At 59.1% G+C, this 40,995-nt stretch carries 28 protein-coding genes (1 of these 28 cut by a window edge); 15 read left to right on the top strand and 13 right to left on the bottom strand.

All coding sequences use genetic code 11. The annotated features are described in order from the left end of the window. Window positions 1-44 precede the first annotated feature (44 nt). A complete protein-coding gene (locus tag HMPREF9720_RS12065) occupies window positions 45-2,498 on the bottom strand; it encodes an ATP-dependent Clp protease ATP-binding subunit (RefSeq protein ID WP_009598585.1) in 2,454 nt (817 codons plus the stop codon). A gap of 185 nt (window positions 2,499-2,683) precedes the next feature. After that, entirely contained in the window at window positions 2,684-3,727 is a 1,044-nt protein-coding gene (locus HMPREF9720_RS12060) for a hypothetical protein (RefSeq protein ID WP_139022497.1), read from the bottom strand. Between the two features lie 506 nt (window positions 3,728-4,233). On the opposite strand from HMPREF9720_RS12060, the gene HMPREF9720_RS12055 reads away from it, so the two are divergent. Then, window positions 4,234-4,986, top strand: a complete 753-nt coding sequence (locus HMPREF9720_RS12055) for a hypothetical protein (protein ID WP_009598605.1) — start codon at window positions 4,234-4,236, stop codon at window positions 4,984-4,986. Between the two features lie 69 nt (window positions 4,987-5,055). On the opposite strand, the gene HMPREF9720_RS12050 is transcribed toward HMPREF9720_RS12055, so the two are convergent. The 3 genes from HMPREF9720_RS12050 to aspS form a co-directional block, all read right to left on the bottom strand. After that, complete coding sequence (locus tag HMPREF9720_RS12050) at window positions 5,056-5,550, bottom strand: metallophosphoesterase family protein (protein ID WP_009598657.1); 495 nt, start codon at window positions 5,548-5,550, stop codon at window positions 5,056-5,058. Next, complete coding sequence (locus HMPREF9720_RS12045; protein WP_009598594.1) at window positions 5,551-6,825, bottom strand: replication-associated recombination protein A; 1,275 nt, start codon at window positions 6,823-6,825, stop codon at window positions 5,551-5,553. A 139-nt stretch (window positions 6,826-6,964) separates the two neighbouring features. Continuing rightward, window positions 6,965-8,722 (bottom strand): aspartate--tRNA ligase, encoded by a 1,758-nt coding sequence (gene aspS, locus HMPREF9720_RS12040; protein WP_009598649.1) that lies wholly within the window; start codon window positions 8,720-8,722, stop codon window positions 6,965-6,967. A gap of 145 nt (window positions 8,723-8,867) precedes the next feature. Here aspS and HMPREF9720_RS12035 point away from each other — a divergent pair, with 145 nt between their 5' ends. Together HMPREF9720_RS12035 and HMPREF9720_RS12030 are read left to right on the top strand one after the other, a co-directional pair. Next, complete coding sequence (locus tag HMPREF9720_RS12035) at window positions 8,868-9,317, top strand: nucleoside deaminase (protein WP_009598608.1); 450 nt, start codon at window positions 8,868-8,870, stop codon at window positions 9,315-9,317. A 93-nt stretch (window positions 9,318-9,410) separates the two neighbouring features. Then, the gene (locus HMPREF9720_RS12030; RefSeq protein WP_009598590.1) at window positions 9,411-10,370 is read left to right on the top strand and encodes a tetratricopeptide repeat protein; all 960 of its coding nucleotides are present in this window, start codon (window positions 9,411-9,413) and stop codon (window positions 10,368-10,370) included. A 302-nt stretch (window positions 10,371-10,672) separates the two neighbouring features. Here HMPREF9720_RS12030 and queG read toward each other — a convergent pair whose 3' ends face one another. Then, window positions 10,673-11,581 carry a tRNA epoxyqueuosine(34) reductase QueG gene (queG, locus tag HMPREF9720_RS12025; RefSeq protein WP_009598623.1) on the bottom strand — a complete coding sequence of 303 codons (909 nt, stop codon included), beginning with the start codon at window positions 11,579-11,581 and terminating at the stop codon, window positions 10,673-10,675. 99 nt (window positions 11,582-11,680) lie between these two features. On the opposite strand from queG, the gene HMPREF9720_RS12020 reads away from it, so the two are divergent. Beyond that, a complete protein-coding gene (locus tag HMPREF9720_RS12020) occupies window positions 11,681-13,357 on the top strand; it encodes an AMP-binding protein (protein WP_009598635.1) in 1,677 nt (558 codons plus the stop codon). 366 nt (window positions 13,358-13,723) lie between these two features. Here HMPREF9720_RS12020 and HMPREF9720_RS12015 read toward each other — a convergent pair whose 3' ends face one another. The 3 genes from HMPREF9720_RS12015 to HMPREF9720_RS12005 all read right to left on the bottom strand — a co-directional run bounded on the left by HMPREF9720_RS12015 (window position 13,724) and on the right by HMPREF9720_RS12005 (window position 17,957). Then, window positions 13,724-15,511, bottom strand: a complete 1,788-nt coding sequence (locus HMPREF9720_RS12015) for a hypothetical protein (protein WP_009598646.1) — start codon at window positions 15,509-15,511, stop codon at window positions 13,724-13,726. A gap of 253 nt (window positions 15,512-15,764) precedes the next feature. Further along, on the bottom strand, window positions 15,765-17,543 hold the full coding sequence (locus HMPREF9720_RS12010; protein ID WP_009598596.1) for a hypothetical protein: 1,779 nt from the start codon (window positions 17,541-17,543) through the stop codon (window positions 15,765-15,767). Window positions 17,544-17,555: 12 nt separating this feature from the next. After that, complete coding sequence (locus HMPREF9720_RS12005; protein WP_039940610.1) at window positions 17,556-17,957, bottom strand: hypothetical protein; 402 nt, start codon at window positions 17,955-17,957, stop codon at window positions 17,556-17,558. Here HMPREF9720_RS12005 and HMPREF9720_RS12000 point away from each other — a divergent pair. After that, a complete protein-coding gene (locus HMPREF9720_RS12000) occupies window positions 17,956-18,567 on the top strand; it encodes a hypothetical protein (protein ID WP_009598655.1) in 612 nt (203 codons plus the stop codon). The genes HMPREF9720_RS12005 and HMPREF9720_RS12000 overlap by 2 nt on opposite strands. A 109-nt stretch (window positions 18,568-18,676) precedes the next feature. On the opposite strand, the gene HMPREF9720_RS11995 is transcribed toward HMPREF9720_RS12000, so the two are convergent. Then, a complete protein-coding gene (locus HMPREF9720_RS11995) occupies window positions 18,677-21,907 on the bottom strand; it encodes a glycosyltransferase family 117 protein (protein WP_009598648.1) in 3,231 nt (1,076 codons plus the stop codon). 300 nt (window positions 21,908-22,207) lie between these two features. On the opposite strand from HMPREF9720_RS11995, the gene HMPREF9720_RS11990 reads away from it, so the two are divergent. Both HMPREF9720_RS11990 and HMPREF9720_RS11985 read left to right on the top strand, forming a co-directional pair. Next, window positions 22,208-24,250 carry an alpha-L-fucosidase gene (locus HMPREF9720_RS11990; protein WP_009598658.1) on the top strand — a complete coding sequence of 681 codons (2,043 nt, stop codon included), beginning with the start codon at window positions 22,208-22,210 and terminating at the stop codon, window positions 24,248-24,250. 198 nt (window positions 24,251-24,448) lie between these two features. Next, the gene (locus HMPREF9720_RS11985; protein ID WP_022044497.1) at window positions 24,449-25,117 is read left to right on the top strand and encodes a M15 family metallopeptidase; all 669 of its coding nucleotides are present in this window, start codon (window positions 24,449-24,451) and stop codon (window positions 25,115-25,117) included. Between the two features lie 123 nt (window positions 25,118-25,240). Here HMPREF9720_RS11985 and HMPREF9720_RS11980 read toward each other — a convergent pair whose 3' ends face one another. Beyond that, window positions 25,241-26,662, bottom strand: a complete 1,422-nt coding sequence (locus tag HMPREF9720_RS11980) for a DEAD/DEAH box helicase (protein WP_009598643.1) — start codon at window positions 26,660-26,662, stop codon at window positions 25,241-25,243. Window positions 26,663-26,851: 189 nt separating this feature from the next. Here HMPREF9720_RS11980 and cysS point away from each other — a divergent pair, with 189 nt between their 5' ends. The 8 genes from cysS (at window position 26,852) to HMPREF9720_RS11940 (ending at window position 40,321) form a co-directional block, all read left to right on the top strand. Then, complete coding sequence (gene cysS / locus HMPREF9720_RS11975; RefSeq protein ID WP_009598654.1) at window positions 26,852-28,327, top strand: cysteine--tRNA ligase; 1,476 nt, start codon at window positions 26,852-26,854, stop codon at window positions 28,325-28,327. 219 nt (window positions 28,328-28,546) lie between these two features. Then, the gene (locus HMPREF9720_RS11970; protein ID WP_039940607.1) at window positions 28,547-29,953 is read left to right on the top strand and encodes an MATE family efflux transporter; all 1,407 of its coding nucleotides are present in this window, start codon (window positions 28,547-28,549) and stop codon (window positions 29,951-29,953) included. Between the two features lie 9 nt (window positions 29,954-29,962). Next, a complete protein-coding gene (locus HMPREF9720_RS11965; RefSeq protein WP_009598593.1) occupies window positions 29,963-30,598 on the top strand; it encodes an AAA family ATPase in 636 nt (211 codons plus the stop codon). Between the two features lie 31 nt (window positions 30,599-30,629). Further along, window positions 30,630-31,742: a peptide chain release factor 2 gene (gene prfB / locus HMPREF9720_RS11960; RefSeq protein WP_009598653.1), complete on the top strand. Its 1,113-nt coding sequence runs from the start codon at window positions 30,630-30,632 to the stop codon at window positions 31,740-31,742. Window positions 31,743-31,783: 41 nt separating this feature from the next. Beyond that, window positions 31,784-33,121, top strand: a complete 1,338-nt coding sequence (locus HMPREF9720_RS11955; RefSeq protein WP_009598615.1) for an exo-beta-N-acetylmuramidase NamZ family protein — start codon at window positions 31,784-31,786, stop codon at window positions 33,119-33,121. Between the two features lie 289 nt (window positions 33,122-33,410). Then, window positions 33,411-36,413: a hypothetical protein gene (locus HMPREF9720_RS11950; RefSeq protein ID WP_009598598.1), complete on the top strand. Its 3,003-nt coding sequence runs from the start codon at window positions 33,411-33,413 to the stop codon at window positions 36,411-36,413. Between the two features lie 697 nt (window positions 36,414-37,110). Beyond that, window positions 37,111-39,192, top strand: coding sequence for a hypothetical protein (locus HMPREF9720_RS11945; RefSeq protein ID WP_009598659.1), 2,082 nt, complete (start codon window positions 37,111-37,113; stop codon window positions 39,190-39,192). Between the two features lie 433 nt (window positions 39,193-39,625). Then, on the top strand, window positions 39,626-40,321 hold the full coding sequence (locus HMPREF9720_RS11940) for a hypothetical protein (protein ID WP_139022496.1): 696 nt from the start codon (window positions 39,626-39,628) through the stop codon (window positions 40,319-40,321). A gap of 77 nt (window positions 40,322-40,398) precedes the next feature. Here the strand turns inward: HMPREF9720_RS11940 and HMPREF9720_RS11935 are convergent, their stop codons facing one another. Both HMPREF9720_RS11935 and serS read right to left on the bottom strand, forming a co-directional pair. Beyond that, window positions 40,399-40,566: a DUF362 domain-containing protein gene (locus tag HMPREF9720_RS11935; protein ID WP_009598644.1), complete on the bottom strand. Its 168-nt coding sequence runs from the start codon at window positions 40,564-40,566 to the stop codon at window positions 40,399-40,401. A gap of 51 nt (window positions 40,567-40,617) precedes the next feature. Continuing rightward, window positions 40,618-40,995, bottom strand: partial view of a serine--tRNA ligase gene (serS, locus tag HMPREF9720_RS11930; protein ID WP_009598640.1) — the end only. 894 nt of this gene lie beyond the right edge of the window; only the last 378 of its 1,272 coding nucleotides appear in the window; its start codon lies off the right edge, out of view; it ends in the stop codon at window positions 40,618-40,620.

The following is a 40,995-nucleotide window of genomic DNA, read 5'->3' as shown; positions in this document are numbered from 1 at the left end:
GAAACCGGTCTCTTTCAACGGGAAGATGGGAAATCGACCGTCTGTCATGCCACGCGTATCCGGACGCCGTGCGGCTTGCCCGATTCGACGACGACCGTGTCGCCTTCGTGCAACTTGCCGTCGATAATCAGGGTCGAGAGCGGTTCCTCGACGTTGTCCATCAGTGTGCGCTTGAGCGAACGTACGCCATAGCGCGATTCGTAGCCCATGGCTGCCAGACGGCGTTTGGCTCCGTCGGTGATCTTCACCTTGTAGCCCAGCCGGCGCGTGTGCTCGAAGAGTCCCTGCAGCTCCAGCTCGATGATCCGCTCCACGTCGGAGAGCTCCAGCGTGCGGAACAGCACGATGTCGTCGATGCGGTTGAGGAACTCCGGCGCAAAGGTCTGTTCGAGGGCTTTGCGGTACTCGCACTGCGGGGCGGCGACCGCCGTGGCGCTCTTCGAGACGGTGCTGTAACCCACCTGCACCGATTTCTGGACCACGTTGCGCGACCCGACGTTCGAGGTCATGATGATGATCGTGTTGCGGAAGTCCACCCTGCGGCCCGAACCGTCGGTGAGGTGTCCCTCGTCGAAGATCTGCAGCATGGAGTTGAAGACTTCGGGGTGCGCCTTCTCGATCTCGTCGAACAGCACCACGGAGTAGGGCTGGCGGCGGACCGCTTCGGTGAGCTGGCCGCCCTCGCCGTAACCGACGTATCCCGGAGGGGAGCCGATCAGACGTGCGACGTTGTGCTTCTCGCCGTATTCGCTCATGTCGATGCGGATCAGCCCCCGGTGCTCGTCGAACAGCCACTTCGAGACCTCCTTGGCCAGCAGGGTCTTGCCCACGCCCGTGGGACCCACGAAGAGGAAGACGCCGATCGGACGGTTTTCGTCCTTGAGTCCGGCGCGCGAGCGGCGGATCGTGCGGGCGATCTTCTCCACGGCCTCCTGCTGTCCCACCACGCGGCGTGCGAGGTGGTCGTAGAGCATCTGCAGGCGCGTCATCTCGCCGCCCGATATCCGTTCGGCGGGAATACCCGTGATCGAGGTGATGACCTGCTGGATGTGTTCCGCAGTGACCTCTACGGGGTTGGTCTCCAGCGACCGCTGCCATTCGGCACGGGTTTCGCCCAGTTTGGAGCGGAGCGCGATTTCGCGCATCCGCGCCGAGGCGGCTTTTTCGTAGACCAGCGCTTCGACCGCTTCGCGGCGTTCGCGCTGCGCGTCGGTGAGCGCCGTCTCCATTTCGCGCAGCTCGGCCGGTTCGCGCGCCGACTGCAGGTGTATGCGCGAGCCAGCTTCGTCCATGACGTCGATGGCCTTGTCGGGGAAGAAGCGGTCGGTGATGTAGCGGCCCGTGAGGGTCACGCACGCCTGCAGGGCCTCCTCCGTATAGCGCACCTTGTGGTGGCGTTCGTAGTGGGGCGCGATGTTGCGCAGGATTTGGAGCGTCTGATCGGGCGTAGTAGGCTCCACTACGACCTTCTGGAAGCGGCGTTCGAGGGCCGAGTCGCTCTCGATGTTCTCGCGGTACTCGTCGAGCGTGGTGGCGCCGATGGTCTGCAGTTCGCCGCGCGCCAGCGCCGGTTTGAGGATGTTGGCCGTGTCGAGACTGCCCTGCGTCGAGCCTGCACCCACGATGGTGTGTATCTCGTCGATGAAGATGATCGTATCCTTGGCCTTGCGCAGTTCGTCGAGCAGCTGCTGCATGCGCTCTTCGAATTCGCCGCGGAATTTCGTGCCGGCCACCAGCGACGAGACGTCGAGCGAGAAGAGCGTCTTGTCGGCGATGGTGTAGGGCACTTCGCCGCGTGCGATGCGCAGGGCGAGTCCCTCGACGATGGCGCTCTTGCCCACGCCGGCTTCGCCGATCAGGATCGGATTGTTCTTCTTGCGGCGCGAAAGAATCTGGACTACGCGCTCGATCTCCTGCTCGCGCCCCACGACGGGGTCGATTTTGCCTTCGCGGGCCATGCGCGTGAGGTTCACGCCGAATTTGTCGAGCAGGTGCGACGAGGTTTTCTCTTCGGGTTTGTTCTCTTCGTTGAAGTCGAGCATGTGCACCTGAATTTCGGTGCGGAAGTCGTCGCCCACGGCGAACTTCTTGAGGTCTTCGTCCACTACCGTACCCGTTATGCCGTACATCTCCAGTACGCGCGAGGTAGCCGTCGTGCGGTCGCCGACGATGGCCCGCAGCGCGTGGGCCGTCGAAACGCTCCGTGCGGCGCCCGAACAGGCCCGCAGCTCTTCGGTGAAGGCGCGGTAGAACTCTTCTGGGGATTGGGTCGTGCTCTGCTGCCCGGCGAGCATTTCGCGTTCGATGCGCAGGCGTATCTGGTAGAGTTCCCAGTCCTTGAGACGGGAGGATAAAAGCTGGTAGGCGAGCGATCCCTCCTCGCGGAGCAGTTCCAGCGTGAGAAAGTCTTTGAGCGAGTGGTCGAGACCGGCCTTGGTCGTATTAAATGCCGCCCGGGCTATGATAGCCTCGAGCGTCTTCGAGATCTTGATTTGCATGTTGCGTCGTCATAAAATTAATAATTTCAACTTCTGATTCTTCGACTAACTAACGACGTACATGTGGTAAATATTATGTTAAGTTATTTGGCCTTCCATATTCGGCTGTCTCTGAACGTCTTGCCCCTGAAAAAACACGGACCGTTCCTGCCTGAAACGGTCCGTATCGTGTTCTGAAAGGGTTTTTACTCTTTTACGCAGCGCATCGACATGCCTTGCGAACGGGCGTCCTTGCTCACTTTAAAGGTCCGTTTGCCGTTGACGATGAACATGTACTGGCCGTAGAGTTCGGGGTATTCCTCGATGTTGGCGCTGGCTTTTCCCGCGGTGCCGATCCACATGCCGCCGTAGGGATTCAGCTCCTGATGGTCGAGTCCGCCCGATGCGTAGACGCGCGTGCCGGCGGCGGGGAACCACTGGCCGTTCTGCGTGGCGCCGTGGTTGGTGTCGTCCCACGTCATGTCGGCGTAAACCAGCCACGCATAGGGCGTATTTCCGTCCTTGTCGCAGGTCGGCACCTTGTAGCCGACGGGACAGGGGTCGTAGATGGTTTTCTTGCCCGATACGCCGCCCCAGTAATCGTCGTTCGAAACGTCGGTCCAGTCTTTGGTCCGGTAGTCGTTCAGCACGATTTCCTGTCCGTATTCATCCGTTTCTCCGGTGAAATTGTAAGTCATGGCATAGAATACCGCCGGATTGCGGAGCGACTTTGCGATCGTTCCGTGGTATTCGGCGCGGGTGCGCATTTTGGGAAGTTCTTCGTTGAGGATGTTGTAAATGGGGCGTTCGCCGTCCACCTGATAGCTGTAATCCTCGTTGATTATGGTGAACGTTCCGGCCGAGGTGAAGGGGTCTTTGCGTCCCCACTGGTAGATCATGCCGTGGCAGTCGAAGCTGTCGGGGGCGTTGGTCGTGGCGCCGACGTTGCGGTCCATGAAGGTCCATGTCGTGCCCGAAGCGTTGGCCGGGGTGGTGTAGAGCGATGCGGCGGGATCGTAGTCGGCGATCCACAGGTGCCAGCTCCAGAGTATCTCTCCGTCGGCGCCGCAGGCCGCGACGACGGCGTTGCCGCTTGTGCCCGGAGCGGTCACGGCGACGATTTTTTTCTCCTTGGAGACGTAATAGATGTCCTGAATCAGATTTTTGGCGTCTTGCCAGACGAGTTCGGCAGTGACGGGATTGCCGATGCTTTCGGTCGTGGAGTTGCCTTTGTACTGCGCGTCGAACACGACCGTGCCGCCCGGTTTTACGATGTAGCAGTTTGCGGTTCCGGCGGCGGAGAGATCGACCGCATTTTCGGGGACCTTTACCTCAGTTTCCCCCCCCCTCCTTTTCCGGGGTCGTCGTCGCTGCAGGCGGCAGCGATACACATGCTCAGGAGAGCTGCGAATTTGAAATAGGATTTTCTTATCATACCGATATTGGTTAAATAAATGATGATCCCCTACCCTTCGGGATCGAATCGGGTGTTCCGGGGACGCGGGTATGCCGGGCGACATCTGTAATTCCCCTGCGGTAGCGGGATAAATGCTACGGAATAACCCGGCCGTCCTCCATGCCTGTTTGCGCAGGATATGGTCCAAATATAATAAATTTTTGCCGGATTATGCTTTTCGGACGTTAAAAGCGGCAAAGTATCCGATAATTATAATATATTTGTATATCCCATCAATCCCTCTTGAAAATGATAAAGTTCTTTTTTGCGTTCTTGTTTTTGTCTGCGGGCTGTGCGTGTATGGCTCAGGACCGGATTCACACCAAAGACGGCCGTGTGATCGAATGTAAGGTTTCCGATTCGAGCAACCGGGCCGGCAACGTTTTCTTTTTTCCTGCGGACGACCCCGAAACGTCGCATTTTATTCCCGTGACCCAAGTCGATTATCTTGAAATCGGCGACGAGCGGGTGGTGCGTACGCCGAACGACAAACTGAAACCGGCCGAGACCCGTTTCGGACTGAAAGCGCCCGCCTTGCCGCACATGCTGGGTGCGACGTACGATTTCCTTTCGAATACATATGTGCATACGCACGGGGCGACGGTTTCGTATGCCTATTTTTTCGACGGCAGGAACGGCATTCATGCCGAGTTGGCCTATCGCAGTCTGGAGAGTGCTTCCGCTTCCGAAAGAAGAGCAGATCCGGGTACCTCAGTCGATATTTTCGCGGTGATTCCGCATTACGAGCGCCGTTTTTACATTCAGCGTATGGGATCGTTCTATTTCGTGCGCGGAGGTTTGGGCGTGAATGTCTATACGGCTTCGATTCTGACGGATGTCGGGAAGAGCCGCGAAGGCTTGGCGGCTCCGGTCGTCAGTCTCGCCTTGGGACTTGATTTCCGGGTATCCCGCAACCTTTATCTGGAGGTTGCTGCGCGGTATATCGGTGATTTCGCCTCTTGGAATTTCGGATATGATTCTGAACCCTTGCTCGCTAACGAGGGCTTTTTCGGCGGGTTCTCTGTCGGATTGCGTTTCGGATGGGGCCGTTAGGCGGCGGACTTGTCAAGTAGTAACAAAATATGCGGCGTCATCACGCCGCATATTTTGTTCCCGCTCCTGCTATCTCCGCGGCCATTCGCCGACCTCCATGTCGCGCATGTCGGCGCCGTCGATGACCAGTCGCACGGCGGTGCGGACTTTGTGGAACCCGTACTCTCCGGCGGCGCCGGGATTGACGTGCAGCAGGTCGTAAACCGGGTCGTAGGCGACTTTGAGGATGTGCGAGTGTCCGGCGATGAAGAGTTTCGGGCGCAGGGACTGGATCTTCGCCACGGCGCGCGGGTCGTAGCGGCGCGGGTAGCCGCCGATGTGGGTCATCAGGACCCGGACCCCTTCGCATTCGAACGAGAGGAAATCGGGGTATACGCGGCGCGTAAGGCCGCCGTCGATGTTGCCCGATACGGCCCGCAGGGGCTTGAACGCGGCGATGGCGTCGGCCAGTTCGAGCGACCCGATGTCGCCCGCGTGCCAGATTTCATCGACGTCCTTGAGGAATTCCCGCAGCGTGCCGTCGAAGGTGCCGTGCGTGTCGGATATGATGCCGATCTTTTTCATTTACTTGTATTTGTCGCGCCAGAGTTCGCGCATGCGTTCGGCGATTTTCGCTTCGGTCGCGTTGCCGGTGTTGGGTTCGTAGAATTTGGTGCCCGCCAGCGTGTCGGGCAGAAATTCCTGTTCGGCGAAGTTGCCTGCGAAATCGTGGGCGTATTTGTAGCCTTTGCCGTAGCCCGCCTTGTCCATTAGCTTGGTCGGGGCGTTGCGTAGGTGCAGCGGCACGGGGCGGTTGGTGGTGTCGTGTTCGACCAGCGACATCGCCTTGTTGATCGCCATGTAGGCCGAGTTGCTCTTGGGACTGGTGGCGAGGTAGATCGTCGTCTCGGCCAGCGTGATGCGCGCTTCGGGCATGCCGATCTTGTGCACCGTGTCGAAGCAGGCGTTGGCCAGCAGCAGGGCGTTGGGGTTCGCCAGTCCGATGTCTTCCGAAGCGAGGATCACCAGCCGCCGGGCCAGAAAGCGCGGCTCCTCGCCCCCGGCCAGCATGCGCGCGAGGTAGTAGATCGCGGCGTTGGGGTCGCTGCCCCGCACCGACTTGATGAAGGCCGAGATGACGTCGTAATGCTGTTCGCCGTTTTTGTCGTACAGTGCGATATTCTGCTGGAGACAGTCGGTGACGTATTGGTCGGTGATGGTCAGCTTGCCGTCGGTCGCCCCGGCGAGGATGTCGAGGATGTTGAGCAGTTTGCGGGCGTCGCCGCCTGAGAATTTGAAGAGCGCGCCGGTCTGCCGGACTTCGACTTCGCGGGCCTTGAGTTCCGCGTCGGTCGTGAGCGCACGGTCCAGCAGCGTCTGCAGGTCCTTGTCCTCCATCGGGCGGAGAATGTAGACCTGACAGCGGCTCAGCAGCGGCGAGATCACTTCGAACGAGGGGTTTTCGGTCGTGGCGCCGATCAGCGTCACGGTGCCCTGCTCGACGGCGCCCAGCAGCGAATCCTGCTGCGATTTGTTGAAGCGGTGGATTTCGTCGATGAACAGGAACGGCGGCTTGGCGTCGAAGAAACGCTGTTTCTTGGCCGACTCGATCACCTCGCGCACGTCCTTCACGCCCGATGTGACGGCCGAAAGGGTGAAGAAGGGGCGTTCGAGTTGCGTGGCGACGATCTTCGCCAGCGTGGTCTTGCCCACGCCCGGAGGTCCCCACAGGATGAACGACGGCACGTTGCCCGTCTCGAAGAATTTGCGGAACACCCCGTTTTTGCCCACGAGATGTTCCTGACCGATGTAATCGTCGATGGTCTTCGGGCGCAGGCGTTCGGCTAAGGGTGCTGACATGGTTCGAAATGTGTTTTGCGATTCAAAAATAGGTATTTTTCCCCGGATAGGCAAATGCGGTGCCGCGAAAAGCGGGGACGAAAAACGGAGCGCCGCGATCGAGCGGCGCCCCGTGGGTATCGTCTGTTCCGGATTCCGGTTATTTCTCGGCGGGTTTCACCAGCGAGAGGCACAATTCGTCCAGCTGGGCTTGGTCGATGCAGCCCGGTGCGTCGAGCATCACGTCGCGGCCGGCGTTGTTCTTCGGGAAGGCGATGTAGTCGCGGATCGAATCCGAGCCGCCGAACAGCGAACACAACCGGTCGAAGCCGAAGGCGAGACCGCCGTGAGGGGGCGCGCCGAACTTGAAGGCGTCCATCAGGAAGCCGAAGCGCACCTGAGCCTCTTCGGCCGTGAAGCCCAGCACCTCGAACATTTTGGCCTGCAGTTTCGAGTCGTGGATACGGATCGAACCGCCGCCGATCTCGGTGCCGTTGCAGACGAAGTCGTAGGCGTTGGCGCGTACGCGGCCGGGGTCGCTGTCTATATACTGTACGTCCTCCAGCTTGGGCGAGGTGAAGGGATGGTGCATGGCGTAATAGCGCTGCGTCTCGTCGTCCCACTCGAAGAGCGGGAAGTCCACGATCCAGAGCGGCGCGAACTTTTTCGGGTCGCGCAGTCCCAGCTGCTGGGCCACTTCCAGACGCAGGGCGCAGAGCTGCGTCAGCGTCTTGAACTTCTTGCCGCAGAGGATGAAGACCATGTCTCCGGCCTTGGCGCCGCAGCGGTCGGCCATCGCGCGGACCTCGTCGGGCGTGTAGAACTTGTCGATCGAAGATTTCACGCCGGACTCCTCGACGCGGATCCAGATCAGCCCCTTGGCGCCGATCTGCTGGCGCTTGACGAACTCCGTCAGGGCGTCGATCTGCTTGCGCGTGTAGACGGCGCAGCCCGTTGCGGCGAATCCGGTGACGTATTCTGCATCGTCGAAAACCGAAAAACCGTGGCCTTTCGCCAGATCGGTGATGTCGGCGAACTCCATGCCGAAGCGCAGGTCGGGTTTGTCCGAACCGTATTTCTCCATCGCCTCGATCCACGGCATGCGGCGCAGCGGTTCGGTCAGTTCGATGTCCATCACCTCCTTGAACATGTGCTTGGCCCAGCGTTCGAAGATCTCCAGCACGTCCTCCTGTTCGACGAACGACATTTCGCAGTCGATCTGTGTGAATTCGGGCTGACGGTCGGCGCGCAGGTCCTCGTCGCGGAAGCAGCGCACGATCTGGAAATATTTGTCGTATCCGGCCACCATGAGCAGCTGCTTGAGGGTCTGCGGCGACTGGGGCAGGGCATAGAACTGGTTGGGACTCATGCGGCTGGGAACCACGAAGTCGCGGGCGCCTTCGGGCGTCGAGTTGACCAGATAGGGGGTTTCGATTTCGAGGAAGCCCTCCGAGTCGAGGAAGCGGCGGATCTCCTGCGCCATCTTGTGCCGCAGGATCATGTTGCGCTGCAGGGGCGGACGCCGCAAGTCGAGATAGCGGTATTTCATGCGCAGGTCGTCGCCGCCGTCCGACGTCTCCTCGATGGTGAAGGGAGGAACTTCGGCCTCATGGAGCACGACGACCTTCTCGGCTGCCACCTCGATGTCGCCCGTGGCCATCTTGGGGTTCTTCGACGAACGTTCGACGACCTTGCCGGTCACCTGAACGACCCATTCGCGGCCCAGCTTGCAGGCCGTTTCGCGGGCTTCGGCGGGCGAGTGCTCCTCGACCACGATCTGCGTGATTCCGTAACGGTCCCTGAGGTCGATGAAGGTCATGGCGCCGAGGTTGCGGACTTTCTGCACCCACCCGGCTAAGGTGACGGTTCGGTTTACGTCGTCGGCTCTCAGACAGCCGCACGTATGGGTTCTGTACATAGGAAATATGGTTTTTTGTTCAATTTGTCCTTGCAACCCGCAAAGTTAAACAAAAGATGCGAAATAAGGAATCCCGGAAGATATTATTTGTGCTGCGGAGCAGTCGCAAAGAGTTTTTTGCTTACTTTTGCAAAAAATCCCGCTCGTGGAAGACCTGAAAAAAACCGATGAAAAATTCATGCGTCTCGCACTAAACGAGGCGCGCAAAGCGTTACAGTTGCAGGAAGTGCCCATCGGCGCGGTGGTCGTGGCTGACGGCGCGGTCGTGGGACGCGGCCATAATCTGGTCGAGACGCTCTCCGATCCTACGGCCCATGCCGAGATGCAGGCGCTGACCGCCGCCGCATCCACCCTCGGCGGCAAATACCTGCAGGGCTGCACGCTGTACGTCACCGTCGAACCGTGCATCATGTGCGCCGGAGCCACAGGCTGGGCGCAGGTGGGCCGCGTGGTGTGGGGCGCCGACGACCCGAAGAAGGGTTACAGACGCTATTCGGAGACGGTGTTCCATCCTAAAACGACGGTGGTGCGGGGCGTGCTCGGCGAAGAATGCGAGGAGTTGATGACCTCTTTTTTCGCAGGTTTGCGCAATTAGATTTTGAAAAAAAAGAAAAAAAATATACTTTTGCGATCAACGTATCCGAAAACGGGTGCACGAACTGAAAAACTTTAAAAAACGGAATAGGAAATGAAAAAATTATTGGTATCGGTAATCGCGCTGCTGGCAACGGTGTCGCTTTCGGCGCAGGATCTTACGGCGGTGTATAACGAAGCTGCAGCAGCTTTCGGAAACAAGGACTTCGCGGGAGCCGCCGCAAAATTCGAAGAGGTAATCGACAAGGGCATGGACGACGAGACCGCCGCTTCGCTGGTGGCCACCGCCAAGACCACGCTTCCCAAATGCTACTTCATGCTGGGCGGCAGTGCACTGAAAACCAAGAATTACGAGGAGGCGCTGAAGAATTTCACCAAGTCGGCCGAGCTGTCGGAGCTTTACGGCGATATGAACCAGATGGCCAAATCGAACGGCTGGGTTGCCAAGATTTACCAGATACAGGGCGGCGACGCTTTCAACAATAAGGATTACGCGACCGCTTCGGAGATTTTCGCCAAGGGTTACGCCGCTGACCCCGACAATACGGGCATGGCGCTCAATCTGGCGATGAGCTACTGCGAAATGGCGATGAGCAGCGGCGACATGGCACAGTATGAGAAGGGTATGGAGGTTTACGAGGCCATCGCCGCCAAGACCCATCCCAAATACGCCGAGGATGTAGCCAAGGCCAAGGAGGGCATGGCGCTCTATACCAATAATATGGTTGCCAAGATGCAGGCTGCCAACGATTTCGACGGCATTATCAAGATGGCCGACGACCTGCTGGCCAAGAATCCCGAAAGCGCACTCGCCCAGAACGTTCGTCTGCAGGCTTATGCCAACAAGAAGGACTATGCGAAGGTGATCGAGCTGGGACAGGCCGCTGCTGACGCGCAGACCGACGCTGCCGACAAGAGCCTGATGTACTACCTGCTGGGCGCCGCCTACAACGCCAAGGAGATGAAGCCGCAGGCTATCGCCGCATTCAAGCAGGTGACCGACGGTCCCGCCGCCGAGAATGCCAAGGCAGCCCTCGCGGAGCTTTCGAAATAGGAATATTCATCCATGCGATACGAAGCGGGTCCCTTTGCGGGGATCCGCTTTTTTCGTGCCGTCGGGGAGGGGCTTCTTGTGCAGTCGGGGCGATTTCTCGGACTGCCGGGGCTTCTTGCGCAGTCGGGGGAGGGGGGCGGATTGCCGGGGCGAATCATCGCGCTGGCGGAGTGACTTTTCGTACCGCCGGGAGCTTCTTGCGCAGTCGGGGGAGGGGCGGATTGCCGGGGCGAATCATCGCGCTGACGGAGTAAATTTCCATACCGCCGAAGCGACGTCTTTTGGCGCCGGGGCGAAAGCGCTTATTCTGTTTTGATATTGCCGCGGATGCGCGCCAGACCGCTGCGGGTCAGGGGCGTTGCGCCCATGCGGGCTTCGAACTCAGTTTCGTCCAACGCCATCCACGCTGCGGCATCCATCGTCAGCGGGTCGAAGACGGGATCGAACGCCCGATTGGCGTGCATCGGCGCCTTCTGGTTGTGGGGACAGCAGCTCTGGCAGCGGTCGCAGCCGAAAATCCAGCCGTCGAGGTCGATTCCTCCGGACGGCTCCCGTTCGATGGTGTGGCACGAGATGCAGCGACCCGTGTCGATCACCTTCGGGACGACGATGGCGCCCGTGGGACAGCTCTCGATGCAGTTGCGGCAGCGGCCGCAGCGGGACCCTTCGAACGGGGCGTCGTAGGCGTCGGCTTCGTCGGTCAGGAGCAGCTCGCCCAGCAGGACATAGGTGCCGTGGCGGGGCGTGACGAGCAGCGACTGGCGGCCTATCCAGCCCAGTCCGGCCTCTACGGCGAGCTGTTTTTCGAGCAGCGGGGCCGTATCGACGAACGCCCGGCCGCCGAGTCCGGGATCGGCGGCTTTGAGATGTTCCAGCATGCCGTTCAGCATTCCCTTTATCGTCGTGTGGTAGTCCGCCGTGCAGGCATAGGAGGCGATTTTGGTGCGGTGTCCGGGGGGATACCCTTCGCCGATGCGGTTTTTGTAACTTACGGCGCAGACCACCGCCGTACGCGCCCCTTCGACGAGTTTGCGCGGATCGGCGCGTTTCTCGACATTGCGTTCCATGTAGGTCAGCGACGACTGATACCCCTTGCCCAGCCACGCCCGGAGCCACGCCTCGTTCTGAGCCATGTGGCCGCAGGGCGCAAGGCCGCAGAGATCGAATCCTGCGTCGGCGGCAAGTTTTTTGATGTGCTGATAGTCGAGCATAGTGATAAATTTGTCCCAAAAATAGTGTTTTTTAACCGGAAATTAGTAATTTCGCCCCAAACTTTCACGTTATTCGGACGTAGTTGAAAACGAAAAATTATGACCATCAATACACTTTACGAACTGGCTCGCAACAGCGTGGAAAAGTTCGCGTCGAAAGTCGCATTTTCGATGTTCGAAGGCGACGACGTGACTTACGCCGAGGTGGACCGTCGTATTGCCAAGGTGCAGGAAATCCTTACGGGAGCCGGCCTGCAGGCCGGCGACAAGGTGGCCCTGCTGAGCAGCAACATGCCCAACTGGGGCGTCTGCTACTTTGCCGTCACTTCGGCCGGCATGATCGCCGTGCCGATTCTTCCGGACTTTTCGGGCGAAGAGCTGGACATGATCATCGAGCATTCGGAGGCCCGTGCGCTGCTCGTCTCCGACAAACTTTTCACCAAACTTTCGAAAGAGACCATCGGACGGCTCAACGTCGTGGTCCGCACCAAGAACCTCGGAGTCATCGCCCAGCAGGTCCATGCCCAAGGTTCGACGGCGGTGCCCAAACCCGATGATCTGGCGGTCATCATCTATACTTCGGGAACTACCTCCAAGCCCAAGGGCGTGATGCTGACCCATTCGGCGCTTTGCGCGCAGGTGGGCATTTCGTCGAGCATCTTCCCCGTGCAGCCCGACGACGTATTCCTTTCGGTGCTGCCGCTCTCCCATACGTACGAATGTTCGATCGGCATGATCTATCCCTTCTCGATGGGCGCGCAGGTCGTATATCTGGACCGTCCGCCCACGGCCTCGGCCCTGATGCCGGCGTTGCGCGCGGTGCGTCCCTCGGTGATGCTGATCGTGCCGCTGATCATCGAAAAAATCTACCGCTTGCAGGTGCTCGCCAAATTCAAGTCCACCGGATTCTGGCGCACGCTCTATAAGATCGGCTTCATGCGCCGTTACCTGCACCGCGTCGCGGGCAAGAAACTGCTCAAGCTCTTCGGCGGCCGCCTGCGTTTCCTCGGAATCGGCGGCGCGAAGCTCGACGGAGACGCCGAAAAATTCCTGCTGGAGGCCAAGGTGCCTTACGCCATCGGTTACGGACTTACCGAGACTGCGCCGCTGCTGGCCGGTGCCGCGCCCTCGCAGGTGCGGCTCGGTTCGACCGGTCCGCAGGCTCCGGGCGTCGAACTGCGGCTGGAGAATATCAATCCCGATACCCGTCAGGGCGAGATCGTGGCGCACTCGCCCAGCGTCATGCTCGGCTATTTCAAGAATCCCGAAGCCACGAAGGAGGTATTTACGGCCGACGGCTGGTTCCGGACGGGCGACCTCGGCGAATTCGACAAGGACGGATGGCTCTATATCAAGGGGCGTCTGAAAAACATGATCGTGGGGCCGGGCGGCGAAAATATCTATCCGGAGGACATCGAAACCGTCCTCAATTCGCATGTCTACATCGCCGATTCGATCGTCACCGAACAGCAGGGCCGTCTGGTGGCCCTCGTGCACTTCAACCGCGACGAGATCGAAAGCATGATCGACGACTGGCGCGAGGAGTGGACCTCCAAGAAAGAGGCGTTGGAGGCCAAGACCGAACAGCTTAAAAAAGAGATTCTGGATTTCGTGAATGCCAAGGTCAACCGTTTTTCGCGTATCTCGGAGGTCGTCGAGGAGAAGGACGACTTCGTCAAAACCCCGACGCACAAAATCAAGCGTTTCCTCTACAGCAAGAAGAAGGAGTCCGGAACTCCGGGGGAGCACCCTGCCGGACGGCCCGAAACCAAATAGGGGCTTCGGATATTGTGGAATAAGAAATACCGCACTTTTCGGAGTGCGGTATTTTTTTTCGCTTTCTCTGCAACCCTTTTTTGTCGGGCTGCGGTTTCCACGCTGCGGTCCTCGCCTGCCTGCTGCGGTCTCGCTATCGGCCGGTCGCTGCTGCGGCATCGACGGTCAGGAACGGGACGCTCTCCGCATCGGGAAGCACGGCGCGTTCGGTTCGAGTCTGCACGATCTCCTTATAGTGGGCCGAGAGGTCCAGTTCGGCGTTTTTGAGACCTTTGGTGCCCGGTCTCTGGCTTTTGAAAGCCGGCGGCCGTGAAGAGCAGGCAGAGCGCCGTGTTCAGGAGTTTGATTCGCATGGCTTCCGGGGTTTTACTGCATGATGACCGATTCGAGCTGCCGCATGTAGGCGGGATCGGTGGCGGTGAAGCGGAAGCGGCCGTTCCAGCCTCCCCATAACTGGCCTACCTTGAGCAGAACATGGTTCCAGCCCTTTTCGAGCGGAATGCCTTCGATGCGCTGCGGCAGGGCGGGGTTGTCCTGCCGTTTGACCGCGTTGTCGAGAAGGTTGCCGTTGACGTATACGGCCAGTTTGTCGTCCGCCGCGAATTCCAGATCGAGACGGGGCATGTTGGGTTCCAGCAGCAGGTTGACCAGCGACCGGGGGCTGAACAGCCAGAAACTCAGGTAAACGGCGCAGTCTTTCTGCTCGCCCTTGAGGTTCATCGTTTCGAAGTTCCAGAATCCCTCTTCGTTGCTGTCCATGGCGCCCCAATATCTTCCGGCGAGGTAGTCGCGGGCCATGACCTCGTCCATGCTTCCGCCGGCATAGGTGCCGCTCAGCAGGGCGTGTACGACCGTGCCGTTCCGGTCGAGCGCCGCCGGGATATGGCGCGGGCGGCCGTTGAACCGTGCGCCCAGATTGTGCAGCATTTCATGGATCAGCGCACTGCCCTTGTTGCCCAGCACGAAGGGGTCGATCGCCGAGAGCAGCAGCTCGCCCCGGCCGGCCTCGCTGCGGAGCAGTACGCTGCCGAGCGGCTTGCTCTCCCGCTCGCTGCGGAGCACCTGCCCGGTTTTGATGTTCTCTTCCTGATAGTTCCATTTGCTCCAATCCGTGTTGCAGGGGTCGAGCAGGGTGGCGTAGGCGTCGCCGGAGGTCATCACGAAGCTGGAAACCGGCTCTTTGGTCCGTTCGTTGAAATAGAGCGTCGAAAGGTCCTGACCGTTGAGCAGCGAGTGTCTGCCGCGTATGATGTAGCTGGCGGCATTGCGCGGAGTGAGCGTCACGGCGTGGCCGCCGAGCTTTTCGACCAGCGGAAGCGCCGCGGGCGAGATGTTCCATACCAGCAGGGTGCTTCCGGCGCCGAGTGCGGCGCGGAGCCGTTCGACGAGGGCCGGATCTTCCGCCGGGCGGATGCCGTCGAGCAGGATGAGCTGGTTGCGTCGCGTGTCGAGCGGTCGGAATGCCACGGACAGCTCTTCGAACTGCCTTTCGGCCTTCGATTCCGGATCGGCGGAGATCCACACGACGTCGCGGGCGGCCGGAACCGGTTCGCTGATCCCGGTGTGTTTGCGTACGGCCCATTTGTTGGGCAGGGCGGCATAGGTGTCGCTGAATGCGGCTTTCACGCCCTCGAACAACGCCCACGGGCGGTACAGCGGAAGCCGGGGATCGTAACCGGGGTTGAATGTGGTGGTGTAGGGGCCGAGCCGTTCGGGCTGGACGCCCGGAACTCCTTCCCGGTAGGGGCCGAACCAGATGCCGTCCTCCGCTTCCACGGGACGGGTGATGTCGTCGAGTCCGATTTCGAGCGGCTGCACGCCGTACCACGCGAGGTTGGAAATCGAGGCGTAGCAGGCATCCAGACCGCGCTGCATGGAGATCGTTTCGAACGCTTCGCCCGCGAGTCCCTCCATGCGGCCTTCCTGCGATTCGAAGGCGCGGTCGCCGTTGACTACCGAGACGTGGGCCGGGGTTCCGGCGTAGCACATGCCCATCTCGCCGACGCCCCACGGTTTGCTCTTGCTCTTCCATTCGAGCATCAGCGGCATGTTGCAGTAATGACCGATGACGGTCGGCAGGTCGGTGTCGGTCTGGGTCTCGCCGTCGCCCGAAATCCAGTTGCGCGTATGGTCGCATTCACGGGTGATGCGCACCCATTCGTTGATCTCGGCGATGTTGCGTTCGACGATCGGTTCGGGGGCGTGGACTTCCAGCGGCCGTTCAGGCAGATTTCGTCCCGGCAGGGACGTTCGGGAGTCGCAACGAAACCCTCTTGGGGCGCAAACGGCCGGTCGAACCGGGTCTGCGACTGCGCGGAATTTTCCGCGCCGTACAGGCCGCCCAGCAGCAACAGTAGCGGTAGCAGTTTTTTAGTCATGGCGGATAATTGTTGATCGGTTGGTTATTTTAATGCGTGTTTTCTTGCAGGTAGTTTTTCAGCAGCAGGTAATTGTTCCATAGCCGCTGGTTGATCGAGGTCAGGATGCCCATTTCGCCGCGTGACCCGGTGCGCGAAACATAGGTGCGGATCAGCTCTTCGACGGGGGCGGATTCCAACTCGCGGAGCGCCGCGGCGCAGGCTTCGCGCGATGCGGGACGGTTCTCCGCAAGGGTTTTGTCGCGCAGCTCCCAGCCCGGAGCCATCGCCCGTACGACCTTGTCCAGCAGCAACTCGAACGAGAGCATGGCCCGGAAACTTTTCAGGTTGCGGCGCTGCTGCGGCGTCTGCTCTTTGTCCTGCACGGCGTCGATGGCGTCGATGATCCCCTGCCGCGAAGCGGCGTTCGCTTCGTCGAGCACTCCCCAGTCGGGGCGGAATGCGAAGTACTCCGGGGACTGCGGTCCCTCCCATGCGTTGGCCGTATCGACGGCGGCCATCAGGGGCGCGAGTGCGGCGGCGGCCTGCGCGCCGAAATCCTCTTCGAAATACTCCTTGTAGAGCGTTTCGACGGTCGTGTCGTCCGACGTGCGGGCGTAGCGGGCGAACGTGCGGAAGTTATAGCGGGTCTCCGCCGTGCGCCAATGAATGGCCGCCACGCCCTGAAGCCCCTGTTCGCGGGCCAGCTGTACGTGGTCTCGCATCTTGCCCACGCGCGGCTGCTGGTGCCACATCTGGTTGTCGCCTTCGAGCCACGGCACGGCCCAGACTTTGCGGTGGCGGGCGATGTCGGCGAGGAATCCGGGCTGTCGGGTGCGTCCCAGATCGGGGTTCAGACAGCTGAAGACAACCTCTTCGGGCAGCGCCCGGTCCAGTCCGCGCAGGATGCCCGGCAGTTGGCCACCGCCGCCCCAGCCGCCGATGATCAGCTTGGCGCGGGAGCCTTTCTGCCGGAGATGATCGAGCGTGCGGCGGATGTATTCGAGCGACCACACGCCCACGAAACGTTCGCTGTCGCTCTGTGCTTCTTCGAAATGGCCCGATTCCCGGCGGAACACCTCCGCGAAGGCGGGGTCGCCCAGCGCCTGTTCGACGACCACGCCCAGAAACGAATGTTCGTTGAGCCAGAGCCACACATAGTCGATGTCGGGATAGTTTTCCAGCAGGTCGTCGAGCGCCGCCCGGTGCAGTTCGACCGAGGTCGGATGGCACGGATTGGGGACCATGTTGCCTGCGCCGAGCCAGAAGAAACAGCTGCCTGCGGCGTAGAGCGAGAAATATTCGGGCGGCACGACGCCGAATTCGAAGCCCATGGCCATTTCGATATCCCGGTCGTGGGCCATGCGCAGTACGTCGCGCATCAGCCGCTGCGTGTTGCGGTAGTGTTCGTCGGGTGTTTTCGAAATCAGGGAGCAGTCGCTGCCGAAGGCTTCGGCGCCGCGCGGTACGTCGAGCGCCCGCTGCGAGCCGAACGCAAACTCCTTGAGCCGGAGCGGCAGTGCGCCCCAGCGGCAGCCGAGCGAATTGTCGAGCATGGCCTGCGGCACGATGCCCCGGTCGGAGATGCGCACCATCGGTTCGACGTAGGTGGCGTAGCGTTCGCCGCCGCCCGTGTAGTTGTGAAAACCGATGAAGTTGATGCCTTCGGCTTTGCAGTTGTCGAGGTAAACCTCGTAATCGGCTTTGTTCCAAGCTGTCGGGCCGCAGAGGAAGTTGTGCCACGGCAGCACGCCGCGGATTTCGAACGGCTCGGCCGCGAATCCGGCGGACGCCAGACAGCAGCATGCCGCGATGAAAAGGTTTTTCATGGCCTGTTGCGGTTAGAGTTCGACGGTGATCGTGCGTTTGTCGCCTTTGATGCCGCGGACCCAGATCCACGAGGCGTTTCCGATCAGTTCGGTTTCGTAACCCTTCGGGTTGTTCAGCAGACGGGGGAAGGGGCCGAAGCGGATGTCCGTGCCTTCGAACCTGCCGATGCCTTCCAGTTCGACCGTGCAGCGGCGCAGCCAGCGTTCGTGGCGGACGGTGAAGCGGATGCGGTGCGTCCGCCCGTCGGCGTCGGTGACAGGCCAGTCCACGCACTCCATCGTGTCCCACAACCACGGCAGGCGGGGCATGAGCGTCAGCCTGCGGCCTTCGCAGCGGACGCCCGCGACGATCGAGAATGCTTTGAGAATCTCGGCTTCCTGCACGAGATTGCCCTCGTCGCCGGGGTTTTCCATGATCTCGCGCCGGCCTTCGGAGTGGACTCCGACGGTGATCCGCCGCGATCCGAAGGATTTCGTCCTCACGGCAGGCGGCGATGCGGAGTATCTTGCTGCCGTGCGCGGGCTTTACGGCAAAGGGAAGCAGGCCGGGACGCTCGAATTCAAAAACCATTTCTACCTCGAACGGGGACCTTACGAGATCGTGGCTGTCGTCGATGAAAATGCGGATACGGAGCCTTTCGTGCTGGAAGGGAAATTCATCGACCTGTTCGATCCGGCGCTTCCGGTACTGACGCGCCGTGCGGTGCTGCCCGGTACGCAGGCGCTGCTTTACAATCTGGACAAGGTCGCCGATCCCGGCCGGCCGCAGGTATTGGCGTGCGCCGCCTGCGTCGAGACCGAGCGGGTGGGGCGGAACGGCTACTCGTTCATGGTCAAGGGGCCGGCTCAGACGACCAACGTCATGCGGGTGCTGCTGCCCCGGAAGCCGGTTGCGACGGACGTGACCCGAAGCGACGGAACGCCCGTGGCCGATCCCGGTTTCGAGTGGGACGAGGAGTCGCACACCTGCCTGCTGCGGTTCGAGAATGCGCCTGAGGGGGTGAACGTCGCACTCGGATTCTGAGGCGGAAGCTTCGGCGCGCTGTCTGTCCGCTTTCGGACGGCCTGCGGAAAAAACGCACACGCCCGGCAACTGCATTGCCGGGCGTGTGCGTTTCCGCTATTGCGGGTCTTTATTCGTTCATGCCTTTGGGAATCAGCGTCGTGTCGGCCTGACGGGGCTTGTCGCCGACGTCCACGAGGTTGTCTTCCGAGACTCCGAACGAACGGTAGTAGGTGTTCAGCTCCGCGACGACTTCCTTGCGTCCGGCGTAGGTCGCCAGATAGTAGATGTCGCCCAGCTGGTCGAGTTTCTCGTCGAGGATCGGCGATACCATGTCGCCCTGCGTTCCCTCGAAGCGTAGGTAGTACTCGATGTATTCGATCAGCGTTTGGGCATACTCGCGCAGCAGGGCGTCGCCCTTGGCGGCGGCCTCTTCGACGCCCATCGCCGATGCGGCGTAATAGGCTTCGAGGAAGGGGTAGGTATTGGTGTCGGTGAAACGGATCTGCCACGTAGGCATCCTTTCGAGTCCGAGGTCGAGCAGCTCGACCGCCTCCTGCGCCCGATCCTGCCGCAGCAGCTCCTTGGCGACCCGTGCGAAGGAGTCGCGTGCATGCGATGCGCTCAGGTTATACTGAATGAAGTAGTCGGCGTATACCCTCGGATCGGAGAGGTTGCCGTATCTGAAGGTGTCGCGCAGCAGCGGCGCCGCATAATCGGCGTCCACGCGCCCGATCTCCCACGGATTCTGCACCGGGGTGAGGATCGGCACGAAACGGTAGGCGTAGCCGTCGAACTGGAGGTAATCCATCAGTCCGAAATCCTGCAGGATGTAGACCTGCGTCATGTAGATAGGCCGTTTCCAGTCGAAGTTGGCCAGCATGTCGAGAATCATCAGCTGGTTCTTGTCGATCGAATTCTTGCGCAGGTTGATGTAAACCGTGTCCACCATCTTGTCGCGGTCCTTTTCGGCGACGATGCCCGATGCGATGGCGTTCTCCTTGTTCACCGGCAGTGCGATGCGCTTGGTCGGGATGTAGTCCACCATCGAACCGTCGGCCATCTTGATTTTGGAGTCCGGATGGTCGGTGCGGATGAAGTCCATCACCTCCTTGATATCGACGCTGCGGTTGACGCGGTCGTAGACCGGCACCCAGTCGTTTACGAAGGTGTATTTGCTCTTCGGCAGCGAGAAGGGCACGCCCGGCGCGTCGTTGGCCTTGGTCTTCATCTCGTCGATGTACCATTCGCCGCCCAGATAGGAGGTGTTCATGATGCGCACGTCGGGACGTACGCCGTAAACCTCCTGATTGTTCCACAGCGGGAAGGTGTCGTTGTCGCCGTAATTGAGGATGATCGAGTTGGGCAGCGTGGACATCAGGTAGTTCCAGCCGATGTCGCGCGCCATGTAGCGGTGCGAACGGTCGTGGTCGTCCCAGTTCTGCGCCGCGAGGATCGTCGGGACGACCATGCAGACCGCCGTCGCGGCAACTGCCGCGGTGACGTTTTTACGCTTGGTGAGCCATGCGACGAGGTCGCGGATCGCCAGCACGCCGAAGCCGATCCAGATCGAGAACGCATAGAACGAACCCGCGTAGACGTAGTCGCGTTCGCGCGGTTCGCCCGGCGAGGTGTTGAAATAGAACACCAGCGCGATGCCCGTCATGATGAAGAGCCAAAGGACGATCGAGAAGTTGCGTTCGTCGCGGTTCAGCTGGTAGATCAGTCCGATCAGTCCCAGCAGGAAGGGCAGGAAGTAATAGGTGTTGCGGCCCTTGTTTTCGGCGATTTCGCGGGGCAGGTCGTCCTGCGGGCCGAGGAATTTCTCGTCGATCCATTTGATGCCCGACAGCCAGTTGCCGTCGGTGATCTGCGTGCGTGTGGGCTGTATGTCGCTCTGGCGTCCCACGAAATTCCACAGGAAGTAACGCCAATACATGTACGACAGCTGGTAGTTGAAGAAGAAGTTGAGGTTCTCGGCGAACGTCGGCTCGACGATCGTGCGGTCCTCGTAACCGTCGTTGTAGAGTTTCTTACGGCCGAAATCGACTACCTCGCCCCGTATGGGACGGCCCTGTTCGTCGCGGAGGATTTCACCCTTGTCGTCGCGCATGACGTCGGTCCGGGTGCGGTAGGCGCCCCACTGCTTGTACTCCTTCTCGCCTTTGCGGGCGTCCCACATGCGGGGGAAGAAGTGTACGAATTCGGGGGAGTGGGTGTAACCCGTGATGACCGAAGCGGATTTGTATTTGCCGTCCTCGTCGAGGTAGTAGAACGATTTTTCCTTGTAGCCTTCGGGCGGCGCGGAGTAATAGGCGCCCAGCAGCAGCGGACGGTCGCCGTACTGGTCGCGGTTGAGCATCGACAGCAGTGCGTGCGGGTTGTTGGGGTTGTTGCTGTTCATCGGCGGATTGGCCGCGGCGCGGATCGTCACCGACGCGTACGACGAGAAGCCGACGAGCACCATCGTCGTCGAGAGCAGGATGATGTTCCAGACGACCTTGCCTTTGCGGTGGGTGTACCATGCGGCCCAGCCGCAGCCCAGAATCAGCGCCAGCGCGAAGAGCACGATGCCCGAATTGACGGGCAGGCCGAGCGTATTGACGAAAAAGAGATCGACCATCGCCCCGACATAGACCGTGTAGGGGATGATGATGTTGTTGATGAAGAGCAGGATGGCGCCCGCGATCAGCGTGGCGTAGACCATGCCTTTGAAGGTCACCTTCTCCGTCTTACGGAAATAGTAGATGAATACCAGCGCCGGAATGGTCAGCAGGTTGAGGATGTGCACGCCGATCGAAAGGCCCATCATGTAGGCGATCAGCACGATCCAGCGCGACGAATGGGGTTCGTCGGCCTCCTCTTCCCATTTGAGCATCAGCCACACCACGAGCGCCGTGAACATCGACGAGAGGGCGTATACCTCGCCCTCGATGGCCGAGAACCAGAACGTGTCGGTGAAGGTGTAGGCCAGCGCGCCGACGATGCCTGCGCCGAGGACGGCCAGCGTGTTGGCCTGCGTCAGCTCACCGCCGCCGCGAGTCACCAGACGCCGTGCCAGATGGGTGATGGTCCAGAACAGGAACAGGATGCAGAATGCGCTGGCGATGGAGTTCATGGCGTTTACGGCCACTCCCACGTAGTCGGGATTGCCAAAGGCGAACAGGGTCGCCAGCCGGGCCAGCATCATGAACAGCGGTGCACCGGGAGGGTGCCCGACTTCGAGTTTGTAGGAAGTTGCAATGAATTCCGAGCAGTCCCAGAGGCTCGAAACGGGTTCCATCGTCATCAGGTAGACCGCGGCGGCGATGGCGAAGACCGCCCAGCCGACGATGTTGTTCCAGCGTTTGAAGAATGTCATATTGTTTTCGGTATGTTCGCTTTGTTTCGTGCAAAAGTAATCATTTAACGGCGAAATCCAATCAATATTACCCGCCGAGGCGGAAAGTTTTTATTTTTAGGGCTTTTCGGCGGCCGGGCCGCGGGGGCTTCTGTTTCAGGCTCTCTGCCGGAGGCGGCAGGCGCTGCGCGGGCGGACGCCGGTCGTCATTCCCCGGTCGCGGCAGGGCCGCCGTGCGGCGAATGCGGTCGATTGTTTTTGCCGCCTGATTTTTCGTTATGTTTCCGATTTTGTTTAATTTTAACGAATAATTGTCCGTCCATGAAAAGAACGCTCTCCGTTTTTCTGCTCTTCGCGGCCGCATGCGGCCGCGTCGAAGCTCCCGCGCCGCTTTTTCCGGTGCCGAATGCCCGTCAGCTCGCTTGGCAGCAGCTGGAAACCTACGCCTTCGTCCATTACGGGCTCAATACGTTCAACGACATGGAATGGGGGTACGGCGATACTCCGGCTTCGACGTTCGACCCTGCGGATCTGGATTGCGACCAGTGGGTGCGGACGTTCCGGGCCGCCGGGATGAAAGGCGTGATGCTCACGGCCAAGCACCACGACGGGTTCTGTCTCTGGCCTTCGGCCTATACCGAGTACAGCGTGAAGAACTCCCCGTGGCGCAGCGGCAAGGGGGATTTGGTGCGGGAGCTGTCCGATGCCTGCCGCAGGCACGGACTCAAGTTCGGCATCTATCTTTCGCCTTGGGACCGCAACCATCCGGAATACGGGCGGGAGGAGTATGTCGCTTATTTCCACAACCAGATGCGCGAACTGCTCACCGGTTACGGGCCGCTTTTCGAATACTGGTTCGACGGTGCGAACGGCGGCGACGGCTGGTACGGCGGTGCGGACGAGAAGCGCAGCATCGACGCCAAGACCTATTACGGCTACGAGCGGGCGCGCCGGACGATCAACGAACTGCAGCCCGGAGCGGTGATTTTCGGCGGCACGTGCGCCGACATCCGCTGGATCGGCAACGAAGAGGGCCGGGCCGGACAGACGAATTGGAGCATGGTAAAGGGCAGCGGCGACGAACGGCTCAATGATTTCACCTGCGGCGAGTCCGACGGCGATACGTGGCTGCCGGGCGAGTGCGACGTCTCGATACGTCCGGGCTGGTTCTATCATCCGCGGGAAGACCACCAGCTCAAAAGTCTCTCGCGGCTGATCGACATCTATTATGAAAGCGTGGGGCGCAACGCCAATCTGCTGCTCAATTTTCCGGTCGATCGCTCCGGCCGCATCGCCTCTGCGGATTCCGCGCGTATCATGGAGTGGCGCCGTGCGCTCGATGCGGAGTTCGCGCACGACCTTTTCGCCGAAGCCCAAGCGACGGCCGACAACGTGCGGGGCGGGGCGCGCCGGTTCTCCGCGGCGAAGGCCGTCGACGGCAGGGCCGATACTTACTGGGCTACCGACGACGGCGTGACGGCGGCGACGCTCTCGCTGCGGTTTGAGCAGCCGCGCCGTGTGAACCGCATTTTGCTTCAGGAATATATTCCGCTCGGACAGCGCGTCGGACGCTTTGCCGTCGAATGGCTCGACGGCGATACGTGGCGGCCCGTCGAAACCGCGGAGGAAATGACGACGATCGGATACAAGCGGATCATTCGTTTCGCAGGGGTCACGACTCCGGCGCTCCGCGTCCGTTTCGGGCAGGCCCGCGGTCCGCTCTGCATCTCCAATGTGGAAGCCTACGATGCGCCCGTGCTGCTCGAAGAGCCGCGCATCGTGCGCAACGGTGCGGGCGAGGTGACGCTCGCTGCGGGCGATACGCAGGCGGAAATCCGCTATACGCTGGACGGGACGGAGCCGGGACCTTCTTCGGAGCTGTACGCGAAACCTTTTCCGATGACGGGCCGGGGCGTTGTCAAGGCGCTTGTCCGGGACCCGGAGGACCGTCGTACGAGCGCCGTGGCTTCGCGCGGTTTCGATATTCCCTGCGGGGCGTTTCGCGTGAAGGAGCTTCCGGACGAAGAGGCCGTCGGGCTTTTCGACGGCGATGTCTCGACTGTCGTCTATCTGCCCGCGGGCGTTGCGGGGTTCTCCGCCGATACGGGGGAGGAGCGGACTTTCAGGGGATTTGCCTACACGCCCGACCAAAGTCGCTGGGCGAGCGGCGTGGTGACCCGCTATCGCGTGTCGGTCGACGGCCGTACGGCGGCGGAGGGCGAATTCTCGAATATCGTCAACAATCCGGTGGAGCAGGTCGTGGAATTCGAGCCGCTGCGCGGGCGTACCGTCCGGTTCGAGGCGCTGTCGCTCGCTGCGGGCGACCGTCCCGGCATCGCGGAATTTTCGGTTCTGACGGAATAGTCGATATGCGTGTGTCGGATGGACGGCGCTATCTTCGGGGCTGCCGTTCATTTGTTTGGGAACGGCGTGCACGCGGCGTTTGCGGCGGTTCCCGGAGCCGGGCTTTGATCCGGACGGTCCGGCCTGCCGTGCGCCCGGCGGTGTCTTTTGATTTGCAGATAATTGATTATCTTTGAGCTGGAAAATGGAGATGTTGTTATGAGAAGAGTTTGGATGGTGTTTGCAGCGGTTATGATTTGCTGGGGCGTGCAGGCCCAAGAGGGCTTCGACGCCAAGATGCGCCGGGCGGGGCTGGTGGATGTGCTGGCCGTGGATTCGACGCTGCGGGTGAAGCTGATGTACTCGGCCCCGGATAATTTCATGCGCCGCGACGTCTACGGCGATCTGGAAACCGCCTACCTGCTTCCGCATTTCGCGCGCAAGGTGGCTGCGGCGCAGCGGCTGCTGCGGGAGCGCCGTCCCGGATGGCGGCTCTTGGTGTGCGACGCCGCGCGTCCGGTCAGCGTGCAGCGGCAGATGTACGAATTGGTCAAAGGTACGCCGAATCAGGTTTACGTAGCCGACGGAACGCGCGGCGGACGTCATAACTACGGCGTTGCGGTCGATGTGACGCTGCTCGACGAGACCGGCGCTCCGGTCGATATGGGAACTCCGGTCGATTTCTTCGGTGACGAGGCCCACACGGGCGACGAACCCGCGCTGGCGGCCGAGGGACGCATTTCGGCCGAAGCCTGCCGCAACCGCCAGTTGCTCGGAAGCGTGATGCGCGAAGCGGGGCTGGTGCCCTACCGCCGCGAGTGGTGGCATTACGAGGAGCCGATGGCGATGTCCGAAGTCCGGACCCGGTATAAGTTATTGGATTTCTGATCCGCGGAGGGCTGCTTTCGGCGCACTCCTCCGGATGACAAAAGGGCCGGTTGTCCGGCCCGGTTTCTGTTTTCGGCGTTTCCTTTTCAGGGACGCTTCTCCTTTTCAGGGACACTTTGCTTTTCAGGAGCGCTGCCCTTCGGATTTCCGGTCGCTGCGTCTGCGGCGGTGCGGCCTGCGGCGGCCCGGTTCGCGGTTTTCGGACGCTTGTCCTCCGCCGTTTTGCGGTTGCGGCGCGTGTGCGCTCTGGGCTTGTCCTTCCCGTTTCGGGGCGTTTCGCCTGCGTCGGCGCGGCCCTTTTGCATCTCCGCTTTGTCCGGCCGGCGTCCGGCCGTCACCGCCCTGCGCGGCCTGCTTCGGTGCACTCCGTTGGGAGGATTCCTGTTTCCGCGGGGATTTCGTGTCGGTCTGCATGCCCGGCGTGAGGCGTCCGGAATCGGGATCGAGGACAAGTCCGGTCAGTTTCTGGATGTCTTTCAGCAGCGGGCGTTCGTCTTCCGAGCAAAAGGCTATCGCCGTGCCGTCGTGTCCGGCGCGTCCCGTGCGGCCGATGCGGTGGACGTAGGTTTCGGCCACTTCCGGCAGGTCGTAATTGATGACCAGCGGCAGTTCGCTGATGTCGATGCCGCGCGCGGCGATGTCGGTGGCGATCAGTACGCGGCAGCGGCCCGCCCGGAAATCGTTCATGGCCCGTTCGCGGGCCCCCTGCGACTTGTCGCCGTGGATGGCGCGCCCCTCGATGCCCGCTTTGGTGAGGATGCGGGCGATGCGGTCCGCGCCGTGCTTGGTGCGCGAGAAAACCAGCACCGAGCCTTCGGAGCGTTCGCGCAGCAGGCTGATGAGCAGGTCTTTTTTCTCGGCCTTCTCGGCGAACATGACGCTTTGGCTGATCGTCTCGACGACCGATGCCGGAGGAGTGACGGTGACGTGCACCGGGTCGTGGAGCATCGAATTGGCCAGCGTGACGATGTCCGAGGGCATCGTCGCCGAAAAGAAGAGCGTCTGCCGCTCTTTGGGCAGCAGCGGAAGTATCCGTTTGATGTCGTGGATGAAACCCATGTCGAGCATCCGGTCGGCTTCGTCGAGCACGAAGAAGCGGATGTCGGAGAGCGAGACGTATCCCTGTCCGATCAGGTCGAGCAGGCGGCCCGGCGTGGCGACCAGCAGGTCGACGCCGCGCTGCAGGGCGTCCACCTGCGGACGCTGGTTGACGCCGCCGAAGATCACGCAGTGGCGCAGGTCGGTGTAGCGGGCATAGTCGCGGCAGCACTCGTCGATCTGGATCGCCAGTTCGCGCGTGGGCGTGAGCACCAGCGCCTTGATGGGGCGGCGTCCTTTGGTGCGGGGCCGGGCCGAGAGCAGCTGCAGGATCGGCAGCGTGAAGGCCGCCGTCTTGCCCGTTCCTGTCTGGGCGCAGCCCATCAGGTCGCGTCCTTCGAGTGCGGGCGGAATGGCCTGCTCCTGAATGGGTGTGGGGGTGACGTAGCCCTTCTCGGCTACGGCGTGCATGATGGGTTCTATGAGGTTCAGTTCCTTGAATGTCATTGCATATCGGTTTTATTCCGGTTCTGGGAGCCGGATAATTCGTATTGTCGCATAATATACGGTAGGGAAAAACGGGTGGCGTCAGACCGGCGCGTGCTATTATTGTCGCCGCAAAGGTACGATTAATTCCGCGATTCTGGCGCATGTCGATTAAATTTCTTATTTTTGCGGTAAATTTTTCGGATAATTATGGAATCGAAACTCGTACTTTACAATACGCTCACCCGCCGCAAGGAGGAGTTCGAGCCTTTGACTCCCGGCCGCGTGGGCATGTATGTCTGCGGCCCCACGGTCTACGGCGACCCGCATCTGGGCCACGCCCGTCCGGCCGTGACGTTCGACCTGCTGTTCCGCTACCTCAAGGCCTGCGGCTACAAGGTGCGTTACGTGCGCAACATCACGGACGTGGGACATCTGGAGCACGACGCCGACGAGGGAGAGGACAAGATCGCCAAGAAGGCCCGGCTCGAACAGCTGGAGCCGATGGAGGTGGCCCACTACTACACGGAGCGTTACCACCGTGCGATGGAGGCCCTGAACGTCGAGACGCCCTCGATCGAACCCTATGCGTCGGGACATATCATCGAGCAGATCGAGTTCGTGAAGAAGATTCTGGCCGACGGGTTCGCCTACGAGTCGAACGGCTCGGTCTACTTCGACGTGGAAAAGTACAACCGGAAATACAATTACGGTCGGCTTTCGGGCCGCAATCTCGACGATATCGTCGCCAACACCCGCGAGCTGGACGGTCAGAGCGACAAGCGCCATTCGTACGACTTCGCGTTGTGGAAGAAGGCGTCGCCCGAACATATCATGCGCTGGCCTTCGCCGTGGAGCGAGGGATTCCCCGGCTGGCATATGGAGTGCTCGGCCATGAGCACCCGCTATCTGGGCGAGCGTTTCGACATCCACGGCGGCGGCATGGACCTGATGTTCCCGCACCACGAATGCGAGATCGCGCAGTCCACGGCGGCGCTGGGCCACGATTCGGCCCGCTACTGGGTGCACAACAACATGATTACGATCAACGGCCAGAAGATGGGCAAGTCGCTGGGCAACTTCATCACCCTCGAAGAGCTTTTCACCGGCAGCCACAAACTGCTGGCGCAGGCCTATTCGCCGATGACGATCCGTTTCTTCGTGCTGCAGGCGCAGTACCGCTCGACGCTCGACTTCTCGAACGAGGCGCTGCAGGCCGCCGAGAAGGGACTCGACCGCCTGATGAAGGGCGTCGAGGCGCTCGGCAGGATTAAGCCCGCCGACGTCTCGACGGTCAATCCGGCCGAACTGGAGGAGCGGTGCCGTGCGGCGATGGACGACGACCTGAATTCGCCGATGGTCATTTCGGCGCTGTTCGACTGGGTGCGCGTCATCAACCAGCTTGCGGAGGGCCGGCAGACCATCACGGCCGCTGACCTCGAAACGCTGAAGACGACCGTTCGCCGCTATGCGTTCGACATCCTCGGCCTGCGCGACGAGAAGGCCGCCGGCTCGGCTTCGGGCCGCGACTACGTGACGCCGCTGGTCGAGATGCTGCTCGATGAACGTCTGAAGGCTCGCGCCGCGAAGGATTGGGCCGCTTCCGACCGTATCCGCGACGGGCTGGCCGCCGCCGGAATCCGCGTCAAGGACCGCAAGGACGGCAGCGACTGGGAGCTGGAATAGCTGTCTCCCGATTTTCGGGCGCCGCCTGCCGGAACGGACGCCGGAGTGCGGTGCACGGTTTTTGCCGCCCCGGCAGTGTCCGGGGACGGTGGTGGCCGGGGAGTTGTCAGGTTGTGTCCGGGCGGTATGCAGGATGTCCGCCGTGCCGGCCGGTGCCGGGCCGCATGTCCGGGACGATTCCGGGAAATCGGCACTCTACAGGAATATGAACAGGAAATTATGTCTGCAACAATAAAGGGAGCGGCTGCGGAACTCGGAACGGAGCGTATCCGCAAACTGCTCGTACAATATGCCGTGCCGGCGGTCATCGCCATGACGGCCGCTTCGCTCTACAACATGGTCGACAGCATCTTCATCGGCCACGGCGTGGGGCCGCTGGCCATTTCGGGGCTGGCGCTGACCTTCCCGCTGATGAACCTCGCCGCGGCGTTCGGTTCGCTGGTGGGCGTGGGCGCCGCGACGCTGGTGTCGATGCGTCTGGGCCAGCGCGACTATGAAACGGCCCAGAACATTCTGGGCAACGTGGTGGTGCTGAACCTGATTATCGGTCTTTCGTTCGGACTGGTGACGCTGTTGTTTCTCGACCCGATCCTCTATTTCTTCGGAGCCAGCGACGCGACGATAGGCTATGCGCGCGACTACATGACGATTATCCTCTTGGGAAACGTCATCACGCATATGTATTTGGGACTGAACTCCGTGCTGAGAGCTTCGGGCCACCCGCGCAAGTCGATGTACGCTACGATCTATACGGTGGTGATCAACGCTGCGCTCGACCCGCTGTTCATTTACGGTTTCGGGTGGGGCATCCGCGGCGCGGCCGTCGCCACGATACTGGCACAGGTCATCGCGCTCGTCTGGCAGTTCCATATCCTTTCGGATAAGAGCGAACTGCTCCATTTCAGGCCCGGTATCTACCGCCTGCGCCGCAAGATCGTGCGCGACATTCTGGCCATCGGCATGTCGCCCTTCCTGATGAACCTCGCGGCCTGCTTCATCGTGATCCTGATCAACAAGGGGCTGAAACAATACGGCGGCGACCTGATGATCGGCGCCTACGGCATCGTGAACCGGCTGGCGTTCTTCTTCGTGATGATCGTCATGGGCATCAATCAGGGCATGCAGCCCATCGCGGGGTATAATTTCGGCGCCCGGCAGTACGAGCGCGTGCTGCGCGTGCTGAAGCTGACGATCATCGGCGCCACGTGCGTCACGATGGCCGGATTCCTGATGGGCGAGCTGGTCCCGCGGCTGGCGGTGTCTGCCTTCACGAACGATCCCGAACTGATCCGGCTGTCCGTTGAGGGCATGCGCATCGTCTTCATCTGCTTCCCGATCATCGGGTTCCAGATGGTGGCCACCAACTTCTTCATGAGCATCGGCATGGCCGGCAAGGCGATTTTCCTGTCGCTTTCGCGCCAGCTGCTTTTCCTGATGCCGGGACTGATCTTCCTGCCGCACATCTTCGACGTCTATACCCGTTGGGACGGCAGCTGGGGCGTGTGGTGCTCGATGCCGCTCTCAGACCTGCTGGCGTCGGTTGTGGCCTTCTGCATGCTGGCCTACCAGCTGCGTAAATTCCGGGCCAAGATGGATGCGGCCCCGGCAACGAACAACCCCGAATAATCCGCGACTATGAAAGATAAATTCGTCATCAATATCGGGCGGCAGCTCGGAAGCGGCGGCAAGGCCGTCGGCGAGGCCGTGGCGGCGAGACTCGGAATCGGCGTTTACGACAAGCAGCTGATCAATCTGGCCGCCGAGCAGAGCGGCATCTGCCCCGAAATTTTCGAGAAAGCCGACGAAAAAGAGTCGCGCAACCTGTTCGCGACCTTCATCGGCTATCTGCGTTCACCGTTCGTCGGAAGCGAATATTCGGGGAGCAACGTGCTGAGCAGCGATGCGCTGTTCAAAATCCAAAGCGACGTGATCCGCGACCTCGCTTCGCGCGAATCGTGCGTTTTCGTGGGCCGCTGCGCCGACTATATCCTGCGCGATCATCCGCGCACCGTGAATATTTTCATCGCGGCGGGCCGTGCCGAACGTATCGAGCGGCTCTGCCGCCTGCACGGCATCGCGCCCGGAGAGGCGGAGAGCCTGATGGACCGCACCGACGCCCGGCGCGCGGCCTACTACAATTATTACAGCAGCGGCACGTGGGGAATGGCCGAGACCTATGATCTCTGCATCGATTCGTCGGTGCTGGGAATCGACGGCACGACCGGTTTCGTGCTGGAATTCGTGGAACGCAAACTGGGCGTGAAGCCCTGAGCGGCCGCATTTTTTTGCTAATTGATTGCCTATGATACTTGCAGATCAGATAAAGGATTTGGAACAGCGCAGCGGAGCGCTGGAGCGCTGTCTGAACATCGAACAGAAGCGCATCGACCTGCTCAACGAAGAGGAGAAGACCCAAGTGCCGGATTTCTGGGACAACCCGGATCAGGCGCGCGAACAGTTGCGCCGCGTGGCGGCCATCAAGGCGTGGGTGGACGATTACGACGCCGTTGCGAAGGACGTCGAGGATCTTGCGCTGATGCCCGAATTCGTGAAGGAGGGCGTGGTGAGCGAGCAGGAGATGGACGCCCATTATGCGCAGACGCTGGAGCGCATCGAGAAACTCGAAATGCGCAACATGCTGCGCCGCGACGAGGACAAGCTGGGGGCGATTCTCGACATCAACGCCGGGGCCGGCGGCACCGAAGCGCTCGACTGGGCGTCGATGCTGCTGCGCATGTATACCCGCTGGGGCGAGGCGCACGGCTACAAGGTCAAGGTGCTCGACTATCAGGCCGGCGACGAGGTGGGGGTGAAGTCCTGCACGCTGGAGTTCGAAGGCGAGTATGCGTACGGCTACCTCAAGAGCGAGAACGGCGTGCACCGCATGGTGCGCCTTTCGCCCTTCAACGCCAACAACAAGCGGCAGACGACTTTCGCGTCGGTTTTCGTGTCGCCCGCCGTGGACGATACGATCGAGGTGACGGTGAATCCCTCGGACATAGAGTGGGATACGTTCCGCGCCAGCGGTGCGGGCGGTCAGAACGTCAATAAGGTCGAAACCGCCGTGCGCCTGCGTTATCACGGCAAGGATGCCGATACGGGCGAAGCGGTGGAGTTCCTGATCGAGAACATGGAGACCCGCTCGCAGCTGATGAACCGCGAGAACGCCATGCGCATCCTCAAATCGAAGCTCTACCAGCGCGAGCTGGACAAACGCATGGCCACGCAGCAGGCTTTGGAGGCGTCGAAAAAGAAGATCGAATGGGGTTCGCAGATCCGTTCCTACGTCTTCGACGACCGCCGCGTCAAGGATCACCGGACGGGCGTGCAGACCTCGGCCGTCGAAGCCGTCATGGACGGGGGGCTGGACGAATTCATCAAGGCTTACCTGATGGAGTACGGCGCAGAAGCCTGATCCGGGGTTTCGCCGTACGATAAGATTGTTATCTTTGTAAGATGAAGAGACTACTCGTTTTCCTGACGCTTGCGGCCTTGGCCGTCGCGCCGCGCGCTGCGGCACAGGGGGCGCAGCCCGAATCGGCCTGCGGCGCACCGCTTCTGCATGCTCCGGTGCTGGTCGGCATGACCGACACTGCGGCCTATTTCCCGAAACTGAAGGGCCTGCGCGTGGCCGTGCTGGCGAACCATACCGCCGTCGCGCGTTTCTGCGAACCGGCGCAGGGGAAATACGCGGCAGAGGCGGAACAACTGTCGGGAGTATCCGCAGGCGAAGCGGCGGCTTTGCCGGACAGGGCCGGGTGTCGGCCGGCTCGTTTGCCGGGGGCTTCCGCCGACGGGACGATCCATCTGGTCGATCTGCTGCACGGCCGCGGATTCAATGTGACGGGGATCTTTTCGCCCGAACACGGATTCCGGGGAACGGCCGATGCGGGCGAGCATGTCGGAAACTCGGTGGACGAGCGGACGGGAATCCCGATTCGGTCGCTCTACGACGGCAATACCAAACGCCCCTCGGACGAGGCGATGCAGTCGTTCGACGTGCTGGTGGTCGATATGCAGGACGTCGGACTGCGGTTCTACACCTATTATATAACGATGCTCCGCATGATGGATGCCTGTGCCGAATTCGGCCGTACGGTCGTCGTGCTCGACCGGCCCAATCCCAACGGGCATCTGATCGACGGGCCGGTGCTCGACATGAAGTACAAGTCGGGCGTCGGAGCCTTGCCGATTCCCGTGCTGCACGGGCTTACGATGGGCGAGATCGCCCGGATGGCCGTCGGCGAGGGGTGGAGCCGGAAATGCAGGCTGGATGTGGTCTGCTGCCGCAATTACACCCATGCGACACCTTACGGGCTTCCGGTCGCGCCGTCGCCCAATCTGCCGACGCAGCGGGCCGTCTACCTCTATCCGTCGCTCTGTCTTTTCGAAGGGACGGTCGTCAGTCTTGGGCGCGGAACAGACAAGCCATTCGAAATCTACGGCCATCCCGATATGAAGGGGTATGGATTCTCGTTTACGCCACGGCCGACGGCAGGGGCCAAGCATCCGCCGCTGGAGGGACGGCTCTGCCACGGCGCCGACCTGAGCCGAATGCCGCTCGACGAGGCGCGGCAGGTGGGGCTGACGCTGCGCTATGTGATCGAGGCTTATCGCAATCTGGGCTTGGGCGAGCGGTTCTTCACTCCGATGTTCGAAAAACTCATCGGCGTGGGCTATGTCCGCGAGATGATTCTCGCCGGGGCTTCGGAAGCGGAAATCCGCGCGTGCTGGCAGGAGGATCTCAGCCGTTTCCGCCGCCAGCGCCGGCCGTATCTGCTCTATGCGGAGTGAAACTCCCTGTTTTTGAGTGGATTTTAATTTTTATTCGGAATTTTTTTCACCTGCATATTTGCTACATATCTTCGCAATCGGTTCCGGTTCGTAACCGATAACGGGATAACTCTGCCGAGTTGTAACCAAAACGTCCGCCGGATGGATTCGGCGGACGTTTCGTGCCGGAGCCTGCCGGTACAACCGCAGGGATAAATGCCTATCTTTACCTGCGTAGCGATTCTGTAAAACCCTTGCCGGAAGAATGGTTATGTCGATTCTGTCTGTTTACTAATTAAAATTTAAGCCTATGACACTTAGATCCTACATGCGTGTGTTATCGGCTGCCATTGCTCTTCTGTTCGTGGCGGTCGGTTGCAAAGATTCGGACGAAGAAATTCCCCCCCCCTCGGAAAAGTACACCTTTGATATAGCCGTTTCGGATATCAGGGTTGCCGACGCCGTGGTTACCGTAACTCCCAGCGATGCGCTGGCTACCTATTATTGCTCTGTCGTCAAAAAGGCCGATTTCGATAAATTGGGATCCGACGAGGCTTATCTGGACGACGATATCGATTATCTGAAGGCTCAGGCCGAAAAAAAGCAGCTGACCTTTAAAGCCTATCTGGAAACCGTAATCGCCACGGGAAGCGAACCGATCAAATTCGTCACGCTGGAGCCTTCGACCGACTACTATGCCTATGTATACGGCATTACGCCGGAGGGCCGGGTTACGTCCGATTTGAAGAAGACGCCGTTCACGACGGCGACCCCCGAACCGACGGAGCTGACCTTCGAATTCAAGGTGGAGAATATCACCATGACGGCCGCCGATATCGCCGTCATTCCCTCCGACGACGAAGCTCCCTATTATTTCGACGTGATTGCGGCGGCGGCCTACGAGGGAATGTCCGAGGACGAGATTCTCGCCGACGTTTTGGACGCGATCATTCCCGCCTATCTGACGCAGGGACCGGACGGTTACCCTGCGGAGATGTTCGAAGGAATGCTCGCTCTGAAGCCCGGAACCGAATACTATGTCTACGCCATCGGCTACGATGCCGAGAAGGAGGAACCTACTTCGGAGCTGCAGATGTACAAATTCTCGACGACGGCGCCTACGGGCGAAGCGCCTGATCTGACTTTCTCGGCCCGTGCCGGCGATGCCGACGGAAACAACACTTCGACGATGATCTACTGCACTGCCGTGTCGGAGGCCGCCGTATCCGCCAAGATGGCGTGTCTTCCGAAGCAAATCGTGGATGATTTTATCGGGCAGGGCGCTTCGCTCGAAAATATCGCCGATGCCAACGGTCAGGATGTCAAGAGCGAGGATATTGCCGCCCTGAATGCGAAGGGAGGTCTCGGCCTGACGCTGGCGGGCGACGTGATCGTGCCTTCGACGGATTATACGGTGATTTTCAAAGTCGTCTCGGCCGGCGGACGCTCCACGGTGAAGAGCGAAAACGTCTCTACGACCTCCGGTGACGTGCCGCCGTCGGACCTCACTTTCTCCATTGCGGTGACGGAGCTGAAAGCCACCTCGGCCATGGTGACCGTGACGCCCTCGAACGATACCGAGACCTATTTCTTCGATATCCAGCCCAAAAAACTGATCGACGAGAATTTTGCCGACGACGCTTCGCTGATCGCGGCGCTCGATGAAACCTATGCGAAATACGGCGGCATCGCCGGAATGCTGAGCCAAGGCGAAGACGGTTACAAACCGACCTCCCTGACGGCCGGGACCTCCTATTACGTGCTTGCCTTCGGGTACAATACGGCGGCGACGACGGCCGTTACGCGCCATGAGTTTACAACGGAGACAGCGGCGACCTCCGATCTGACGCTGTCGATCGCTATCGACACCTCGGCGGAGCCGATTCCCGGCGGTGTGACGGCTGCGATTACGGCCTCCAACGACGAAGATCCCTATATGCTCGATTTCATGCTGGCCGATGAAATCAAGGGCATGTCCGATGCCGAAATCATCGCTTCCGTCGAGCAGAAGTACGGCCAGATTATCTCGTGGCTGCTGGTGACCGGCGATTATGCGACCGCACCTACGGATTTCGGCGGGGAGCTCGCCATGATGCCCGGCGCCGAATACTATCTCGTCGCGTTCGGATACGACGGCGCTTCGGCGACGACGGGTGTCACGAAAGCCAAGTTCACGGCGGGCGCCGGGCCTGACGCTGCGGGCACCGGATTCACCTTCAAAGTCGAAGACATCACCTCCGGCGGCGCGACGGTAACCGTGGAGACGACCAAAGAGCCCGTTACCTATATCTGGGACGTGATTTCAGATGCCAGCTATACCCAGCTGGGCGGAAACGCCGAAGCGCTTGTGTCGCACGTAACGGACATGTTTGCGCTCTACGGTACGGCGCAATACGGAAATCTGACTCCCGTGCAGGTTATCGCCGGGCTGGGCGCTTGGTATTCGGGCGCTTCCTATGCGTACGGCAAACTCTCTTCCAAAACGGCCTACAGGCCTTACGCCGCATGTGTGGACCTGAGCGGCAACGTTGTCGGCACGCCTGCCGTCGGCGAAATATTCACGACGCTCGAAGCCGTAGCCGGTTCCGCGACGGTGGAGGCGGCCTATGACAAGTACTTCGACGGCGACGAGGCCGTTGCGGCCGGAGTATCATCCAATGCGTCGGGGAAAGCGTATATTCCCGTAACGGTTACCCGTTCGGCTGATGCCGCGCATTGGTACGTAGCCCTTTATACCGGCGATTATACGGACCCCGGAGCGGTTTCCGAAGCCACGATCATCAACGCGCTGAAGTCTCAGGGCGTGAAGGATGCCGCGAAGATTAATTTCACCTGCTCGTGGGATACCCAGTGCACCTTCCTCGCCGTCGCCGAAGACGCATCGGGCAATGTCGGTGAAATCTTCCGGCTGGGAGTGCGCTTCACCAAGTCCGGGGCCTCGCCCATCTCCGAACTGTCGGGAGCGTCGAAAGCCGCGGCCGCAGGCGTTAAACTACCCGTGTTGTGCAGTTCGCTGCTGCCCGGACTCGATGTCCCGAAGGTTTTCCGGCCGCTCGAAGAGCCGAACATGCCGCAGGCCGCTGCTTCGCAGTTGATAAATCTGCGCCGGGAGCGGACCTCGGCCCTGTCCGAAAAGATGGTCCGGGGTGCGGAAATGTCCGGCAACGCAGAGGCGTTATCCGGTGGCAAACCCGCTCAGATCAAATGCCTTGTCGGCATAAATGCAGGCTTGAAGCAGGCTGAAGAGGTCTCCTTGAAGACGGCGGCTGCGGCCCGGTCTCCGAAAAACAGAGTCCGGACTCCCAGAAGATAGCCTCTTCCGTATTCCTATAATCGAGCTGCGGCGCATATGCGCCGCAGTTTTTTCGTTCTGCGCGAATCTGCTGCCGGATGCCCGCAGCCTGCTGTTCCGGCCCGCACCGAGGTCCGGCATGCGTTGAAAATAAATTTTTTGAAAAAATCTGAAAAATATTTTTTGCTTCAAAAATATCACTGAATATTGCCGTCGATGATTGGATTTTGTAATCAAATGCCCCCGGATTTCTCAATATTGTAATCAAACGGCCTGCGAAACCTGATCCGGCATGCCGTTTTTCTTGTATCTGAATGATACAATTACGAATATAAATACTTATATTTGCTAACGTAATATAATTTTTAGCGTTCCTTGCCGGACGAATTGTTATATCTTGTCAATTTTATTAATTTAATTTTAAGCCTATGACGCTCAAATCTTACTTGCGCATGTTATTGGCAGCCGTGACTCTTCTGTTTGTCACCTCAGGCTGTAATGACGACGACGACAAAGTCGGACCCCCCCCTCTTATTCGTTTAGTGTCGCTGTTTCGAATGTAGCCCAGACCGAAGCTACCGTAACGGTAACTCCCAGCAACGACCAAGCTACCTACTATTATGCGGCTGTAAAGAAGGCCGAGTTCGACACGTTCGAGTCCGACGCGGCCTATGCCCAGCATATTCTCGACAATCTGAAAGCTATCGCGGATAAGAAGGTGCTGCCGCTCAGCGAGTATCTCGCAACGGCCCTCGTCAAGGGAAGCGCACCGCAGAAAATCACCGATCTGACGGCCGGCACCGACTACTACGCCGTTGCGCTCGGCATGCTGACGGACGGCCGCTTCACCTCCGATCTGGTGAAAGAGGCGTTCAAGACGGACGATGCTCCGGAGCCTGCTCCTGAATTGACCCTTTCCATGAGAGCGGGCGACGCCAGCGGTGCGAACACTTCTTCGTATGTCACCTGCCATATCAAGTCCTCGGATATAGTTTCGGCAAAAGCGGCATTCCTTATGAAATCTGCTGTCGATAAGGCGCTTGCCGAGGGAAAAACGCTTGCTGAGATTTTGGCCGGAGTTACGACTGATCCGACACTTAAGACTGAGCAGGTTGAGAAGATAAACAGCGCTGACGGTTATGACCTGCCTTGCCGCGGTGTGCCTGCTGCTACGGCGGTTACGGCGATTGTTTCCGTTACGAGTGCCAATGGAAAAACAACGGTCGATTCAGCTTCGGCAACTACTGATGCTGCTCAGGGCGGCGATTTGACTTTTACTATCGCTGTAACGAATATCGGAGCGAAAGGCGCTGATATTAACATTACTCCGTCTAATAATTCCGATACCTATTATTTTGATATTTATCCGGCTTCCGTTGTCGATCAGATACCTGATGACAATCAGTTGATTGCAGCTATTATTGGCGCGAATGACGGTGATGTTACCAAATATTTGTCTACGGGTCCTGATGGCTATTCTAAGGAGCTGATAGAGCAATATATTCCTTTTGATCCTGAAACGGAATATTGTGTAGTCGCTTTCGGATGTAACGGAACTGCTGGAACAACGGCAGTGACCAAAGAGAGGTTTACCACACTTGCAGATGACGGTGAAACGGGCGATGGTCCGGAACTGACTTTGACACTTCGTGCTGGAGATGCTAATGGTGCAAATACAGACACTAAGGTTTATATGGGAGCCTATGCTCCGACTGCAACAGGTGCGTATTATGGAGTATTTTTAACTTCGGATGTTGAAAAAGTACTTGCTCAGGGAGCTTCTTATGATGCTATAGTTACTCAGAACGGAACAGATATGTCTACTAAAGACGGATGGTTGGACGGGCTTGTTCAGAATCCCGGAATTGGAGTAACCTTTAGTGGATTAGATCCCGCTACTTCCTATACTTGTATTTTAAAAGTTACGGATTCGGCTGGTAAATCGACTACAAAGCATGTCGCAGCCACTACTGAAGGTGGTGGGGAGGCTTCCGATGCTTACAAGGCATGGCTCGGTACGTGGACTTTAACCAGCACTTCGTCTGAGGTGAATGCTGCGCCGCTTTCTTTCGACGTTACGTTCATTCAGGGGGTTGCTAATTCATCCTATAAATTACAAGGATGGGGCATTACTACGATTCGTGACCAGTCGCAGATTCTTCCGTCGGCTAAATTCGATAGTGCTACCGGAAATTTTGAGATATTGGAAGGCCAGAGTTTATATACCGATCCGGAGGATGGAAGTGTCCTGACTCTTACAGGACGGGCACTTTTGCAGGGAAAATATTATATTATTAACGGTGGTTATCCCGGATTTACCGGAAAGCTTAATGCAGATAAAAACTCAGCAACGATTACTCTATATCAAGGAAGTGTCGAGGGAATGGGTAATTTTACTACCAGTTCGATGGACTTCTTCTGGGTTCTTGGACAAGATATTTATTGGCAAAAGGCAGCTGAAGGATATACCGATAAGGATTATCCGATAGGTCCTTATACAATGACAAGGAAGAGTTCAGGTGCTTCTGTAGCTGCTTCGAAGTCTGCTGCTACAATTCTGCATGCAAGTAAACTGTCGAGTGTACTTTCTGGATGTACAGTTCTGTCAACTTCAGTTAAGCAGAATGGCGTGGTATTCGAAAGCCAAGTAGCAATGCCGAGCTCGCTTGTATTCGATCGTCCTGCTGCGTCGGGGACTGTCATTGGCAACAGTGGGAAATTTGAAAATGCTGGATTGAAAAAGCAGATTTCAAATAACTTGGATAATAACACGGATTTCCAACTCTTGAATAGGTTGTAAGAGTTTGAATAATCATATCGAACTGCGGTCCAATTTGGACCGCAGTTTTTTTATTGGAAATATATATGTGCTTCGGACATATGGAGACGGTTTGTGAAAATTTTCATCGGAAAATGAAATAATACGCCTGATTTATTGTGTATTTGAATAATTCAGATATTTTTCCTGCGGCTTTTTATTATTCACCCACTTAAATAATTTAAGCTTTGAAAAAATCCTACTTGTTCCCAAATTTCCTACTGCCGCTATTCGGTGCATTGGCGGTATAGAAGTGATAAGTACAAACGTGTCGTTCTTTACTACGATAGACGGCGGCATTGATCAAATTTCACGGACCGATAAATCGCTGAAACTACGTTTTACAAAATGCGGTGTTTATCAGATATTGGCAACACGGAATTATCGTGATCTTGCGAACCCGTCGGGGCCGATTATGCTCCAACAGGCAACCATTACTTGTCGGGTGGCGTCGCCTGTGGCAAGCATCGAAGGTCCGAGTTCTGTAGCACTCGGTAAAGTTTATAATTTCAGTGTCAATTTTGAAGATCCTGATTATCCTGATCCCAATCTGGAAATCACGGAATCGGTTTTTAATGATCCGCAGTGTACGATTATCAATAACGACGGAGCAGGGAACTATTTGATTCGTTTCGACCAGCCGGGTGCGTATGCGATTAAACCCGGCTTGACATGGGCTAACTCTTCCGATGTTATGAAGGTCGGTCCACATTATTGTGTGGAGGTGTTTTTCAGACCGGAGATGAATTATGGGTTCAGAAAAGGTATTTCTAAACTAGGTGTAATGTATCTGAATCATATTAATTTGTGCGATCAGCAACAAGATGTTTATGCTTCTTTGCCATATAGAGTGTATTTCAAGTATAAAGAGGTGGGCATAAGGTCTAATGGAATTGCTTTTGAGGTCGTTGATTGGAAAGAAATCCGTCAGGCGGCTGGAGAGTCTGGAAAAGTTATTATGCCTGCTACGACAACTCCAATGGATGGCATTTTTATGGGGCCTAATCCGGATCTTCCCGGAGATTATTGGAAAATAGAGATTCCGAGAGATAGATGCTATTCTTTGGAAGAAGCTGGAGGAATTGTTATTCCGGGAAAACCGATTGAATAACTTTCTCAGCCCAACGCCTAAACAACACGCCCGAAGCATTATGCTTCGGGCGTGTTGTTCCATGTTGTAACCGTGCGTTATTCCGGAATGATCGCCTCGCTGGGGCAAACGCCTGCGCAGGTGCCGCAGTCGATGCAGGTGTTGGGGTCGATTACATAGATATCGCCAGCCGAGATAGCCTCTACCGGACATTCGCCGATGCAGGTACCGCAGGCAACGCAGGAGTCGGTGATTTTGTAAGCCATTTTTGAAAAATTTATTTGTTAATGTGTGTATGTAATGACAAATATAGAAACTTATTTGATAATATCAAAACCCGTATAGGGAATCAGCGCTTCGGGAATGCGGATGCCTTCGGGGGTCTGGAAGTTTTCGAGCAGGGCGGCGACGATGCGCGGCAGGGCCAGCGACGAGCCGTTGAGCGTGTGCGCCAGCTGGGTTTTCTTGTCGGCGTCCTTATAGCGGAGCTTGAGACGGTTGGCTTGGAACGACTCGAAGTTCGAGACGGAGGAAACCTCCAGCCAGCGTTTCTGCGCTTCGGAGTAAACCTCGAAGTCGTAGGTGAGCGCCGAGGTGAACGACATGTCGCCGCCGCACAGACGCAGGATGCGGTAGGGCAGGCCGAGCGACTTGACGATCGACTCGACATGCGCCACCATGCCGTCCAGCGCTTC

The sequence above is a fragment of the Alistipes sp. HGB5 genome, assembly GCF_000183485.2.
GTDB lineage: Bacteria > Bacteroidota > Bacteroidia > Bacteroidales > Rikenellaceae > Alistipes > Alistipes finegoldii.
This window is presented reverse-complemented; position numbering and strand designations above follow the sequence as displayed.

Bases quoted from the DNA above. Each gene is read 5' to 3' on its own strand.
- HMPREF9720_RS12005 (WP_039940610.1), bottom strand. From the start codon at position 17,957: ATGGAAAACCCCGGCGACGAGGGCAATCTCGTGCAGGAAGCCGAGATT.
- HMPREF9720_RS12030 (WP_009598590.1), top strand. From the start codon at position 9,411: ATGAAAAAATTATTGGTATCGGTAATCGCGCTGCTGGCAACGGTGTCG.
- HMPREF9720_RS11940 (WP_139022496.1), top strand. From the start codon at position 39,626: ATGCTCCAACAGGCAACCATTACTTGTCGGGTGGCGTCGCCTGTGGCA.
- cysS (WP_009598654.1), top strand. From the start codon at position 26,852: ATGGAATCGAAACTCGTACTTTACAATACGCTCACCCGCCGCAAGGAG.
- HMPREF9720_RS12000 (WP_009598655.1), top strand. From the start codon at position 17,956: ATGATCTCGCGCCGGCCTTCGGAGTGGACTCCGACGGTGATCCGCCGC.
- HMPREF9720_RS12065 (WP_009598585.1), bottom strand. From the start codon at position 2,498: ATGCAAATCAAGATCTCGAAGACGCTCGAGGCTATCATAGCCCGGGCG.
- HMPREF9720_RS12050 (WP_009598657.1), bottom strand. From the start codon at position 5,550: ATGAAAAAGATCGGCATCATATCCGACACGCACGGCACCTTCGACGGC.
- HMPREF9720_RS11965 (WP_009598593.1), top strand. From the start codon at position 29,963: ATGAAAGATAAATTCGTCATCAATATCGGGCGGCAGCTCGGAAGCGGC.
- HMPREF9720_RS11985 (WP_022044497.1), top strand. From the start codon at position 24,449: ATGAGAAGAGTTTGGATGGTGTTTGCAGCGGTTATGATTTGCTGGGGC.
- aspS (WP_009598649.1), bottom strand. From the start codon at position 8,722: ATGTACAGAACCCATACGTGCGGCTGTCTGAGAGCCGACGACGTAAAC.
- HMPREF9720_RS11955 (WP_009598615.1), top strand. From the start codon at position 31,784: ATGAAGAGACTACTCGTTTTCCTGACGCTTGCGGCCTTGGCCGTCGCG.
- HMPREF9720_RS12045 (WP_009598594.1), bottom strand. From the start codon at position 6,825: ATGTCAGCACCCTTAGCCGAACGCCTGCGCCCGAAGACCATCGACGAT.
- HMPREF9720_RS12020 (WP_009598635.1), top strand. From the start codon at position 11,681: ATGACCATCAATACACTTTACGAACTGGCTCGCAACAGCGTGGAAAAG.
- queG (WP_009598623.1), bottom strand. From the start codon at position 11,581: ATGCTCGACTATCAGCACATCAAAAAACTTGCCGCCGACGCAGGATTC.
- HMPREF9720_RS11980 (WP_009598643.1), bottom strand. From the start codon at position 26,662: ATGACATTCAAGGAACTGAACCTCATAGAACCCATCATGCACGCCGTA.
- HMPREF9720_RS12055 (WP_009598605.1), top strand. From the start codon at position 4,234: ATGGCTCAGGACCGGATTCACACCAAAGACGGCCGTGTGATCGAATGT.
- HMPREF9720_RS11935 (WP_009598644.1), bottom strand. From the start codon at position 40,566: ATGGCTTACAAAATCACCGACTCCTGCGTTGCCTGCGGTACCTGCATC.
- HMPREF9720_RS11950 (WP_009598598.1), top strand. From the start codon at position 33,411: ATGACACTTAGATCCTACATGCGTGTGTTATCGGCTGCCATTGCTCTT.
- HMPREF9720_RS12010 (WP_009598596.1), bottom strand. From the start codon at position 17,543: ATGAAAAACCTTTTCATCGCGGCATGCTGCTGTCTGGCGTCCGCCGGA.
- HMPREF9720_RS11970 (WP_039940607.1), top strand. From the start codon at position 28,547: ATGTCTGCAACAATAAAGGGAGCGGCTGCGGAACTCGGAACGGAGCGT.
- HMPREF9720_RS11995 (WP_009598648.1), bottom strand. From the start codon at position 21,907: ATGACATTCTTCAAACGCTGGAACAACATCGTCGGCTGGGCGGTCTTC.
- prfB (WP_009598653.1), top strand. From the start codon at position 30,630: ATGATACTTGCAGATCAGATAAAGGATTTGGAACAGCGCAGCGGAGCG.
- HMPREF9720_RS11990 (WP_009598658.1), top strand. From the start codon at position 22,208: ATGAAAAGAACGCTCTCCGTTTTTCTGCTCTTCGCGGCCGCATGCGGC.